Genomic DNA, 55,683 nt, shown 5'->3' with positions numbered 1-55,683 from the left:
GGCTTCAGCACGAGGCGGTTATTGGTCGCGATCGCCGGGGCCAGCTTGTGGCTGACCATGTTGAGCGGGTGGTTGAACGGGGTGATCGCCGAGATCACGCCGAGCAGCGGCTGGCGCGTCGTGAAGATCTTGCGCGCCTTGCCGTTGGGCGAGATGTCGCAGGAGAACATCTCGCCATCGTCCTTGATGGTGAGCTGCGCCGCGAAGGACCAGACGTCGTAGGCGCGGCTCGCCTCATAAAGCGAGTCCTTCCAGCACAGGCCGGCTTCCGCCGTGATCAGCTTGGCGAAGAGCTCCTTCCGATCACGCAGCAGCTCGGCAGTCTTCTGCAGGATCTGCTGGCGCTCGTAGCGCGAGAGCTTCGGCTTGAACGCCTTGGCCTTGGCGAAGGCCTCGCGAACATGCTCGGGCCGGGCGGCCGGGATCAGGCCGACCACGCTGTTGTCATAAGGGTTGTGGACCTCGACCATGTCGTCGGTCGTGACCAGCTTGCCGGCGATGCGCATCGCCTCGCGCCGCACCGGCGGCTTCACCGTCGCGTTCATCTCAGTTCACCAGGTTCAGGGCGACGTCGAAGACGTCGAAATTGCGGAGCGTGCGGCCCTGCGGCACCGTGATCGGCCGGTTGGCGATCATCGGCACGCGCTGCTCGGTGATGCCACCATGCGAGCGCAACGGCTCGGTCAGGCCCGAGAGATCGTGCCTGTCGGGCGAGGTGCCGATGACCTTCTGGCGGGTCGAGACGACGACGACATCGCCGATCCGGTCGGCCGGCAGCTCGAAGCGCTCGCAGGCCTCGGCGGAGGTCACCGCCAGCGCGATGCCGTCGAGCCCGGAGATGCGGGCGGCGACCTCTTCCTGGCTCGCGCCCTCGGGCAGATAGACCGTGGCGAAGGAGCCGAGCGCGCCGTGATGGACGACATAGGGGTCGGTGATCGGCAGGATCACGCGCATCGTGCCCTTGCCGTACCACTCGTCCATCAGGCTCTGGAGATAGACAACATCGGGCTCACCATTGGCGAGGTGCTTGTCGTTCATGCCGTGATCGGCGGTGATGACCAGCGTGCAGCCGAGCGCGTCGAGCTTGCCGACATAGCTGTCGAACATGGCGTAGAACGAGTCCGCCATCTCCGAACCGGGCGCGGCCTTGTGCTGCACATAGTCGGTGGTCGAGAGATACATCAGGTCGGGCTTGAAGGTCTCCAGCAGCTTGACGCCGGCGGCGAAGACGAACTCCGACAGATCGGCCGAATAGACCGAAGGCACCGGCATGCCGACGAAATCGAGCACGTTCTCGATGCCGTTCTCCGCCTTGTTGGCCTTGTCGGCCTTCTCCGAGGAGAAGGCGATGGCGCTGCCCGAAGCGAAGTCGAGCCCCTTGCCGAGCAGGGTGCGCAGCTTGTCCTTGGCGGTCACCATCGCGACCTTGAGGCCGGTCTTCTGGAACTCGGCGAGGATGGTCGGCGCCCGCAGGAAACGGGCATCGTTCATCATCACCTCTTCCTTGGCCTCGCGGTCATAGAAGAAGTTGCCCGCGATGCCGTGCCAGGCCGGCGGGCGGCCGGTGATGATCGAGAGGTTGTTCGGGTTGGTGAAGCTCGGGATCACAGAATAGGCATGGGTGCTTGCGCCGCTCTTCATGATCCGGTCGAGGTTCGGCGTCAGGCCCTTGGCGCTGGCCGCCTCGATATAGGCCGGCTCCGAACCGTCCATGCAGATCACAACCGTTGGGCGCTGCGGGCGGGCATAATTGCGGCCGTTTGCAACGACATCCGCGCCGATCTTCGTGTGCATTGTCATCTCAGGGCTCCTCACGCGGCCGACTTCAGGCCGACACCCATCTCATCAAGGACATCCGACACTGTGGCGACGAAGGCGCGCATGTCCTGCGCGCCGAGTGCGCCGATGCAGCCGATGCGGAAGCTGTCCGCGACCGTGAGCTTGCCGGGATAGATGACGTAGCCGGCATCCTTCAGCGCGTCGTAGAAGCGCTGGAAGACGAAATTCTTGTCCTGCGGCATGTGGAAGGTGACGATGATCGGCGCCTGCCGGGCGGCCGGCAGCAGCGTGCGGAAGCCGAGCCCTTCCATGCCCTCGATCAGGATGCGGGCGTTCTCGGCATAACGCTCCCCGCGGCCCGCGACGCCGCCCTCGGCCCAGAATTCCTGCAAGGCCGCGTGGAAGGCGACGATGACGTGGATCGGCGGAGTGAAGCGGTACTGGCCGGTGCGCTCGAAGCCGGCATTCTGGTCATGCAGATCGAGCACCAGCGTGGTGGCATTGCCCTTGGTTTCGGCCAGCGCGCTCTTGCGGGCGATGACGAAGCCGAGGCCGGGAACGCCCTGGATGCACTTGTTCGAGGAGGCGGCGACCGCGTCGAAATAGACCTCGCGGCTGTCGAGCGGCAGGGCGCCGAAAGCGCTCATCGAGTCGATCAGCAGGCGGCGGCCATGGCGTTTGGCGAGCGCGGCGATCGCCTCGACCGGGTTGCGGATACCGCTGGTCGTCTCGCAATGGACCGTGAAGATATGGGTGATGCCGGTGTCGGCCACCAGCATGCGGTCGATCTCGGCGAGATCGGGCGGGGTATCCTCGGCGGTCTCGTGCACGGCAACGGCGCGGCCGGCAATCTCCAGGATGCGCTTGGCGCGCTGGCCATAGGCGCCGTTGATCAGCACCAGGATCTTGCCGTCACGCGGCACGAAGGTGGTCAGCATCGCCTCGACGGCAAAGGTGCCGGAGCCCTGCATCGGCACGGTGACGAAATCCTCGCCGCCATGGATGATCTTCGGCAGCTCTTCCAGAACCGCCTTGTTGATGCCGACGAAGGTCGCGTCGCGCGAGCCCCAGTCATGCACCATCGCTTCCTTGATCGCCTTGCTGGTGGTCAGCGGGCCGGGGGTCAGGAGAAGCGGATCACCGGTTTCGGAGGAGGCAGGGCGGCGGGCCTGGGCCATGATGGTCTCGCGATGTGTTGCGGCGGATGACCCGGACGCTAGGACCGCGATTGACATAGGTCCAATACATCGTTTCCATATCTTCCATAGATAGGATCTATAGAACATGGCCATCAGCTATTCCGGCCTCGCGGCTTTCCATGCGGTCGCCGAGGCGCAGAGCTTCACCGGCGCCGCCAGGACACGCCATGTCAGCCAGCCCACCCTCTCCGCCCAGGTACGCGGGCTGGAAGACGCCTATGGCGTGCGCTTGTTCGATCGCGCCGGGCGGCAAGTGAAACTGACGCCGCTGGGGCAGAGCCTGTTCGTGGTCACTGCCAGACTGTTCGCGGCCGAGGATGAAGCGGAATCGCTGCTTGCCGGCAGCCGGACGCTCCAGCGCGGCCATCTGCGCATCGCGGCCGACAGCGCCACCCATGTCATGCCGGCGCTTGCCCGCATGCGCGAGCGCTATCCGGGCCTGACCTTCTCGCTGACGATCGGAAACTCTTCCGAAGTCGTCGACCAGATCATGGATTTCGCCGCCGATGTGGCGATCACGGCGCGCGCCAATTCCGATCCGCGCATCCATAGCGTCCGGTTGCGTTCGGACGATCTCGTCGCCTTCGTCTCGGATCAGCACGAACTGGCACGGCACGACCAGATCCCGATCGAGGCCTTCGCCGGACAGGACATCGTGCTGCGCGAGCGCGGCTCGATCACGCGCGAGGTCTTCGAGAGCCGGCTGTCGCTCGCCGGGATCAAACCGGCGAACCTGCTGGAGGTGCAGTCGCGCGAGGCTGTGCGCGAGGCCGTCGCCTTCGGCTTCGGCATCGGCGTGGTCTTCGCCGCCGAGTTCAAGCCGGAGGCCGGCCTGAAGCGCATCCTCATCACCGGCGCCGATTTCGATGTCGGCGAATACATCGTCTGCCGCGCCGAGCGCCAGCGCCTGCCCCTCGTGCGCAGCTTCTTCGAAATGGTTCAGGACGTGATCGAGACGCGTTGAAGCCGCCGCCCCTGCCCCTTGCGCAAATTGACAAGCCGGACAAAGATATTTCAAACTTAAAATATAAGACCTGAGGGGACGGGCAGATGCGGGTTATCATCGTCGGCGGCGGCATTGGTGGATTGACCCTGGCGCTGATGCTCCATGCCCGCGGCATCGGCGCGACGGTCTACGAACAGGCCAGCGAAATCCGCGAGGTCGGCGTCGGCATCAACACCCTGCCCCATGCCATCCGCGAGCTCGCCGATCTCGGCCTGCTGCCGGCGCTCGACGCGGTCGGCATCCGCACGCGCGAACTGCACTACATGAACCGCTTCGGACAGACGGTCTGGAGCGAGCCGCGCGGCCTGCATGCCGGCGCGCCGGTGCCGCAATTCTCGATCCATCGCGGCCGCTTGCAGAAGGTGATCCGCGACGCGGTTGCCGAGCGGCTGGGCGAGGACGCGATCCGTACCGGGCGTCGGCTGCAAGGCTTCATTCAGGATGAGGGCGGTGTCACCGCGCATTTCAGCGATACCCGCTTCGGCGAGGGCGGCGAAACCGCGCGCGGCGACATCCTGATCGGTGCCGACGGCATCCATTCGGCCGTGCGCGCCTTCTATTTCCCGAACCAGGGGCCGCCGCGCTGGCAGGGCGTGCAGATGTGGCGCGGGGCCTGCGACTGGCCGGTCTTCCTCGACGGCGAGAGCATGATCATCGCCGGTGGCATGGCCGGCAAGCTTGTGCTCTACCCGATCGGCCAGGGCGCGACGCCGCAGACCCGCCTGCTGAACTGGGTCGTCAATATCCGCACCGGCGATCCCGAGCGGCCGCCGCCGAAGGAGGCCTGGTCGAAGCCTGGCCGCCTGGAGGACGTGCTGCCCTTCGCCCGCCGCTTCAGCGTGCCAGAGGTCGATATCCTCGCGCTGATCCGGGCGACCGGAACGTTCTGGGAATATCCGATGTGCGACCGCGATCCGCTGCCGCGCTGGACCCATGGCCGCGTCACCCTGCTCGGCGATGCCGCGCATCCGATGTATCCGGTCGGCTCGAATGGCGCCTCGCAAGCGATCCTCGATGCGCGCTGCCTCGCCGACTGGCTGGCGAAGGCCGAGCATCCGCGCCAGGCGCTGGCGGCTTACGAAGCGCAGCGCCTGCCGGCAACGGCGGAGGTGGTGGCGATGAACCGGGTCGGCGGGCCGGAGCGCGTGATCGACGCAGTCGAGGCGCTGGCGCCGCAGGGCTTCGGCGATATCGAGCAGGTGCTCGACCACGCCTCGCGCGAGCAGATCGTCAAGGGCTATGCTGGCAAGGCCGGTTTCTCAGCTGAGCAACTGGCGGGAAAGAACTGACCTCGTCATGGTCGGCCTTGTGCCGACCATCCACGTCTTCCTTCATGCAATTCGGTGTCCAAGACGTGGATGCTCGCCACAAGGGCGAGCATGACGGCTTGGTTCCACGAGCAATCGTTGAAGCGCCTCACCCTCAACCCGCATCGGGCGGGGGCGGCAGGAAGTCGACCTCGTGCTTGGCCGAAAGCGCGACGACATCGGCCGGCTTCTGCTCGGCCATTGAGTGCAGGCCCCAGAACAGATCGTAGAGCCGTGCGGTCGGCGAGACCCAGAACAGGCACTTCACCGTCGCATCGCTCTTGTTGAACAGGCCATGCGGGATATTGCGCGGCAGGCAGATCAGGTCGCCGGCGGTTGCGAAGCTCTCCTTGCCGTCGAGCAGCAGGTCGAGCCGCCCCTCCAGCATGTAGATGAACTCCTCCTGCGTCGTGTGGATATGCGGCGGCACGAAGGTGCCGGGCGGCAGGGTCGCGTGCCAGGAGAAGCTCTCCTCGGTCAGCGTCTTCGGCACATAGGTCTGGCCGAGGATGCTCCAGGAAATGCCCTCCAGGCCTTCATTGGCGCGCGTCACGCCTGCGGTCAGCGGGTTCATGGTCTTGGCTCTCCTCATCTGCCGGCGCGTGGGCCGGATGGCATTGGGCTGGCCTGCTCAAAAGTGCAGGAAGCGATCCTTCACGGCGCTGTCGCTGCGCAATTCGGCGCTGGTGCCGCGCCAGACGACACGGCCTTTCTCCAGCACGACATGGCGGTCGGCGATCCGGACCAGTGCATCGACGTTCTTGTCGATGACGAGGATCGACTCGCCCTCCGCCTTGAGCGCCGTCAGGCAGTTCCAGATCTCCTCGCGGATCAGCGGCGCGAGTCCCTCGGTCGCCTCGTCGAGGATGATCAATTTGGGATTGGTCATCAGCGCCCGGCCGATCGCCAGCATCTGCTGCTCGCCGCCGGAAAGCTGGTTGCCGCGGTTCTCCCGCCGTTCCCTGAGACGCGGGAAGAAGGCGTAGATGCGCCCGAGATCCCAGCGCTTCTTGCCCGAGCGGTCGGCTGCGGTCGCAATCAGATTCTCCTCGACCGAGAGCGTCGGGAAGATCTGGCGGCCTTCCGGCACCAGCCCGATCCCGGCCTGCGCGATGCGGAAAGGCGCGGCGCCCGTCAGATCGCGCCCGCCGAAGGCGACCTTCCCGGCCTTTGCCGGCAGGAGCCCCATGATCGACCGCACGGTCGTGGTCTTGCCCATGCCGTTGCGGCCGAGCAGGGTCACGACCTCCCCCTCGCCCACGGTGAGATCGACCCCGAACAGGATCTGCGCCTCGCCATAGCCGGCATCGAGCCCTTCGACGCTCAACATGACGCGCGCACCCCCCTTGTCATTCCGGGGCGCGCAGCGAACCCGGAACCCACGACTGAGTTCGACGGTCCAGTTGCGGAGGATAGGGCTCGCCCGATCGTGGGTTCCGGGTTCTTCGCTGTGCGAAGCCCCGGAATGACAAGGGTGGAGCAATAGGCCGACATCGCTAGCCCTCCTCGCCGAGATAGGCCTGCCGCACGGCGGGGTCGGCCCGGACAGCCGCCGGCTCGCCGGAGGCGATGACGCCGCCATAGACCAGCACGGTGACGCGGTCGGCCAGCGCGAAGACGGCGCTCATGTCGTGCTCGACCAGCAACATGGCGAAACGGCCCTTGAGGCTGTTCAGCAGCGCGATCAGTCGCTCGCCCTCCTCATGGCCGACGCCGGCCAGGGGCTCGTCCAACAGGATGAGCTTCGGCTGCAAGGTCAGCGCCATCGCGATCTCCAGCGCGCGCTTCTCGCCATGCGAGAGGCTGCCGGCCGGCGCATGGGCGCGCTCGGTCAGGCCGACGGCCTCCAGCGCCTCCCAGGCAGGGGCGTTGAGCGCCTCGTCGCCGGCGGCGTCGCGGAAGAGCGAAAGCGGACGGGCACTATGCGCCTGCACGCCGAGCGCGACATTCTCCAGCGCCGAAAGCGAGGCGATGGTCGAGGTGATCTGGAAGGTGCGGGCGAGCCCGGCCCGTGCCCGCGCCTGCGGCGGCAGGCGGGTGATGTCCTGCCCGCCGAACAGGATCGCGCCGGAATCCGGCTTGAGCGTCCCGGAAATCTGGTGAACCAGCGTGGTCTTGCCGGCGCCGTTCGGGCCGATCAGCGCGTGGAGCTCGCCGGGCGCGATGGTGAGGTCGACCCCGTTGGTGACCTTGAGCGCGCCGAACGACTTGGCAAGGCCTTTGAGTGCGAGCGCCGGCTCAGCCATCGCGACGCCCCCTCAGCTTGTTGGCGATCCCCGCGATGCCGCCATGGGTGAACAGCACGAAGAGCACGATCAGCGGGCCGAAGATAACCTTCCAGTTCTGCGTCAGGCTCGAGAGCACGTCCTCGGTGATCAGGAAGGCGAGCGCGCCGAGGATCGCGCCATAGAGCGAGCCGACGCCGCCGAGCACGACCATGAAGATCAGCTCGCCCGAGCGCGACCAGGACATATAGGCCGGGCTGACGAAATCGGTCTGGTTGGCGAGCAGGAAGCCGGAGAGACCGGCCATCATGCCGCTGATGATATAGGCGCCGAGCCGGACGTGATTGACGTCGTAGCCGGTGACGGTGACGCGCACGGCATTTTCCCGCGCTGCCCGAAGCACCCGGCCGAAGCGCGAGGAGACAATGCGCCGCGCCAGCCAGTAGCAGAAGGCCAGCGTGCCGAGCGCGACATAGTAGAACCCGGTGCGGTTGCCGAAAATCTCGCGCCCGAAGAACGTGCTCTTCTCATAGAGCGTCAGGCCGTCATCGCCGCCATAGGCCGAGAGCGCCTGGGCGAAATAGAAAGCCATCTGCCCGAAGGCGAGCGTGATCATGATGAAGGCGACACCGCGCGTGCGCAGCGAGACATAACCGGTGATCGCGGCGAAGACGGCGCAGACGAGCAGGATCACCGGCAGCGCCACCAGAAGCTCGGTCCGGCCCTCGGTGATCAAGATGCCGGTGCCGTAGGCGCCGATGCCGATGAAGGCGGCGTGGCCAAAGGAGACGAGGCCGCCGATGCCAAGGATCAGGTCGAGCGAGAGCGCCGCGATCGCGAAGATCATCGCCCGCGTCACCAGCGTCAGCCAGTGCCCGGGCAGGCCGAGCGCGGACGCCAGCGGCAACAGCGCGAGCAGGGCGAAGATGACCAGCGGAGCGAGCCGGCGCACGGTCGGCGCCTGGGGCCGCGCCGCCGTCGCAGCGGAATTCGAGGAGGTGCCCGCCATGGTCACGAGCGCCCCTTGGCCGGCAGCAGCCCCTCGGGCCGGACGAACAATACCGCCGCCATGACCAGATAGATCAGCATCGAGGAGAGCGCTGCGCCCGTCGCGCGCGCCGAGGCCGGCGCCATGAACAGCCGGAGCAGGTCGTTCATCGAGGAGCGGCCGAGCGTGTCGACGAGGCCGACGATCAATGCGCCCACGAAGGCGCCGCGGATCGAGCCGATGCCGCCGACGACGATGACGACGAAGGCGAGGATCAGCACCGTATCGCCCATGCCGGGTTCGACCGAGAGGATCGGCGCCGCCATCGCCCCGGCAAAGCCCGCCAGCATCGTGCCGAAGGCGAAGACCACCATGAACAGCTTGCGGATATCGACGCCGAGCGCCGAGACCATCGGCGCGTTGGAGGCCCCTGCCCTCAGCAGCATGCCGGTGCGGGTCTTCTCGACCACGAACCAGAGCAGCGCGCCGACGCCGAGCCCCGCCGCGATCAGGGCGAAGCGGTAGACGGGATAGAGGATGCCATCCATCAGCCGGACATTGCCGGACAGGAATTCAGGCACCGGCACCGAGAGCGGTGCCGCGCCCCAGATCATCTTCACCGCCTGGTTCAGCAGCAGGATCAGCCCGAAGGTCGCCAGCACCTGATCGAGATGGTCTCGTTCATAGAGATGCCGGAAGACCAGGAATTCGAGGGCGAGCCCCAGCAGCAGCGCCGCGGCCAGCGCCAGCACGAGACCCAGCAGGAAGGAGCCCGTCAGGCTGACGAAGGTCACGGCGAGATAGGCGCCCAGCATGTACTGGACACCATGGGCGAGATTGATGAAATCCATCACGCCGAAGACCAGCGTCAGCCCGGCCGCGACCAGAAACAGCAGGACGCCGAACTGGAGGCCGTTGAGGAGCTGGACGATCAGGAGGCTGAGAGTCATTGCGCGGTCCTATGTCAGGGCCGGTCACAGGACGTCATGCTCGGGCTTGCCCCGAGCATCTCGTGACGAAGAGATCCCCGGGCCGAAGCTTCGCTTCGCCCGAGGATGACGCTTCGCGTCACTTCAGCGCGCAATCCTTGGCGTGCGGATCGGCGTAGTCCGAAAACACCTTCTGGTCGATCTCGGTCTGGAACTTGCCGTCGGCGCGCTTGGCGACCTTGACGAGGTAGAAGTCCTGGATCGGGTAGCCGTTGGTGTTGAACTTGAACTTGCCGCGCAGCGAGGTGAAATCGGCCTTCTTGATCGCCTCGCGCAGCTTGTCGGGATTGCCGGCGCCGCCCGCCGCCTTAACGGCGGAATCGATCAGCATGGCCGCGTCGTAGGACTGCTGGGCATAGGAGCCGGGCACGATCTTGTAGGCCGCCTCATAGGCTTTGACGAAGTCCTTCGTCTGCGCGTTGTCCATGTTGGGCGCCCAGGTCATGCCGCCATAAAGGCCGACCGCGGCGTCCTGCTGCGCCGGCAGGGTCGATTCATCGACCGTAAAAGCGGAGAGGAAGGGGATCTTGCCCTGAAGACCGGCCTGCGACCACTGCTTGACGAAGTTGACGCCAAGGCCGCCGGGCAGGAAGGCGAAGACGACATCGGGCTTGGACGAGGCGATCTTGGCGAGGTCGGCCGAGAAATCCATCGCGTTCAGCGGCGCATAGACCTCGTCGACGATCTCGCCCTTGAAATAGCGCTTGAAGCCGGCGAGCGAGTCCTTACCCGCCTGATAGTTCGGCGCGATGATATAGGCCCGCTTGTAATTCTGGTCCTGCGCGTATTTGCCGAGAACCTCGTGAACCTGATCGTTCTGGTAGGAGGTGACGAAGAAGTTCTTGTTGCAGGCCTTGCCCGCCATGGTCGAGGGGCCGGCATTCGGGCTGATCAGGAAGGCGCCGGAATCGAGCACCGGCTTGGCGATGGCACCAAGGATGTTCGAGAAGACCGGGCCGACGACGAAGGCCGGCTTCTCGCTCTCGACGAAGGAGCGCACGCGCTCGACCGCGACATCGGGCTTCAGCTCATCGTCGATCACCGTGATCTTGACCGGCACGCCGCCGAGCTTGCCGCCGTTCTTGTCGACCGCGAGCTGGAAGCCGTCGCGGACTTGCTGGCCGAGCGAGGCGGCCGGGCCGGTCAGCACGCTGACCACGCCGATCTTGATCGGCTCCTGCGCCTGTGCCGCAGCGATGGACAAGGCCAGCGCGCCGCAACCGATTGCCAGACCGAACCTGAATGTCGTCATCGATGCTCTCCCGAAAGAAGATGTAGCGCGGCCCCGTTCCCTCGGATTTCTTTGGCTCGCGCAACCCATAATGTTTCAAGCTTAAAATATCTGCAAGAGCGACCTGCCGGAAAATTCGACCCGCCGCCTGCCGACCGCATCCTTGGCTCATTCCGGGGGTTTCGGAAAGGGAGATTGCCGCTGGGCCCCGGGGGAACCTTGCGCCCATCGAGCGCGACCCGCCGGCCTGGTGCCATTTCTGTGAAGCCACGCGCCGGTGCCGTGCACGAGATCGACGCCAGTCTGGCCTGGGGACGGTTGCCCTCTGCGGGCAGGCCTACGCCCCCGCCAACCGCGCAGCAGTGCGAGAAGTGAAGGCGATCGGGAGAGTGGCCGAGCCAGTTTCGCGAGAACAAATCGCGACGAACTGTGTAACGGTGCTGGCTAGCGACATGTAATGGAGGAGATAAGACTATGGATAAGTCTTTGATTTAAATGGCGCGGGCGACGGGGCTCGAACCCGCGACCTCCGGCGTGACAGGCCGGCACTCTAACCAACTGAGCTACGCCCGCGCTGGGCGGCTGAGGCGTTCGCCGTCAGCGACGTGGTGAGTATTGCCCCCGGCCTGAAGTGTCAAGCGAGTGTCGCCGGCAAAATCACATCTGGGGAAAAATATCCTCGGCCGGCTTATGGATCGTTCGCGCCGTCCCTGCTTTCGGGCGATGCGAGACAGGGATCGAGAAGGACGTGACGCTTGTCCTGGCGGTTATATCCGCCCCGCAGGACCGCCCTGTCGCCGGGTTTCAGGTCGCCGGCGCCATAGGTCACGCAAAGCACCCGGACGCCGGGCTCGGCGCAGACAGCGACATACCAGAGCGCGCCATCCGTGCGGACGAGGCTGACCGTTCCCGCAATCGCCATGTCGACGCGCGAATCGGCGGGAATCGAATCGGGAAGCTGCGCGGGAATGGATTCGCAGCTCGCCGGCTTCGCGGGCTGCTCGGGATGCGAGAAGGCCGGGCGATCGGCGAAGAAGGAATCGGGCAGGAGCGTCTGCGCCGCGCCCTGCCCCGCGACGAGGGCGAGCCCGAGACAGGCAGCGACGCCTGCATGGCGCAGGACAGGGCGATGGCGGTTCAGGCTGTGCGTGTTCATGGCACCGGCAAGGTGACGATGAAGATGGCGGAATTCGGCCCCGGGCCACGTTTGCAGGCGTCGCGCCGACAATGCTTGCGATGCGGCTGCCGAGGCCTTAAACGCGACGGCGTGGGGCGGTTAGCTCAGTTGGTAGAGCGTCTCCTTTACACGGAGAGGGTCGGCGGTTCGAGCCCGTCACCGCCCACCATCAACCAACACCGACAGTTCTGGCTATTCGGAGCGATCCGCGCGCCGTCTGGCTGCGGCATCGAGCCGGGCAATCCGGCGGAGCGCGTCGTCGACGCTGCCGGCACCCATCAGCTTGAGCGGGTCCAGCGGATGAGCCGCCTGCGCCAGCGCCTGCCGCACCGGCTGGGGGAGGCTATCGAACGCCGCCCAGCGATCCGGGTTCACCCTGTGCTTTGAAATGCGTCGCAGCTTCATGGCTCTTTGATCAAGCTCGCCCGCGCGAGAGTGGGCTCAAGATGATCACGGGCGGGCTTTGCCGCAATCTCCAACCTCGCCCCAAACGAAAACCGCCGGCGCTTGCGCACCGGCGGCTTGTTCTTTCAAGACCGGAGGTCAGTGGGCGACGACGCCCGCTGCATCCTCGTCCCCGCCCTTGGGCAGCGGGGCCTTGAGATCCTCTTCCCAGACGATCGGAACCGGCTGGCGGGTCAGCGCGTGCTGGAGCACCTGCTCCATGCGCGCGACCGGGACGATCTCCAGCCCGTCACGGACGGACTTCGGCAGGTCGATCAGGTCCTTGGCGTTCTCCTCGGGGATCAGCACCTTCTTGATGCCGCCGCGGAGCGCCGCCAGGAGCTTCTCCTTAAGCCCGCCGATCGGCAGCACCCTGCCCCGCAGCGTGACCTCGCCGGTCATGGCGACGTCGCGATTGGTCGGGATGCCGGTCAGGATCGAGACGATGGTGGTCGCCATCGCGATGCCGGCCGAGGGACCGTCCTTCGGGGTCGCCCCCTCGGGAACGTGGACGTGGATGTCACGCCGGTCGAAGAGCGGCGGCTCGATGCCGAAATCGACGGCCCGCGAGCGGACATAGGATGCCGCCGCCGAGATCGATTCCTTCATCACGTCGCGCAGGTTGCCGGTGACGGTCATGCGGCCCTTGCCGGGCACCATGACGCCCTCGATCGTCAGTAATTCGCCGCCGACCTCGGTCCAGGCCAGACCGGTGACGACACCGACCTGATCCTCCGTCTCCGCCATGCCGTAGCGATAGCGCGGCGGGCCGAGATATTCTTCGAGCAGCGGCTCGTTGACGACGACCTTCTGCTTCCTGCCAAGCACGATGTCCTTCACGCCCTTGCGGACCGTGTTGGAAATCTCGCGCTCAAGGCTGCGGACGCCGGCTTCGCGGGTGTAACGCCGAACCAGAGTCTGCAGAGCCTCGTCGGTGATCGACCACTCCTTGCCGTCGAGCCCGTGCTTCTTGATCGCGTTCGGGATCAGGTGCTTGCGCGAGATCTCGGTCTTCTCTTCCTCGGTGTAGCCGGCGATGCGGATCACCTCCATGCGGTCCAGAAGGGCCGGCGGAATGTTCAGCGTGTTCGCCGTCGTCACGAACATCACGTTCGACAGGTCGTAATCGACCTCGAGGTAATGATCGTTGAAGGTCGAGTTCTGCTCGGGGTCGAGCACCTCCAGCAGGGCCGCCGAGGGATCGCCGCGGAAATCCTGGCCCATCTTGTCGATCTCGTCGAGCAGGATGAGCGGGTTCGAGGTCTTGGCCTTCTTCATCGACTGGATGATCTTGCCGGGCATCGAGCCGATATAGGTGCGGCGGTGACCGCGGATCTCGGCCTCGTCACGCACGCCGCCGAGCGACATGCGCACGAACTCGCGACCGGTCGCCTTGGCGATCGACTTGCCGAGCGAGGTCTTGCCGACGCCCGGAGGGCCGACGAGGCACAGGATCGGACCGGCGAGCTTGTTGGCACGCTGCTGCACGGCGAGATATTCGACGATGCGGTCCTTGACCTTGTCGAGGCCGAAATGATCGTCGTCGAGCACCAGCTGGGCGGCGTTGAGGTCCTTCTTGATCTTGGACTTCTTGCCCCACGGAATGCCGAGCATCCAGTCGAGATAGTTGCGCACGACGGTCGCTTCCGCGGACATCGGCGACATCTGGCGCAGCTTCTTCAGCTCCGCCGTCGCCTTGTCGCGGGCTTCCTTGGTCAGCTTGGTCTGGGCGATGCGCTCTTCCAGCTCGGCCAGCTCGTCACGGCCTTCCTCGCCGTCGCCCAGCTCCTTCTGGATCGCCTTCATCTGCTCGTTGAGATAGTACTCGCGCTGGGTCTTCTCCATCTGGCGCTTGACGCGCGAGCGGATGCGCTTCTCGACCTGGAGCACGGACATCTCGCTCTCCATGAGCGACAGGACCTTCTCCAGCCGGTGGGCGACGTTAGTGATCTCCAGCACGCCCTGGCGATCGGCGATCTTGACCGCCAGATGCGAGGCGACGGTGTCGGCAAGCTTGGCCGGCTCGTCGATCTGCGTCACCGCGGCGACGATCTCGCCCGAGATCTTCTTGTTGAGCTTCACATAGCTCTCGAACTCGCTGACGACCGAACGGGCCAGCGCCTCGACCTCGACCTTCTTGCCCTCTTCCTCTGCAAGGCCGGTGGCCTCGGCCTCGTAGAAGGAATCGGAGGCGGAGTAGGACAGCGCCTTGGCGCGGCCGACGCCCTCGACCAGCACCTTCACGGTGGAGTCGGGCAGCTTCAGCAGCTGCAGCACGCGGGCGAGCGTGCCGATCTCGTAGATCTCGTTGGGCTGCGGGTCATCGTCGCCGGCGTTCTTCTGGGTCGCCAGCAGGATGAGCCCGTCCGTCTTCACCACTTCCTCAAGCGCGCGGATGGACTTCTCGCGGCCGACGAAGAGCGGGACGATCATATGGGGGAAAACGACGATGTCGCGCAAAGGCAGAACCGGATAGGTGCCGGTCTCGCCTGTGACGAAAGGAGCGCGGGGCGTCGAGCCAGTCATGGCAGTTCCTTTGCAGTTGCGCCCGGCGGACCCCCAAGATGGGCGGAGCGATCGGACGTATGCGGCCAAGGCGACCATTCGCCTCTCCGCCCTCGCGCATCGCACCCTCATCAGGCATGCGACTCTCGCAAGTGCACCTAAAGTGGAGACTTCCTCGCCGGCTTTCAAGCGAGGTATCCGGCTCATGCACCGCTGTCCTGCAGCAGACGAAGGACGGATACCGCGACGTCAGGCGGTTCGATCTCGCGCAGGGCTGCCGCGATGCGATACCGCGCCGGCGCTGTGTCATCTGAAACGCAAAACGCGCGCCAAGGGGCGCGCGTCCTGTTGTCGCAATGCGGGAGAGATCAGGAGGCCGAGGCCGTCTTCGTCTCGTCCTCGCGCTCCGCATAGATGAAGAGCGGGCGTGCCTTGTTCTCGACGGCCTCGGGGCCGATCACGACCTGCTCGACGCCTTCGAGGCCGGGCAGCTCGTACATGGTCTCCAGCAGGATGCCTTCCATGATCGAACGCAGGCCACGCGCGCCGGTCTTCCGCTCGATCGCCTTGCGGGCGATCAGGCTGACCGCCTCGTCGGTGAAGGTGAGCTGGGTGTCCTCCATCTCGAACAGGCGCTGATACTGCTTGACCAGCGCGTTCTTCGGCTCGGTCAGGATGGTCTTCAGCGCCGGCTCGTCGAGATCCTCCAGCGTCGCCAGGACCGGCAGACGGCCGACGAATTCGGGGATCAGGCCGAACTTCAGGAGATCCTCGGGCTCGACCTGACGGAAGATCTGGCCGATGCGGCGATCATCCGGGGCCTCGACCTTGGCGCCGAAGCCGATCGAGGTGCCCTTGCCGCGGCTCGAGATGATCTTGTCGAGACCGGCGAAGGCGCCGCCGCAGATGAAGAGGATGTTCGTCGTATCGACCTGCAGGAACTCCTGCTGCGGATGCTTGCGCCCGCCCTGCGGCGGCACGGAGGCGACGGTGCCTTCCATGATCTTGAGCAGCGCCTGCTGGACGCCCTCGCCCGAGACGTCGCGGGTGATCGAGGGGTTGTCCGACTTGCGGCTGATCTTGTCGATCTCGTCGATATAGACGATGCCGCGCTGCGCCCGCTCGACATTGTAGTCGGAGGCCTGGAGCAGCTTGAGGATGATATTCTCGACATCCTCGCCGACATAACCGGCCTCGGTCAGCGTCGTCGCGTCAGCCATGGTGAAGGGCACGTCGAGGATGCGGGCGAGCGTCTGCGCGAGCAGCGTCTTGCCCGAGCCGGTCGGCCCGATCAGCAGGATGTTCGACTTCGCGAGCTCGACGTCGTTCTGCTTCGTCGCGTGCGAGAGGCGCTTGTAGTGGTTGTGCACCGCCACCGAGAGCACCTTCTTGGCGTGCTCCTGGCCGATGACGTAGTCGTCGAGGACCTTGCGGATCTCCTTGGGAGTCGGCACGCCGTCCTTCGACTTCACCAGCGCGGATTTCGATTCCTCGCGGATGATGTCCATGCAGAGCTCGACGCATTCATCGCAGATGAACACGGTCGGGCCCGCGATGAGCTTGCGCACCTCGTGTTGGCTCTTGCCGCAGAAAGAGCAGTAAAGCGTGCTCTTCGAGTCGCCGCCGGGCTTGTTAGCCATCCGTCCATCTCCAGTTCGGGAGCCGAGGGCTGCCTCACGCTTGGCGGGGCGGCCGTCGTCTCTCCGTCATACTTAAGCGCTCAGATCACGATGATTAGGTTAACGGCCCGTTCCGGTACATTCGGATACGCAGGGCCGGCCCAAGCCGGATCAGAATGGAGCGCATGTCCGCTCACCCCCGGCCCCATGCAAACACGAGGCCGTCCCTCATTCAATATGGGGGCTGCGATGAGCAGGGCCAACCCACAGGATCGCGAGCGCCCGATCAGGCCTCGGTCTCCGGCCGGCGCTCCATGACCTTGTCGATCAGGCCGAACTCCTTGGCCTGCTCGGCGGTCATGAAATTGTCGCGCTCCAGCGCGGCGTGGATGTCCTCGTAGGAGCGCCCGGTGTGCTTCACGTAGATTTCGTTGAGGCGCTTCTTCAGGCTCTCGACTTCCTTGGCGTGGATCAGGATGTCGGTGACCTGGCCCTGGAAACCGCCGGAGGGCTGGTGAACCATGATGCGCGCGTTCGGCAGGGCGAAGCGCATGTCCTTGGCGCCGGCCGTCAGCAGGAGCGAGCCCATCGAGGCGGCCTGGCCGATGCAGACCGTCGTCACCGGGCAACGGATCAGCTGCATGGTGTCGTAGATCGAGAGGCCGGAGGTGACCACGCCGCCGGGCGAATTGATGTAGAAGGAGATTTCCTTCTTGGGGTTCTCGGCTTCGAGGAACAGGAGCTGCGCCACGATCAGCGAGGCCGAATAGTCCTCGACCGGGCCGGTGAGGAAGATGATGCGCTCGCGCAGCAGGCGCGAATAGATGTCGAAGGCGCGCTCGCCGCGGCTCGACTGCTCGACCACCATCGGGACGAGATTGTTGTAGGTCTCGAGCGGATCGCGAAGCATGGATCTGTCCTTGAGGTGAAGGCGCCGGGTGACCGGCGCAATATCGAATCGGCAGCGTTTAGGAAGCCACCCACATAAGCACGGCAATCGCGGCTGAAAAGGGAAGCGCCGCCGGTCGCGAAGGCCGGCGGCGCATTAGCTGTCGTTAAGGTTGCCTTGAGGCTCAGGCGGAGGCGTCGTCGGCCTTGGCTTCGGCCTTCTTCGCCTTCTTGGCGGCGGCCTTCTTCGGCTTGGCCTCGGTGGCTTCCTCGGCGTCCTCGTCGGCGTAGAGCGCCTCGCGCGAAACCGTCTGGTCCTCGACCTTCACCTGGCCGAGGAGGTGGTCGACGACCTTCTCCTCGAAGATCGGGGCGCGGATTTCGGCCAGAGCCTGCGGGTTCTTGCGATAGAAGTCCCAGACTTCCTTCTCCTGGCCCGGGAACTGACGAGCGCGCTCGATCAGGGCCTGGGTGACCTCGTCATCCGAGATCTGGACCTTGGCCTGCTCGCCGATCTCGGCCAGCACGAGGCCCAGGCGCACGCGGCGCTCGGCGATCTTGCGATAGTCGGCGCGGGCGGCGTCCTCGGTGGTGTCCTCGTCGGCGAAGGTCTTGTTGGCGGACTTCATGTCGGCCTCGACCTGGCTCCAGACGCTGGAGAACTCCTGCTCGACCAGGGTCGGCGGCAGCTCGAAGGTGTACTTGCCGTCGAGCGCGTCGAGCAGACCCTTCTTGAGCTTGCGGCGCGACTGGGCGACGAAATCACGGCCGATCTGCTCGCTCACGGCTTCCTTGAGCTTGTCGAGCGACTCCATGCCGAAGGCCTTGGCGAGCTCGTCATCGATCTTGACGGCGTCCGGGCCCTGCACGTCGGTGACGGTGACTTCGAACTCGGCCGGCTTGCCGGCGAGGTTCTGGGCCGCATAGTTCTCCGGGAAGGTCACCTTGACGGTGCGGGTCTCGCCGTTCTTGGCGCCCTCGAGCTGCTCCTCGAAGCCCGGGATGAACTGGCCGGCGCCGAGGTCGAGCGGGATGCCCTCGCCCGTGCCGCCGTCGAACTTCTCACCGTCGAGCGTGCCGACGAAGGAGATGATCAGGCGGTCGCCCTTCTCGGCCTTGGCCTTCTCGCCCTTCGAGGTGTAGCTGCGGTTGCCGGCAGCCATGCGCAGCAGCGCGGCGTCGACATCGGCATCCGGAACCTCGGCGACCGGCTTCACGAGCGAGACGTCCGAGAGGTCGGCGAGCTCGATCTTCGGAAGAACCTCGAGCGCGACGGTAAAGGCGAGATCGCCCTTGGCCTCCATCGCGGCCTCGATCTCTTCCTTGTTCTCGGGGAAGCGGATCTGCGGCTCGAAGGCGAGCTTCAGGTTGTTGTCGGCGACGATCTTCTGGTTCGCCTCGTTGACGGCGTTCTGCAGCACGTCGGACATGACCGAGCGGCCATAGAGACGGCGCAGATGCGCGACCGGCACCTTGCCCGGGCGGAAGCCGTTGATCTTGGCCTTGCCCTGGAGGTCCTGGAGGCTGTCATCGAGCCTGGTCTTCAGGTCGGCGGCGTTCAGCACCACCTGGAATTCGCGCTTGAGGCCCTGGGACAGGGTTTCGGTCACGTTCATTTTTCTACCGCCAACAGCTCGTTTACGTCTCAATGTCCAAAGCGCGACGCCGGTTCCGACCGCCGCCGCGCTCGCGAAAAACTCTCATATCGATCATCGCTTTCGCACCCTGACGGGCGCGCGATGATCTTTGCAGACCGATGGTGCGGGCGGAGGGACTCGAACCCCCACGACTTTCGCCGCTGGTACCTAAAACCAGTGCGTCTACCAATTCCGCCACGCCCGCCGGCCGATAGCGCTGCGCGCGAGCAAACGCAGCGCGGCCATCGTCAAGCCGCAGGCCTATACGCATTTCGGCCGGGCCATGCAGCAAAAAAATGACGGTTCTGCAAAACAGGGCGGCTGCAGCGCGTTTCGAAGCCTGGGCACGGCCGGCTCTCGCCAGAACCGGCCGGCCGGATTATGCGATAGACCATGACGAAGCTGCCAGCCGCCGCCCGCCCCTCGCTCACGCGCCGCCATATGCTGGCGGGGCTCGGCGGCACCTGCCTGATCGCGTCGCCGCCCGGTTTCGCGCAAGCGCCGGCGCCGTCTTCCAAGCCCGCGGCCGAGCCGAAGCGGCAGGCACTCGTCGCCGGGCCGGCGAAGGCCCGGCTGCGCCCGTCGCCGCCGGTCGATACCGAAATCTGGACCTTCGACGGCGCGACGCCGGCCCAACCCCTGCGAATCAAGCAAGGCGAGACGCTGGCGCTGAAGCTCGAGAACAAGACGACGGCACCGCTCGACCTGCACTGGTACGGGCTGCGCGGCGAGGCCGAGCGCGATGGCGCCGCCAGCTTCACGCGCCCGCCGATCGCCCCCGGTGAAACCGGCGAGTTCCGGATCACGCCGCAGGATTCGGGCACCCTGCTCTATCGCCCGCTCCGGGCCGGCGGCTCATCCGAACCCGCGGGCCGGGGCCTGAGCGGGCTCGTCATCGTCGAGGAGAAGGAACCGCCCGCGGTCGATCTCGACCTGCCCGTCCTCATCACCGACTGGCTGATCGGCGACGATCAGGCGATCCAGCCCTTCGTGCTGCAGGGCAATGCCTCGGCCTCGGCCGGGCGGCTCGGCAGTTGGCTTACCGTCAACGGGCGCTCGCCGCCGCAGCCGATCACCGCCCGCCCCGGCGCGCGCATCCGCCTCAGGCTCGCCAATGCCTGCAATGCCCGGATCATGCGTCTGCGCTTCGACGGCGGAAAGGCGACCGTGATCGCGGTCGACAGCCAGCCGACCGAGAGCTTCGAGCCCGTACGCTCGCAACTGCCCTTCGCGCCGGGCACGCGCTACGACGTGACCCTCGACCTGCCGATCGAGGTCGGCGCGGCCGTCAATGTCAGCGCCCTGATCGGCGGCGGGCTGCCATTGGTGCGGATCGTGACCGCGGGGCAGCCCCAGGTACCACCAGCTGCGACGCCGGCCCTCAAGCTCAACCCTGCCCTGCCGCTCGGGGTGCGGATGCAGGACGCGCTTCGCCCCGAACTCGTGATCGAGGGCGGCGCCAGGCTGACCGAGGACCAGAAGCTCGACTTCACCGGGCTCGACCTCGCCAGCCCGTGGCGGGTCAATGGCGGCATAGGCTCGTTCGAGGGCAAGCCGCTGTTCAGCGTCAAGCGCGGCACGCCGATCGTGATGGCGATCGACAACCGCACCGCCTTCATCCAGCCGTTCCATGTCCACGGCCACAGCTTCCGGCTGCTGCACCCGCTCGATGATGGCTGGGAGAACTATTTCCTCGACACCGTGCAGATCCCCGAGCGCAAGAAGCTGCACATCGCCTTCATCGCCGACAATCCCGGCCGCTGGCTGATCTCGTCGACGGTGCTGGAGCGCTTCGACCTCGGGCTGTGGAGCTGGTTCGAGGTAACGTGAGGCTGGTCCTCAGAGGCCCAGCCGCTCGACCACGTCCTGCACGATCGCGTCCTTGCTGTCCTCGACCGAGACGACCAGCGACTTCTCGTCGTCGCCCGGCTCTTCCAGCGCGGCGAACTGGCTGTCGAGCAGGGCCGGCGGCATAAAATGGTGCTGGCGAGCGGCCATGCGCCGGCCGATCAATTCGCGCGAGCCCTTCAGATAGACCAGCGCGACATCCGGCCGGTCGCCGACGATCACCTGCCGGTAGGCGCGCTTGAGCGCCGAGCAGGTGACGATGCCATGCTCGCCCTTGGCCCGGAGATCATCGATCCAGGCCGCGATGGCCGCGAGCCAGGGCTTGCGGTCGTCATCGGTGAGCGGCGTGCCGCCGGCCATCTTGGCGACGTTCTCCGGCGGATGGAAGGAATCGGCGTCGCGGAAGGGCCAGCCGAGGCGCTCCGCCAGCCGCTCGCCGAGCGAGGTCTTGCCCGAGCTCGCGACGCCCATGACGACGATGACGGCCGGGCGGCCGCCGCTTGCTGCCTGCGCCACCGCTTCAGCCCTGCTTCTTGGCTTCGACATGGCCGCCGAAGCCGGCGCGCATCGCCGAGAGTATCTTCTCGCCGAAGGTGTGGTCGACGCGCGAGCGGAAGCGCGCGAACAGGGCCGAGGTCAGCACCTCGGCCGGGGTCGCGGTCTCGACGGCGGCATCGACCGTCCAGCGGCCCTCGCCGGAATCCGAGACATTGCCGGTATAGGAGGAGAGCTCCTCGTCGGCGGCGAGCGCCTCGGCCGTGAGATCAAGCAGCCAGGAGGTGACGACCGAACCGCGGCGCCAGACCTCGGCGATCTCGGCCACGTCGAAATCGAAGCCGTATTCGGCCGGCAGGCCTTCCTTGGCCGAGGCATTGCGCAGCAGGTCGAAGCCCTCCGCGAAAGCCTGCATCATGCCGTATTCGATGCCGTTATGGATCATCTTGACGAAATGGCCGGAGCCGGTCGGGCCGCAATGGAGATAGCCCTGTTCGCTCGTCGGGTTGCGGCTCTCGCGATGCTTGGTCGGCTCGATCTCGCCCTTGCCGGGCGCCAGCGTCGCGAAGATCGGCTCCAGCCGCTCGAAGGCCGTCTTGTCGCCGCCGATCATCAGGCAGTAGCCGCGGTCGAGGCCGTGGACCCCGCCGGAGGTGCCGATATCCATGTAATGGATGCCCCGGGCAGCCAGCTCCTTGCCGCGGCGGACATCGTCCTTCCAGAAAGCGTTGCCGCCGTCGATCAGCGTATCGCCCTCACTGAGGAGACCGGCGAGTTCGGCGAGCGTCGCCTCGGTGATCTTGCCGGCCGGCAGCATCACCCAGATGGCGCGCGGCGCCTTCAGCTTGGCGACCATGTCCTTGAGATCGCTGGCCAGCGTCGCGCCATCGGCGGCGAGCGCCTGGCCCGGCTTCGGATCGCGATCATAGACCACGCATTCATGGCCGGCGCGCATCAGCCGGCGCACGATGTTGCCTCCCATACGGCCGAGGCCGATCACTCCAAGCTGCATTTCAGACACTCCGCAAAGCCGGCTTTCGCTGCTTCAAGCATGGAGGCGGCGGGCGGGGCAAGCCGGCGCGACGCAGGTCTCAGGCCCGGATTTGCCGCTGCAAGGCCCGCCAACGCCCCGGCGTGACGCCAAAGGCGCGGCGAAACTGGCGAGTGAGATGGCTCTGGTCGGCAAAGCCGCAGGCGAAGGCTGCATCAGCCAACGAGGTGCCTTCCGCCAGCATCCGGCGGGCACGATCGAGGCGGCGCATCACGAGGTAGTTATAAGGGCTGGTGCCGAAGGCGGCGCGGAACTGGCGCGCCAGGGCGAAGCGGTCGAGCCCGGTCAGGACCTCCAACCGGCTGGAATCGACGGCCTCCGTCGCGTGGGCATCGAGATAGTCGCGCGCCCGCTCCAATGCGGGGGCGTCGAGCCGGGACGAATGGGCGTTCCCAGCAGAAGGGTCGAGCGCGAACAAGACTTGCGCGAGCCGTTCGACCAGATCGTCGGCCGCCAATGGATCGAGCGGCTGGTCGAGATCGCGCAGCGCGCAGGCGATCGCGGCGACGAGGCGCGGCTCCTGCGAAACGGCTGTGGATATGAAGGGCAAGGCCCGACCGCCCTCGCCCATCGCCTGCCGGATCAGGCGCGGCTCGACATAGAGCATGCGGTAGCGGAAGCCGCTCTCGATGCCGGAACGGCCGTTATGGACCTCGTGGGGATGCAGGACGATGGCGTGGCCACCAAGACTGTCGCGCCTGGCGCCGCGATAGTCGAAGGACTGCACGCCCGACAACGTCAGTCCGAAGGCATAGGTGTCGTGGCGGTGCGGATCATAGGCATAGCCCCGGAAGAACGCCTCCATGCGCTCGATGCCATCCGCACCGGTGCCGAGCCGGACCCAGTCCTGCTCAGGCTCGCACGATCGTTCAAGACGGGCCTTGCCGGCCTCCGCTAGCGATGCATCCATGCGTTACGATACCAAGATCGCCATCGTGGTTCGCGATGATCTCGCAACCTGGCAAAAACTCAATGTCGCCAGCTTCCTTGCCGGCGGGCTCGTCGGAGCTTCCCCCGAACTTGCGGGCGAACCCTATCAGGATGCGTCCGGCCGCTTCTACGGCCCGCTGATCCGCCAACCCGTCCTGATCTTCGCGGCGAGCGGCGCCGAGTTGACCAATGTGCTGCAGCGGGCGCAGCAGCGCGGCATCCGGCCGCATCTCTATACGAAAGACCTGTTCGCAACCGGCAACGATATCGACAACCGCGCGGCCGTCGCTGCGGTGGCGACGGCGGCGCTCGACCTCGTCGGCCTCGGGCTCCATGCCGAGCGCAAGGAGCTCGACAAGATCATCAAGGGACTGAAGTTGCACGGCTAACAGCTTGCGACCTGTGCTCTTCCGGTAGACTTCCCTGCCTCATTTCTGTGCAGCGGCAAGAGCCGGCTCATATTTTTACGGCCTTGAACGCGACTTACGCCGTGCTCATGCAGCGCATTTTTTGGCATTTACGACCACCGCAGAATCGCCTTAGCCTCCTTCCTGTCGGTAACAACTGAAAGGAGGTGATCCAGTGTCTCATTGTCATCAACCGCTGGTGCAAGGCGGGCGGACCTGGACCTCTTCTTGCTGGGGTTTCTATTCCGCGTGAGTTTTCGCACCTTCAGATCCGGTTCGCCGGATCGCGGTTCGGCAATGGAAGGGCAGCTCGCAAGGGCTGCCCTTCTTGCTTTTGGACCCTCCGTGCTGGCGCCCGGCCGCAAGCCGTGGCAGACAGGCGGCGTGTCACGCTTTTCCCTGCCCAACGCCCCGAGTACCGGCCGTGTCCGTTCCTGATCCGAGCCGCGAGGCCATTCTCGACTTCATCGAGGAAGAGCGCGCCGCCGGCCGCGAGGTCGGCCGGCGCGAAATCGCCAAGGCCTTCGGGCTCGATGGCGGCGGCAAGATCTGGCTGAAGCGCCTGCTCAAGGAGCTGGCCGAGGACGGCGAGATCGGCGGCGACGGTGAGGCACGCCCGGTCCATCCGCGCGGTGCTCTGCCGCCCGTGCTGCTCTCCGAGGTCAAGCGCCGCGACCGCGAGGGCGACCTCGTCGCCCAGCCGCTGGAATGGGACGAAGCGGAGAACGGCGCCCCGCCGCAGATTCTGATCGAGCGTACCCGTGAGGGACGCCGCAAGGACAAGTCGGCTGCGCCAGCGCCGGGCGTCGGCGACCATGTCATCCTCAAATTGACCCGGCTGCGCGGCGTCGAGGGCTTCGGCTATTCCGGCCGCGTGCTGAAGGTGATGGGCAAGGCCAGGGCCGCCGTGCTCGGCATCTTCCGCGCCCTGCCCGACGGCTCCGGCCGGCTGGTCCCGATCGACAAGAAGGCGCTGGGGCGCGAAGCCATCATCCCGAAGGGCCGCACGGCCGAGGCGCAGGACGGCGACCTCGTCTCGGTCAACCTGCGTCGCGAGAGCCGCTTCGGCCCGCCGGAGGCGCATGTCCGCGAGCGGCTGGGCTCGATCAAGTCGGAGCGCGCCGTCAGCCTGATCGCGATCCATGCCCACGGCATTCCGCATGAATTCCCGCCGGCCGCGCTTCAGGAAGCGGCCAATGCGCCGCTCGCAAGCCTGAAGGGCCGCGAAGACTGGCGTGCGTTGCCGCTCGTCACCATCGATCCGGCCGACGCCAAGGACCATGACGACGCGGTCCATGCCGTGCCGGACGACAGTCCGGACAATCCCGGCGGCTTCGTCGTCACCGTCGCCATCGCCGATGTCGCGGCCTATGTCACGCCGCACTCGGCGCTCGACCGCGAGGCGCTGGAGCGCGGCAACTCGGTCTATTTCCCCGACCGCGTCGTGCCGATGCTGCCGGAGCGGATATCGAACGATCTCTGTTCGCTGCGCGAGCATGAGGACCGGCCGGCGCTCGCCGTCCGGCTCGTGCTCAAGGCGGACGGCTCGAAGAAGAGCCATTCCTTCCACCGCATACTGATGCGCTCGGCGGCGAAGCTCTCCTACCAGCAGGCGCAGGCCGCGATCGACGGGCAGACCGACGAGAAGACCGCGCCGATCCGCGAGAGCGTGCTGATGCCGCTCTGGGCCGCCTATGGCATCGCGGCGCGCGCCCGCGACCAGCGTCAGCCGCTGGAGCTCGACCTGCCCGAGCGCAAGCTGATCCTGAAGCCCGACGGCTCGGTCGATCGCGTCATCGTGCCGGACCGGCTCGCGGCGCATCGCCTGATCGAGGAGTTCATGATCCTCGCCAATGTCGCGGCGGCCGAGACGCTGGAGAAGGTCGGCAGCCTGCTGATCTATCGCTGCCATGACGAGCCCTCGCTGGAGAAGATGCGGGCTCTCGGCGAGGTTCTCGCTTCGATCGGCATCAAGCTGCCGCAGGACGGGGCGCTGAGGCCCGTGCTGTTCAACCGTATCCTGGCGATGATCAAGGGCTCCGAGAACGAGACGCTGATCAACGAGGTCGTGCTGCGCACGCAGGCCCAGGCCGAGTATGTTGCCGAGAATTACGGGCATTTCGGCCTCAACCTGCGCCGCTATGCCCATTTCACCTCGCCGATCCGGCGCTATGCCGACCTGATCGTGCATCGCGCGCTGATCACCGCGCTGAAGCTCGGCGATGACGGCCTGCCGAAGAGCGTCACGCTCGCGGAGCTGCGCGAGGTCGCGACCCGCATCTCGGCGGCCGAACGGCGCGCCATGGCGGCCGAGCGCGAGACCACCGATCGCCTGATCGCGCATTTTCTCGCCGACCAGATCGGCTCGAGCTTCGACGGGCGCATCGGCGGCGTCACCCGCGCCGGCCTCTTCGTGAAGCTCGACGGCACCGGCGCCGACGGCTTCGTCCCGGCCTCGACGCTGGGTGGGGACTATTATCGCTATGACGAGGCGGCGCATGCCCTGATCGGCGAGCGCACCGGCGAGAGCTGGCGCCTAGGCGACCGGGTCCATGTGAAGCTCGTCGAGGCCGCGCCGGTCGCAGGCGCGCTGCGCTTCGAGATCCTCTCGCCCGGGCGGAAAGTGGCCACAGGCAGCGGCGGCAGGCGGCGCGGTGGAGCGGTGCCTTTCGGGGTGAGCCGGCCGGCGGCCAGCTTCGGCAAGAAGGGCAAACCCGGCGGGGGCGGCTTCGGCAAAAGCAAGCCGGGCAAGGGCAAGCCCGGCAAGAGGCGGTGATGGGCGTCCAGGTCCATAGCGCGCGCACGCCTCTCGAGGAGCGCGACTGGCGCCAGGCGGTGGCGCGCGGCCTGCGCGGCCGCTGCCCGCATTGCGGCAAGGGCCGGCTGTTCCGCGCCTTCCTGAAGCCTGTCGATCGGTGCGAGGCCTGCGGCGAGGACCTGCATCACCAGCGCGCCGACGACCTGCCGCCCTATATCGTCATCACCATCGTCGGCCACATCATCGTCGGCGGCCTGCTGCTGGCGGAGAAATTCGCGGACTGGCCGATGTGGCTGCACATGACCCTCTGGCCGCTTCTGACCATCGTCCTGTCCTTCGCGCTGATGCAGCCCGTGAAGGGCGGCGTCGTCGGCCTGCAATGGGCCGTGCGCATGCATGGCTTCGGCGGCGAGCCCGATCGCCCCGAACGCCAGCCCTTGCCCCCTTCGGATCCACGTTCATGACCGACCATACCGTCACCCTGACCCAGGCCGAGCGGGCGCGCACCACCGCCAATCAGCGTCCCAAGGACGCCGCGACCATGATGATCCTCGATCGCAGCGGCGCACGACCCAAGGTGCTGATGGGCAAGCGCCATGCGAGCCACAAGTTCATGCCGGGCAAATACGTCTTCCCCGGCGGGCGCGTCGACGCTGGAGACCGGCAGATGGTCGCGACCGGCGCGGTGCCGCAGATCTGTGAGGACCGGCTCGGCAAGCGCTGCCTGCGCCCCAGCGCCGGCAAGGCGCGCGCGCTGGCGATGGCCGCGATCCGCGAGACCTTCGAGGAAACCGGATTGCTCTTCGGCTCCGACGAGTTCGGCACGCCGGATACCGCGCCGACGGGAAGCTGGAGCGATTTCGCGGCGCAGGGCATCTATCCCGATCTCTCGGCGGTGACCTTCGTCGCGCGTGCGATCACGCCGCCGCGCCGGCCGAAGCGATTCGATACCCGCTTCTTCGCGATCGACGCCTCCGCCGTGGCCAAGCGGGTCGACGGCATCATCGGCCCCGATTCGGAGCTGGTCGATTTGGTCTGGGTCGATTTCGACGAGGCCAAGGAGCTCGACCTGCCGACGATCACCAAGGTGATCATCCAGGAGGTGGAAGCCCGGATCGAGGGCGGTTTCGCGCCCTGGCTGCCGGTGCCGTTCTATTGGGAGAAGCGCGGCAGCTTCGTGCGCGAGGAGCTCTGAGGGCCTTTCGCGCCGCGGAGCTATTCTTCCTTGACTTCGCCGGCCCTTTGCGGCATTCCCCGCGCTGACGGTTTGCCGGGTTCGCCCGGCCATTTTCTTTTCCGAGGGCCATTGGCCCGCATGGTTCGAGGATAGACCCATGGCCAAGGCCGTGACGATCAAGATCAAGCTGCTTTCGACCGCCGACACCGGCTTCTTCTACGTGACGAAGAAGAACTCGCGCACGATGACCGAGAAGATGTCGAAGAAGAAGTACGACCCCGTCGCGCGCAAGCACGTCGAGTTCAAGGAAACCAAGATCAAGTGAGGCTTGGCCTCCCGATCTGATTTCGCTTTGAAAAACCGCCCTTTCGGGCGGTTTTTTCGTTTCGGGCTTTAGCGTTGCGACGGCGGCCTCGGTGCCCGAAGGCCCTGATGCGCCGCCGCTTCGCACTTAGCCGCAATAGGCGCGGATGATCCTGCCAGTCTTCGGATCGGTCTCGATGGTCACCCGCTCCTTGCGGTAATCCATCGTCACGCCCTGCCCCGGGCGAATCTGGCGCACGATGGTCGCGCCGGTGATCTGCTGAGCCTCGGCATCGCTGATACGGGCCTTGCCCGCCAGCGTCTCGGCCGCATCCTCGCGGCAGGTGCCGGGCAAGCCGGGCGCGGCCCCCACCGGCGCCTGCTGCGCATCGCTCTGGCAGGCCGCCAGCGTCAACGCAGCCAGCGAAAGCACCCCAGCCGCCAGAAATCTCTGCGCCATCATCACAACCCCTTTCAGGCAATTCGAACGATCGCCGGAGGCTCTACGATCGCGTTGAGGCGCAGCCATGGCAAGGGGATGGCCGTGCTCAGGCCGCGAGCCCCGCGGCCGGGCTCGCCGGGAACTGGGTGTGCCATGCCGCCAAGGCGTCCCGGCCGGCCTCGGTCAGCGCGTAGACGCCACGCCCGGAGCGCTCGAACCAGCCATAGACATTGCGATGCAGGATCTTCTGGGCGTCCGGGCAGGACGGCTTGAGATCGCGCGGGCGCTTCGGCTCGACAGCCATGGCCGCCGCGCAGGCCAGCGCCTGCTGGCGATAGGCCGTCATGATGGGCTTGCGCGTACCGCCGCCCATGGCGGGGTCGCCCTGGCGGCGCTTGTGCTCGTCCACCAGCCGCGAGCGCCGGCGCGGGTCCTTGCGCGGCGTGAGCGCGGCCGGCGACACGAGAATCGCGACGTCGCCGGCCTTGGAGACGCCGAGCAGGCCGAAGCCGAGGCGCCGACAGAGATTGCGGTAGCGCGGATCGCTCTCGCGCCCCTTGCCCCGGGCGGAGAGCTGAGCCGCCAACCAGATCTCGTCGCCGAGGCTCAATCGATCGACGCCCTGCAAGATGAGCTCCAGATTGAAGCTCAGCTTGAGTTCACCGATCACCACGACGGATGGATCGCCATCGCGCAGCCCGACGAGGTCGCACGGCCCGATCTCGCCCTTCACAGTATAGCCGAGCCCTTCGAGGAAGCGCTTGACGGGCAGATAGAGCGACGTTTCCACATCCACCTCCGGAGAACAGATCGCCATCTTGACCGCCAGTCGTTTCGGAGAAGCAAACGCCAGCAGGCGTCCGATGGCTCAAACGAAAAATCCACCCGCCATGGGCCGAGATCGTCGGCCGATGGCGGGTGGATTGATGTCAACGGTCTGCGGTCAGCCGCGAGTGCGGTCCGGGCAGATCGAACCGCCCCCGGTCACTCCCACTCGATCGTGCCGGGGGGCTTCGAGGTCACGTCGTAGACGACGCGATTGATGCCCTTGACCTCGTTGATGATGCGGGTCGCGGCGCGGCCGAGGAAATTCATGTCGAAGGGGTAGAAATCCGCCGTCATGCCGTCGACCGAGGTCACGGCGCGCAGCGCGCAGACATGGTCGTAGGTGCGGTAGTCGCCCATCACGCCAACGGTGCGCACCGGCAGCAGCACCGCGAAGGCCTGCCAGATCACGTCGTAGAGGCCGGCCTTGCGGATTTCTTCGAGATAGATCGCATCCGCCTTGCGCAGGATGTCGAGCTTCTCCTTGGTGATCTCGCCCGGGCAGCGGATGGCGAGGCCCGGCCCCGGGAAGGGATGGCGGCCGACGAAGGCCTCGGGCAGGCCGAGTTCGCGTCCGAGCACGCGGACCTCGTCCTTGAAGAGCTCGCGCAGCGGCTCGACGAGCTTCATCTTCATGCGCTCGGGCAGGCCGCCGACATTGTGGTGGCTCTTGATCGTGACCGAAGGCCCGCCGGAGAAGGAGACGCTCTCGATCACGTCGGGATAAAGCGTGCCCTGCGCCAGGAAATCGGCGCCGCCGAGCTTGGCGGCCTCGGCATCGAAGACGTCGATGAAGAGCCGGCCGATGGTCTTGCGCTTGGCCTCGGGATCAGAACCGCATTTGGCGAGCTCGGTCAGGAAAAGCTCTTCCGCCTCAACATGCACGAGCGGGATGTTGTAGTGGTCACGGAACAGGCGGACGACCTCCTCGGCCTCGTTCATCCGCATCAGGCCATGATCGACGAAGACGCAGGTGAGCTGGTCGCCGATCGCCTCGTGGATCAGCACCGCCGCCACCGCCGAGTCGACACCGCCGGAGAGACCGCAGATCACGCGGCCGGTGCCGACCTGCTCGCGGATCTTCTTCTGCATCTCGGAGCGATAGGCCGACATGCTCCAATCCGGCTTGCAGCCGCAGATCTCGACCACGAAATTGCGCAGCAGCTTGCCGCCATCGGGGGTGTGGACCACCTCGGGATGGAACATGGTCGTGTAGAAGCGCCGCTCTTCGTCGCTTGCCACCGCGAAGGGAGCGTTCTCCGAGGTCGCCTTGACGGTGAATCCGGCCGGAAGCTGAGTGACCCGATCGCCATGGCTCATCCAGACCGGATAGCGGCCGCCCTCTTCCCAGACTCCCTTGAACAGGGCCGAAGGGGTGACGATCTCGACATCGGCGCGGCCGAATTCGGCAGCGTGGCCGCCCTCGACCTTGCCGCCGAGCTGATGCGCCATGGTCTGCTGGCCGTAGCAGATGCCCATCAGCGGGATGTTCGCACTGAAGACGGCTTCGGGAGCGCGCGGGCTGCCCTCGTCCGGCACCGAGGCTGGGCCGCCGGAGAAGATCACGCCCTTCGGCTTCATGCGGGCGAAAGCCTCGGAAGCGGACTGGAACGGGGCGATCTCGCAGTAGACGCCGATCTCGCGGATGCGCCGCGCGATCAGCTGCGTCACCTGCGAGCCGAAATCGATGATGAGGATGGAGTCGTGATGGGGCTGAGCGCTCGTCATCGCGTTCCGTTAATGGATCGCGCGGGCGCGTGCAATGTCCGCGACCGACTCAGTCCCCGCGCTGGAGGCAAGCCAGATAGAACCCGTCCGTGCCCGTGCGGCGCGGCGAGAGCTGCAAGCCGTAGGCCGTGCCGAAGCGGGCGAGCAGCGAGAAGTCGCTTTCGGCGCCCTTGAGCACGTCGATCGGCGCGATCGCAGAGAAACCCGGATGCTTGCCGAGAAAGGCACGAATGGCCTCGTCGTTCTCCTCGGGCAGCACCGAGCAGGTGATATAGGCGATGCGGCCGCCCGGCTTCACCAGCCTCGCGGCCCGCGCCAGCACCTCTGCCTGGTCCTTGATGCGCTCGGCCAGCGCGCCGGGGCGCACGCGCCATTTCGCATCAGGGTTGCGCCGCCAGGTGCCGGAGCCGGTGCAGGGGGCATCGACCAGCACGAGATCGACCTGACCGGCAATATCGGCAAAGGGCTCGTGGCCGCGCGAGCGGGGAATGCGGACCTCGACGATGCTCGCGCCCGAACGCGTGAGCCGGTCATGCAGCGGCGCGAGGCGGCGGCTGTCGAGATCGGTGGCATAGAGGCTGCCGCGATTGGCCATTAGCGCGGCGAGCGCCAGCGTCTTGCCCCCTGCCCCGGCGCAGAGATCGATCACGGTCTGGCCGGGCTGGGCGCCGGCGAGCAGCGCCACCAATTGCGAGCCTTCGTCCTGAATTTCGAAGGCGCCGGCGAAGAAGCCGGGCTCGGTCTGCAGCGAGGGGCCGCGGCCGTCATGGCCCGGCTGGAAGCGCAAGGCGTCGGGCGACCAGGGGCCCTGCTCCGGCTGGAGATGGGCGAGATCCTTCAGAACGGCGTCACGGCTTGCCTTGAGGCGGTTGACGCGCAGGTCGATCGGCGCGCGGGCGGCCAGCGCCACGCCCTCGGCGATGGCAGCTTCGCCCAAGCCGGCGCGGAAGGAGGGCCAGAGCCATTCCGGCACATCCGCCTGCACCCAATCCGGCGCACCTTCGACCGAGAAGGCCGTGAGCAGCGCGGTCTCGTCGTCGCTCAGGGGCTGCGGCGCGTGGTTCTCGCCCGAGCAGAGCTCGGCGATCTCGGCAACGCCGAGGCCGCGCAGGCCCGCGAGCATGCCGAGGACGAGCGCGCGCGGGGTCTCGGCAGCCATCGCATAACCGGACGAAGCCTTGCGGCGCAGCGCGTCATAGACCAGCGAGGCGACGGCGGCCCGGTCCTTCGAGCCGGCGAAACGGCGCGACAGTCCCCAGTCCTTGAGCGAATCGGCGGCCGGCCGGCGGCGCTCGACGATATCCTGGAGCACCTCGATGGCGGCGCTGATCCGGGCGGCTGGGGTCATGACGCTTCAATCCTGGCGTCGGACGGGTTCCGAAACGCCGCAAAGACGGGGTCGAACAAGTTTCGACCGATTCAAGCATGACGCAGGGGCATAAAGCCCCCATCGTCACACTCTTGACGCGGTCGTTCCACAAGCGGAAAGACGATGCAACCGCATGTCGCGGTCAACGGGATCTCCACACATGAAAAGCGCCAGCCGCATCCTCATCCTGAGCCTCGTCGCGCTCGGCCTCGCCGCCTGCGCCACCCAGCAGCCGGACTACACCCCGCCGGCCTCCAAGCGCCTCGACGCCAAGACCACGCTCGAGAACCGCCGCTGAGATTGCGCGGGCGGCTGCGGCATCGCGGCCGATAGTCCCGCCCGATCGGTGACCGCACAAGCCCGCCTCCGCTTTCGCCGGGGCGGGCTTTGTGGTTGGGACGCGGCCGGCAGTTGGAAGGAGGAATGACTGTTACGGGTCGGAAGCGGACCTCACCGCAGGCGTCATCAGTCGAAGCGCAACCTTAGAACACTGTAGGCTCGCCGGGAGCCCAGGGCGATATACGACATGAGGCCCGCCGGTGTAGATCGCCGGACCTTAGTCAGCGATAACCCTGGCTCTGGGTGCGCAGCTTGGCCTGAAGCTCGCCTTGGAAGAAATTAATGCAATTATCTTTTTCAATCTCACGTATTTTGCCGACATGGGCATTGATTATACCCGGATCACTCAGCGATCTAAGTTTTGGGTCGCCACAAAACTCGACACTATAAGCATTAAGTTTATTGTAGTCCTCTAGTGTCAAATCAGACACTGCAGGGTCGCACCAAACACTGTCATCGCCATAATTTCTTTTGCCAATCAGATACATAATAGATTGAAATACATATATATATGGAGATTTATCTTTTGTTATCTTGAATTTTTCGATCCTGTCTGATGCCTTGATTGGAATATAATTCTCGATGCTATCCACAACACCGGATATCGATGAAATCAAATCGATTTCATTTGCCTCCCTTGCGTCCTGCTTGCATCGAACAAACCACTGACTGATCGGATTTTCCCCTAATTTATTGCCGATAACATGGGAAGCTATGAGCCGCGTCTTCCAGCCGCTTTTCCAATTGGTGCTCTCTCGAACTATAGCAACTGCCCCGGCCGGCATCGGCGCAGAGAGTCCAGGTTTAACGCACTTATCCATTATGCCAAGCGATTGAAGTTTTGAAGAATAATACAGATACATCCAATCCATTTCTCTGCATTCTTCAATGTCAACAATAGAATATCTTTTAGCTGATCCTAATTCTATTTTCCCGTTAATTCCTCTTCTATTTACGTTACTACTTGAAGAATATATGTTATCAAATGAGTTTTTATTTGCAAGAATGGCGATCCATATCGAATCTTCTGGAGATATTACGAGATCCTTTATTTTTCCTATAGATTTGCTTAATTTTACCGTTGAATGAATCTCGTCTTCGATTCGGCTTAACTCGTCTCGCCTATCTCGTTTCTCTTTTTCTGATCTATTAATTGAATAACTTATGAACAAGACTGTTGATGTCAGACATGCCACGCACCCTACGACGTGAGATTTAGTGATGCTGGCGATGTTTATGAGAACTATTACTAAAATGACCGCTAGGCCGGCGACAAATGCTGTCAAAAAAGGCCCCGCGCCGCCATTGGCCAGCACGAATCCGGCGCCGACCGATCCAAGCCCGCCAACGAGTAGTGCGACAAAACCAATCGGAATTAGGCCAAGGAAGAGAGTCGCGAAAAAACCCTCAATGACTTTCTGGGCATCCATTCTACTCACCGACTTGTTGAGCAGATGATCTGATATGCCGCAGGTTAAATTTGCGTGGCCGGTGGCTGCGCCTTGAAACGATGACGCTATCGCCCATTCCTCACGTCACCACGGGGTGCCCAGGCATCCTCTGAGAACATGCCGCGCAACACTGCCTTGCTGGCATCAGCAAGCTGGACATGGAACTCGTGGAGCAACGCCCGAAGCGCCAGGCGCACCGAGCCGCCCCGCACGCCTCCACCTGTGCTCGACTGAGGTCGATCAAACGTCAGCAATGGGTCGAAAGCCGACCCAGGTCCGCGCCTCTTTCCCACTACCCATAGCGCCGCTGCCACCTACCGCACCCAACGACACTCCCTTCAAATCCAAACTTTGGCCTTCATGGCCGTGTCATATCCGCCCTCTTAAGGTCGCCCGCATTTCCGCGAGGCTGGGCCCGATCATGACAAAGCACCTCCTTCTCTCGACGACGCTTCTCGCCGCGCTGGCCTTCCAGGCCCCGGCCGCGCTCGCGCAGGCCGCCCCGACACTGTCGGGCCAGAAGCCGATCATCGTCGCCCATCGCGGCGCCAGCGGCTATCTGCCTGAGCATACGATCGAGGGCTACAAGCTCGCGATCCAGCAGGGCGCCGATTTCATCGAGCCGGACCTCGTCTCGACCAAGGACGGCGTGCTGATCGTCCGTCACGAGCCGATGCTATCAGGCACGACCGATGTCGCCGAGCGCCCGGAATTCGCCAGCCGCAAGACCACCCGCAAGGTCGACGGCGTCGACACCACCGACTGGTTCGCCAACGACTTCACCGCGGCCGAGATCAAGACGCTGAAGGCCAAGCAGGCTTTCGCCGATCGTGATCCCTCGCATAACGGCAAGTACCTGATCCCGACCTTCCAGGAGGTGATCGACCTCGCCAAGGCCGAAAGCGCCCGCACCGGCCGTACCATCGGCATCTACCCCGAGACCAAGCACCCGACCTATCACGCCGCGCTCGGCCTCGCCTTCGAGGACAAGCTCCTCGACATGCTCAAGGCCGCCGGCTGGACCGACAAGACCGCCCCGGTCTTCATCCAGAGCTTCGAGACCGCGAACCTGAAATACCTGCGCCCGAAGACGCAATTGCGCCTCGTCCAGCTCGTCGATGGCGACGGGGTCGACAAGGACGGCAAGGTCACGCTGGTGGCGCCCTTCGACCGCCCCTACGACTTTGCCGTGCTCGGCGACAAGCGGACCTTCCAGGACATGCTCTCGGCCGAGGGCCTGAAGGAGATCGCGACCTATGCCGACGGCGTCGGCCCGTGGAAGCCCTACCTGATCGGCGCCAGGCAGACGATCGGCGCCGACGGCAAGCCGCAGGACCTCAATGGCGACGGCGCGATCGACGAGCGTGACCGCACCTTGATCGCCCCGACCAATGTCGTGAAGGACGCCCATGCGGCGGGCCTGCTGGTCCATAGCTGGACCTTCCGCAGCGAGCCGAAGCGGCTGGCCTCCGACTTCAAGGGCGATGCCGGCGCCGAGTACAAGGCCTTCTTCGCGCTCGGGCTCGACGGCCTGTTCTCGGACTTCCCCGACCAGGCCGTGAAGGCGCGCGACGGCAAGTAAGCGCCCTCGCCTCGCGAAACGCGCGGCGCCGTGCCATCGAAACGAAAAGGGCGCGCCGGGAAGCCGGCGCGCCCTTGTCCTTGAAAAGGTCTTCCGGCCTCAGTGCAGGATCTGGCTGAGGAAGAGCTTGGTGCGCTCGTGCTGCGGGTTCTTGAAGAACTCGTTGGGGGTGTTCATCTCGACGATCTGGCCGGCATCCATGAAGATGACACGGTCGGCGACCTGGCGGGCGAAGCCCATCTCGTGCGTCACGCAGAGCATGGTCATGCCCTCTTCGGCCAGCGAGACCATGGTGTCGAGCACTTCCTTGACCATTTCCGGGTCGAGCGCCGAGGTCGGCTCGTCGAACAGCATGATCTTCGGGCTCATGCAGAGCGAGCGGGCGATCGCGACGCGCTGCTGCTGGCCGCCCGAGAGCTGGCCCGGATATTTGTGAGCCTGCTCGGGGATCTTGACGCGCTTGAGATAGTGCATGCCGATTTCCTCGGCATCCTTCTTCGGCATCTTGCGCACCCAGATCGGCGCCAGCGTCAGGTTCTCGAGGATCGTCAGATGCGGGAACAGGTTGAAGTGCTGGAACACCATGCCGACGTCGCGGCGGATCTCGTCGATCTTCTTGAGATCGTTGGTGAGCTCCGTGCCGTCGACGATGATCTGGCCCTTCTGGTGCTCTTCCAGGCGGTTGATGCAGCGGATCATGGTCGACTTGCCCGAGCCGGACGGCCCGCAGATGACGAGCTTCTCGCCGCGGCCGACCTTCAGGTTGATGTCGCGCAGCACGTGGAACTCGCCGTACCACTTGTTCACGCCGATCATCTCGACGGCGGTTGCGGTGTTCAGCGAGGTCTGCTTCAGCGCCGCGGGGCGGGAGCCGGTCGTCTTGGTTTCTGCCATTGCCATGGTTGTCGTCCCTCTCAACGTTTTTGGCCGGCGGCGAGGCGCTTTTCGACCGCGATCGAATAGCGCGACATTCCCCAGCAGCACAGGAAATAGAAGATGGCTGCGAAAGCGTAGCCTGTCGACCGTGTCGTGGGCGTCGCCCAGGTCGGATCGATCAGCGTCGCCTCGATGGTGCGCAGGAAGTCGAAGATGCCGACGATGGTGACCAGCGTCGTATCCTTGAACAGCCCGATGAAGGTGTTGACGATGCCCGGGATCACGATGCGCAGCGCCTGCGGCAGGATGATCAGGCGCATCATCTGCCAGTAGCCGAGGCCGAGCGACATCGCGCCTTCGTACTGGCCCTTCGGCATCGCCTGCAGGCCGCCGCGCACCACCTCCGCCATATAGGCGGCGGCGAAGAGCGCGACGCCGATCAGCGGCCGCAGCAGGCGGTCAGGCGACCACTCCTGCGGCACGAAGAGCGGCAGCATGGTATTGGCCATGAACAGCACGGTGATCAGCGGCACGCCGCGCACGAACTCGATGAAGATCACCGAGAGCAGCTGGATCGCCGGCAGCCGCGAGCGGCGACCGAGCGCGAGCAGCACGCCGAGCGGCAGCGAGAAGACGATGCCGACCGCCGAGATCAGGAAGGTCACGGTCATGCCGCCCCAGAGGCCGGTATCGACGCGCGGCAGGCCGACCTTGTCGGCGAGCAGCGCCAACAGGCCGAAGACGACGAGCGAGATCAGGATCAGGCGCTTCGGCCGGTAGAAGCGCTGCCAGGCCGGCATCGCCTCCTCGACCGCGACCTGTCCCTCGCCGATCCAGAACTTCATCACCCCCGGCGCGAAGGAGAGCAGCGTGTAGAGCACCGCCAGCGCGAAGGTTGCGATGATCAGGAAGCGCAGGAAACTCTCGGCGCGCGGGCCGCCGAGCAGCAGAATGAAGGCGCTCGCCGGCAGGATGACGAAGAAGAAGAAGAAACCGACCTTCTTCAGCGGCATCCTGTTCCAGAGCAGCCAGACCACGCCGAGCGCGAACATCACGAAGACGATGTTGACGCGCCAGCGCTCCGACACCGGATAGGAGCCGTAGATGAAGTACTGGAGCCTGTCCGCGACATAGGCCCAGCACGCCCCGACGGGGCGGCCGACCTTGTCGGCAAGGCAGGCATCGCGGTTCGTGCCGGTCCAGACCGCATCCAGGAAATAGAAGCGGACCAGCCCCGGCACCGAGTCGACCACGAGCCAGACGCAAAGCAGCGTCAGGATCGCGTTGAGCGGGCTGGAGAACAGATTTCCCCTGATCCAGGCCAGCGGGCCGGCGACGGAGAGCGGCGCCGGCTCCTGCGGAAGCGTCTCCTTGCGGACGAAGGCGTAGGGCGCGTTTTCGGTTGTTGCGTCGGTCATCGCGCGGCCCTCACCGTTCCACCAGCGCCATGCGCTTGTTGTAGATGTTCATGAACAGCGAGGTCACCAGCGAGATCGTCAGATAGACCGCCATCGTGATCGCCACGACCTCGACCGCCTGGCCGGTCTGGTTCAGCACCGTGCCGGTGAAGACCTGGACGAGATCGGGATAGCCGATCGCGACCGCCAGCGACGAGTTCTTGGTCAGGTTGAGGTAGTTGGAGGTCAGCGGCGGGATGATGACGCGCATCGCCTGCGGGATGACGACGAGCTTCAGTGTCGGCCCGCTGCGCAGGCCCAGCGCATGGGCCGCCTCGCTCTGGCCCTTAGAGACAGCGAGGATGCCGGCGCGCACGACCTCGGCGATGAAGCCGGCCGTATAGGTCGTCAGGCCGATCAGCAGCGCGACGAACTCGGGGAAGATCTGGATGCCGCCACGCAGGTTGAAGCCGGCAAGCTCCGGATAGATGAAGGAGACCGGCCGCCCGGTGACGAAATAGACCAGCAACGGCACGACCACGATCAGGCCGAGCGCGACCCAGCCGATCGGATATTGCCGGCCGGTCGCCGCCTGCTGCTTGCGGGCCCAGTGACGGAAGACGAAGGTGGCGACGAGGCCGATCAGGAAGGCCCAGACGATCAGGCTGCCGCCGGGCCCGAGCTGCGGATCGGGAAGGTAGAGGCCGCGGTTGTTGAGCAGGGCGCCGGTCGGGAGCTTGATCGAATCGCGCGGGTTCGGCAGCGGCTTCAGCACCGCGTTGTACCAGAAGAAGAGCTGGAGCAGCAGCGGGACGTTGCGGATGACCTCGACATAGATCATCGCGAGCTTCGAGATGACCCAGTTGTTCGAGAGGCGGGCGACGCCGACGAAGAAGCCGAGGAACGTCGCCAGGATGATGCCGAGCCCGGCAACCAGCAAGGTATTCAGAAGGCCGACGATGAAGGCGTCGCCATAGGTCGAGCCGCCCGAGGCGGAGAACGGGATCAGCTTCTGGTTGATGTCGAAGCCGGCGGCGTTGTGCCAAAACCCGAAGCCGGAGGCGATCTTCTGCGCACGCAGGTTCTCGATCGCGTTCGATGCCGCCGACCAGATCAGGAAGGCGACGACCGCCACCAGAGCGATCTGATAGACATAGCCCCGGATCTTAGGGTCGTAGAACAACGACGCCTTGCCGGGTGATACCTGTTCGCTGGGAATGCTCGACACCTGTCACGCCCTTTTTGTTTCGCTTGTCGTAGCCGGCGATCCTGCGGCGGTGCGGTTGCGCCGCGGTCGTCTTGTTGTCCGTGCCACTGTTCTGGTCTTGCGAGCGGCGCCCGGCCGGAAAGCCGCACGCCCCTCTTTTCAGCCCCCGATCCCGGCCCGCGTCATACGCTGAGACAGGTATCCGGCGCCGGCAACCGCCGACGCAAAGCATATCTTCATGCGGTTCCCCTGTTCGGAGCGGGTTTGTCCCGCTCTCGGCTTGTGAGCAAGTCCCGGGCCAAGCAGCCCGAACCTTGCGTCGTTTCCTTCGTCTCGCGCAGGGCCTTGCGGCCCTGTTTCATTTTCGCACCGGATTTAGCTCCGGCTTCCTTCAGCGGATCGGAGGAGCGTATTGCAGGCCACCCCGAGTCCACAGCGCATTCTGGCCACGTTCGATCCTCAGAGGCGAGTCCCGACCGAGGTTTCTCTCGAAAGATTCACCATAATTGCCGACATGACGCAGAATGCGATAGGCCCAATCGCGATTGAGCCCCATCGCTTCGCCGAAAGCGCCCTCGATTCCGAGCAGGCGCCGGATATCAGGCCGCTCCGAGGAGCGCATCGCCTCGACATTGCCTCGGTCAACTCCCAGCTCCTCGGCATTCACCATGGCGAAGAGCGTCCATTTGACCAGATCGAACCATTGATCGTCGCCATGGCGCACGGCGGGGCCGAGCGGCTCCTTGGAGATCGTCTCCGGGAGGATGACGTGCTCCTGCGGCGCCGAAAGCTTCATCCGCTGGATCGCGAGGCCGGCCCGGTCATAGGCATAGGCGTCGCAGCGGCCGCTGGTATAGGCATCGACGGTCTCGTCGCTGCCCTTGAACGTGACGATCTCGTATTTCAGCCCGTGGCCGCGGAAGAAATCGGCGACATTGAGCTCGGTCGTGGTGCCCTGCTCGGTGCAGACGGAGGCGCCGGAAAGCTGCAAGGCCGAGGTGAGGCCAAGCCTGGCGCGGACCATGAAGCCCTCGCCGCCGTAGAAATTGATGCCGGTGAAGTTGAGGCCGAGCGCGGTGTCGCGCGCCATCGACCAGGTCGAGGTTCGCGAGAGAAGATCGACATCGCCGGTCTGGAGCGCCGTGAAACGGTCCTTCGACAGCAGCGGAACGAACTTCACCTTCTCGGGGTCGTCGAAGATCGCCGCGGCGACCGCCCGGCAGAGATCGACATCGAAGCCGGTCCAGCGCCCGTCCCTGTCAGGGACCGAGAAGCCGGCCAGCGAGGGCGCCACGCCGCAGACGACAGCCCCGCGATGCTTCACCTGCTCCAGCAGGCCGCCTTCCGGAGCGGCTCGCCCGCTAACCGGCGCGAGGCTCGCCAGAGCGGCGAAAGCCATCGCGCAGAGGGGCGGCATCCTTGCTTTTCCCATGGCGGAACAGGCCCTGGACGACAGCAGCGACGGCACCGTGCGGCAATCGAACACTCAGACTCCGCGCTTCAGCGACTCAAGCCGCCACAAGGCGCGTACGCGAAACGGAAACGGGGCGCCGGTCTGACCGGCGCCCCGCAACTTCTCAGCGAACCGGCGGGGCGTATTGCAGGCCGCCCTTGGTCCACAGGCCGTTCTGGCCGCGGGCGATCTTGAGCAGCGAGCCCTGGCCCACGTTACGCTCGAAGGATTCGCCGTAATTGCCGACGTGCTTGACGATGCGGACGACCCAGTCCGGCGTCAGGCCGACCTGCTCGCCGAACTTGCCCTCGGTGCCGAGCAGACGCTTGATCTCCGGGTTGTCGGACTTGAGCTGCTGCTCGACATTCGCCTGGGTCACGCCGAGTTCCTCGGCGTTCAGCATGGCGAAATGGGTCCACTTCACCAGGTTGAACCACTGCGGATCGTTGTTGCGGACGGACGGGCCGAGCGGCTCCTTCGAGATGATCTCGGGCAGGACGAGATGCTCGTCGGGGTTCGCCAGCTTCAGGCGCTCGGCATAGAGGCCCGAGGCGTCGGTGGTGAAGGCGTCGCAGCGGCCGGCGTCGTAAGCCTTGACCGTCTCGTCCGAGGTCGCGAAGGCGACGACTTCGTACTTGAGGTTGTTGGCGCGGAAGTAGTCGGCCAGGTTGAGCTCGGTCGTGGTGCCCTGCTGGGTGCAGACCGAGGCGCCGTTGAGCTGCAGCGCCGAGTTCACGCCGAGCTTCTTGCGAACCAGGAAGCCCTGGCCGTCATAATAGTTCACGCCGGTAAAGAGCAGGCCGAGCGAGGCGTCGCGCGTCATCGTCCAGGTCGAGTTGCGGACGAGCACGTCGACTTCGCCCGACTGGAGCGCGGTGAAGCGATCCTTGGCCGAAAGCGGGATGAACTTCACCTTGTTGGGATCGTTGAAGATCGTGGCCGAGATGGCGCGGCACAGATCGACGTCGAGACCCTTCCAGTTGCCCTGCGCATCCGGCACGCCGAAGCCGGCGAGGCCGGTGTTCGAGCCGCAATTCAGGATGCCGCGCTGCTTGACCTGCGCCAGCGTGGCCTGAGCCGAGGCCCCGCTCGCGGACAGCGCCATGCCGATCCCTGCCGCAAGGGCGGCTGCAACAAACTTTTTCATCGGTACTCTCCCGTTGGACCCCGTTATCCGGCTGATGCCGGCAGATATTCCTGGTCCCGCCGCCGGCGGCATTTTCGCCACTCGGTTGATCCCGCTTTCGCGCGGCGTCCCCATATCCTTGCGTCGATTGCCAGAGCGACTCATGAGCGTCAAGCAACCGCCATACGCATGAGCCGCCCCTTGTTCCCTGCATACATCACATGCGAGTTTGTGGGGAGTGGTCAAGCCTGACCATGATTTTCCCTATTTCTGGCCGTGCCGTTCCATGAAAAAGCTGACTTCGCCTGAATTTGCGCGCCTCGGCGAGCGCACGCGCCTGGCACTCGCCGGCCGCGACCCGACCGACAGCTACGGCTTTGTCAATCCGCCTATCGTACGAGGCTCGACGGTCGTCTATCCGAACACCGAGGACTTCCTGGTCCGCAAGGCGCGCTACACCTACGGCACGGATGGCAACCCGACGATCGACGCCCTGATTGCCGCCTGCAACACGATCGAGGGCGGCGCCGGCGTGGTCGTGACGCCGTCGGGGCTGATGGCCTGCACGCTCGCCTTCCTGACCCTGCTGTCCTCCGGCGATCACGTTCTGGTGACGGACAGCGTCTACCGGCCGACGCGGATCTTCTGCGACACCTTCCTGAAGCGGATGGGCGTCGAGGTGACCTATTACGATCCGCTCATCGGCGCCGACATCGCCAAGCAGTTCAAGCCGAACACCAGGGCCGTCTGGACCGAGGCGCCGGGCTCGCAGACCTTCGAGATGCAGGACATCCCGGCGATCGTCGCCGCCGCCCGCGAGCGCGACATTTTCGTTGCGATGGACAATACCTGGGCGACGCCGATGTTCTTCGACGCCCATGGCTTCGGCGTCGATCTCTCCGTGCAGGCCGGCACCAAGTATTACGCCGCCCATTCGGACGTGCTGATCGGCACCGTCTCGGCCCGCACGCCGGAACTCTACAAGAAGCTGCGCGCGGCCTGGGGCCAGCTCGGCCTCATCGTCGCCCCGGAAGACGCGTTCCTGACGCTACGCGGCATGCGCACGATGGCGATCCGCCTGAAGGAGCAGATGCCGGCCGGCCTCGCCATGGCCGAATGGCTGCAGGGGCGCTCCGAGGTTGCGCGCGTCCTGCACCCCGCCTTGCCGGGCGCGCCGGGGCACGAGATCTGGAAGCGCGACTTCACCGGCGCCTCCTCGCTCTTCACCTTCGAACTGAAGCCGGTCTCGATGAAGGCCGTCGGCGCGATGCTGGACGGGCTCGCGCTGTTCGGCATCGGCGCCTCGTGGGGCGGCTATGAGAGCCTGGTCCTGCCCTTCGACTGCAAGGACTACCGCACGGCGACGAAGCCGGACTTCAAGGGGCCGACGATCCGCATCCATATCGGCCTCGAGGACCTCGAGGACCTCAAGGCCGATCTCGACGCCGGCTTCGCTCGCCTGCGCGCGGTGGGGTGAGCCAGCACGCGCTTTGTCCTTCCGGGGCTTCGCGGAGCGAAGAACCCGGAACCCACGACCGGGCGAGCCGCTCGCAACCGAACACTCCGCGTCTCACCCCGTCGTGGGTTCCGGGTTCGCGCCTGCGGCGCGCCCCGGAATGACAAGGGTTGGGTGATCGAATGTTGACAGACCTCAGAGCTTGCCGATCTCGAAATCGCGGCCGAGCAGCTTCGCGAGCTGCTTGAGCCGCCCTTCGACGCGCTCGCTCGCCAGCGCCGCGAGGTCGTCGGGGAAGCGCAGAAGCAGGCGGTTGTCGACGCAGGAAGCCGGAATGCGCGGCAGAATGCCGGACATGCCGGCCGAGAGCAGATAGGCGACGCGGAAGATCGCCGCGATCAGCATGGCCCGCGCCAGCACCATAGGCGAGAGCAGGGTCTTGAGCCCGGCCGCGGCCGGCGAACTCGCCTTCATCCCGGCATAGCGATGGAAGATCGTCAGCGCCAGGAAGGCCCGGCCGACATGGTCGATGCCGGTGAAATAGGCATGGGCGATGACGTTCATGCTCTGCTCGCCGCGATAGTCGGGATGGGCGCGCCAGCCGATATCGGAAAGCAGGCAGACCGTCTCGATCATCCGGCCCGAGGGCTCGTCCTGCGGCAGGCCGGCCGTTTCCAGAATGCCGCGGGTCCAGTTGATCAGCTCGGCCGCATGGCGCGGGTCGCGGGCACGCAGCAGGTTGTAGTCGCGCGCGGCCTGCATCAGCGGGTCGGCGCTCTGCTCCTCCGGCGAAAGCTGCTCGTGCAGCAGGCCCTCGCGCACGCCCTGTGCCGAGATGATGATCTCGCGCGGCCGGCCGCGCTTGATCAGCTCGTCGAGCACCAGCGCGCCATAGGCCAGGAGCGGACGGCGGGCCGAGGATACGGAATCGATCGCGTCGAGCACCGAGACGTCGGCCCGCTCGACCAGCTTGACGAAATCGGCCACGTCGCGCGTCGGCACGGAATAGCCGTGCATCACGTTCAGCGGATAGGCCGCGCGGTGCTGATGGAGTGTGGCCAACGCGCGCCAGGTGCCGCCGACGGCGTAGAAGTCGCGGCCCTTCATCGCTGCGAGCTGCGGCAGCTTGTCGAGCTCGTCCTTGACGATCTTCTCGGCCGCCTTGAGCGAGCCCTTCGAGCGATCGAGCAGGGCGAGACCACCGAGCGGGACGCTGGCGCCCTGCCCCACCGCGCCGTCCTTGACGGAGATCAGCTCCAGGCTGCCGCCGCCGAGGTCGCCGACCACGCCATCGGGATTATCGAAGCCCGAGATCACGCCGAGGCCGGAAAGCACCGCCTCGCGCCCGCCCGAGATCAATTCGATCGGCTGGCCGATCGCTTCCTCTGCGCGGGCGATGAACTCAGGGCCATTGCTCGCATAGCGCGCCGCGGCGGTGGCGATGACGCGGATCTCGCCGACATGCATCGCTTCGCAAAGGATGCGGAAGCGCACCAGCGCGTTGATCGCCTTGGCGATGGCATCGTCGGCGAGCCGGCCGGTCGAGGCGACCTGCCGGCCGAGCCCCGCCATCTCCTTCTCGTTGAAGACCTGCGAGGGCGCACGCGCCAGCATCTCGTAGACGACGAGACGGACCGAGTTCGAGCCGATATCGACGATGGCGATGGTGTGGGACAGCGCGAGCCGCCCCGGCGCATGCCGGAGCTCAGGCCTTACGTCCCCCTCGGCGCGAGAGGGAGCGGGGACTTGAATTGGAGAGCGATTTTCCACGTCCGGACAGACTCGGGTTCGTCATGAAGTACTTATGCGCGTTGAACGGCTCTTCGTTCGGCGCGGGGACAATGCGGCGCGAACCGCCATCGGGCAATATCGTCCAGCTCTGCTCGTTGTCGAGCAGGTTGGCCAGCATGATCTGGTCCAGCAACTGCTGATGCACAGTCGGGTTCAGGATCGGGGTCAGCGCCTCGACGCGGCGATCGAGATTGCGCGGCATCAGATCGGCCGAGGAAATGTAGATCTTGGCCTTGGGCGACGGCATGCCATGGCCGGCGCCGAAGGCGTAGATACGGGTGTGCTCCAGGAAGCGGCCGATGATCGACTTGACCCGGATGTTCTCGGAGAGGCCGGGCACGCCGGGCCTGAGGCAGCAGATGCCGCGCACGACGAAATCGATCTCGACGCCGGCCTGGCTGGCGTCATAGAGCGCGTCGATGATCTCGGGGTCGACCAGCGAGTTGCACTTGCCCCAGATCGCGCCCTTGCGGCCGGCCTTCACATGGGCGACCTCCTCGGCGATGTCGTCGAGCAGGCGCTGCTTCAGGCTGGTCGGCGAGACCGCCATGCGCTCCAGCCCGGCGGGCTCGGCGTAGCCGGTGATGAAATTGAAGACGCGGGCGACATCCTGCGACAGCACGGGATCGGCGGTGAAGAAGGAGACGTCGGTATAGATGCGTGCCGTGATCGGGTGGTAGTTGCCGGTCGCGATATGGCAGTAGCTGACGAGCTGGCCGGCCTCGCGGCGCACGACGAGTGACAGCTTGGCGTGGGTCTTGAGTTCGATGAAGCCGTAGACGACCTGTACGCCAGCGCGCTCCATCTCCTTGGCCCAGCGGATATTCGCCTCTTCGTCGAAGCGGGCCTTGAGCTCGACCAGCGCGGTGACCGACTTGCCGGCCTCGGCCGCTTCGGTCAGAGCCTTGACGATCGGGGAGTTGGCCGAGGTGCGGTAGAGCGTCTGCTTGATCGCGACGACATTGGGGTCGCGCGCCGCCTGCTGCAGGAACTGCACGACGACGTCGAAGCTCTCATAGGGGTGGTGGACGAGCAGGTCCTTCTGGCGGATCGCGGCGAAGCAGTCGCCGCCATGCTCGCGGATGCGCTCCGGGAAGCGGGCGTTGTAGGGTTTGAACTTCAGGTCCGGCCGATCGACGCCGACGAGCTGCGAAAGCTCGTTCAGGCCGATCATGCCGTTGACCTCCACGACCTCGTCGCTGTCGACCTTGAGCTCGCGCACGATCATCCGACGCAGGTGGTCGGGCATGCCGGTCGAGAGTTCGAGCCGGATGACGACGCCGAGGCGGCGCTGCTTCAGCATGGTCTCGAAGACGCGGACGAGGTCCTCCGCCTCCTCCTCGATGTCGAGATCGGAGTCGCGGATGATGCGGAAGGAGCCGGCGCCCTTCACCTCGTAACCCGGGAAGAGCTTGCTGATGAACAGCGAGACCGCGTCGTCGAGCGCGATGAAGCGATGCAAGCCCTCGCGCGCCAGATCGGGCAATTCGATGAAGCGGTCGATCTTGGTGGGGACGCGGATCAGCGCGTCGAGCTGGCGGCCGTCATGCTTGCGCTCCAGCGCCAGGGCGATGGTGAAGCCGAGATTGGGGATGAAGGGGAACGGATGCGCCGGGTCGATCGCCAGCGGCGTCAGCACCGGGAAGATGTAGTTGAGGAAGTAATCCTCCAGCCAGATCCGGTCCTGCGGGCCGATATCGGCCGGCTGCAGCAGGTGGATGCGGTTCTCGTGCAGATCGTGGCGCAGCTCCGCCCAGCGTGCTTGCTGATCGGCGGTCAGGGCCGCGACCGCCTCGCCGATGGCGACGAGCTGGCCGGCCGGCGTCAGCCCATCCTGGCTGCGCGTGACGACGCCGGCCTTGAGCTGCTCGCGCAGGCCGGAGACGCGGACCATGAAGAATTCGTCGAGGTTGTTGGCGGAGATCGAGAGGAAGCGCAGCTGCTCCAGCAGCGGGTGGCTGCGATTCGAGGCCTCCTCCATGACGCGGCGGTTGAACTGGAGCCAGGACAGCTCGCGGTTCATGAAGCGCTCCGGCTGATGGCGCAGAGGCGCCGCGTCAGCCTCGCTGGAAAGCTTCTCCGGCTCGTCGATCACGGTGTCGAGGGTCATGCGCTTCACTCGCGTCCTGGTCGTCTTTCCGCTCATGCTGCCGTTGAAGCCATTCTAGTGCGACGGTTCGATGACAAGCGACATGATTCAGCCTGCGCCATGGCGATCACGCATCTGCGGCGCGGACATAGACGAAGGCCTCGTTGCCCGATTTCAGCCTGACCGCGATGCGCCTGTAATCCGAAACCTCGTAGGAATCGGCAGCGGCCAGCTCCGCCGCGGTGATGCGGAAGACCGTGCCATCGACCTCGTCCGCCGGGTTGCCGGTGCGGGCGACGATCGGATGATGCGTCTCGCCGCTCGTCGCGACCACGTCGGGGTCGGTGATCGCGATCATGCTGCGGGCAAATCCGACCAGCGCATCTTCCCGGCCTTCGAGCTCGCGCCCGAACGTGGCGAGCTGGACGTTCTTCTGGCGCAGCGTGCCATAGGAGAACAGCCAGATATCCGCAGCGTCTTCGCTCATTCCGCCCTGCCCTTCCGTCATGGTCAGACGCCGGTCAACCCGGCTCCTCCGGAAACAGTTCCGCCAGCGCCTCCTGCACCAGCGGCCGCGTCACGCGCCGGCCACGTTCGAGCGCGAGCCGGTCGAGCCGGTCGACCACCTGCCGCGCAGCGGCGAAGGAGCGCTCCATCCGCATGGCGAGAGCGTCGATCACGGCGATGTCGACCACGAGCTGGCGGTCGATGAAGAGCTTGACCAGCAGCGCCCGCAGCAGCCCGTCATCCGGCGGCTCGATCGTCGCGGCCGGAGCGAGCCGGAGCCGTGAGAGCAGATCCGGCACGCTCAGGCCCCAGAGATCGGGCGCGCTTCGCGCCGTCAGCAGCAGGAAGCCGCCGCGCGCCTTCATCGCGTTCATCAGGTGAAAGAGCGCGCGCTCGTCGAGGGTGCCCGCATCGCAATCCTCGACCACCAATGCGCCGCCGGAGACCAGATGCGGCACCTGCGCTTCGCTCAGCTCGCTCGCGGGAATCGTCCAGGCATGGGCGGCCCGCGCCCAGATCGCGGCGAGATGGGTCTTGCCGGCGCCTTCCGGGCCGGTCAGGCGCAACCAGGCCTCGGGCCAGGCCGGCCAGCGCTCGATCAGGCCATAGGCCGCCTCGTTGGAGGCGCCGACCAGGAAATCCTCGACGCCATGGCGGCTGTCGACCGGCAGGTCGAAGGCGAGCTGGCGCGGACGCGGGGGAACTTCAGACATCACGGGCTCAGGCGTCGGTGCCGATGCGCGCCTTCGCCGCCGCAGCACGGGTGGCGTCGCCACCGTGGTAGAGGTTGCTGGCGAGATATTGCCGCAGCGCGAAGCGGCAGAGCACGCCGATGACGGCAGCGAGCGGCACCGCCAGCAGCAGGCCGACGAAGCCGAACAGCGAGCCGAAGGCGAGCAGCGCGAACATCAGCCAGACCGGATGCACGCCGATGGAATCGCCGACGAATTTGGGCTGGAAGATGTTCCCCTCCAGGAACTGCCCGGCGAAGAAGACGCCGAGCGTCGCCAGCGGCCAGGTCCAGTCCGGCCAGAACTGTACCGTCGCGACGCCGACCGAGAGCACGAGCCCGGTCAGCGAGCCGACATAGGGGATGAAGGAGAGGAAGCCCGAGATGATGCCGATCAGCGCGCCGAAATTGACGCCGATGACGCTGAGACCGATGGCGTAGAAGCCGCCGAGCAGCACGCAGACCAGCGCCTGTCCGCGCAGGAAGCCGGCGATCGCCATGTCCATCTCGTGCAGCAGGCAGCGAATGGTGTCGCGATGATCGAGCGGCAGCCAGCTATCGACGGTCGCGACCATGCGATCCCAGTCGACCAGCAGATAGAAGGCGATGACCGGCGTCAGCACCAGCAGCGAGAACACGCCGACGATGGCGGTACCGCCGCTCCAGAGCGATTGCAGCAGGCCGCCGACCCATTTCATGCCGTCGCCGACCAGATTGCCGAGCGAGCTCTGCGCGTCCTTGGTGAGTTCGGTGGCGCCGAAGCGCTCGAGCCAGGGCGTGCCCTTCTCCAGCACCAGCGCCTGAAGCTTGGCGGCATCGCCCGGCAGGCGGGCGACAAGGCCGGCAAGCTGCTGGCCGAGCAGCGGCGCCAGCAGCACCAGCGCCAGCACGAAGATGAGCAGGAAGACGACGAGAATGACGATCGTCGCCACCATCCGGCTCATGCCCATCCGCTCCAGCCTGTCGGCGAGCGGATCGAGCAGATAGGCGAGCGCCAGCGCCGCGATGAAGGGCAGCAGCACGTCGCGCAGCACCACCAGAAACAGGACGAAGACGAGAAGGGAGCCGACCCAGAAGCCGATCTGGCGTTGCAACGTCATCGATCAGCCTCTCTTGCGTCTTACTGCCGGCAGGACCTGTGAAATGTGCATCGGGACCTGCGGTTCCAAGCCGCCATGCGGACAAAGCCCCGTCAACCCGCCATATGGCGCAGCCAGAAGGCGAGATAGGCCGTCATCGAGGCGACCGTCAACAGAGCGACGAGGAGTTCACAGGCCAGCGCGAACGAGCCGAGCTCGATGCCGAAGGCGCGTGAGCCCAGCGCAAGCGCGGCGAAGCCGATCTGGGCGGCGGTATTCAGCTTGCTGACGACGATGGGCGCGATCGTCAGCGGCTTATCGAGCAGCCAGGACAGGATCACCGCCGCCACGATCATGAGATCGCGCGCGACGACGAGCACGACGAGCCAGACCGGGATCGCGCCGACCACGGCAAGCGTGATGTAGATCGAAACGATCAGCGCCTTGTCGGCGACGGGATCGAGCCATGCTCCCAGCTCGCTCGCCATGCCGCAGCGCTTGGCGAGGAAGCCGTCGACCGCGTCCGAGATGCCGGCCACCACGAAGAGGATGAAGGCCGCATCCCAGTTCGCGTTGATGATCATGACGATGACCAGCGGCACTAGGAACAGGCGGCCGATGGTGATCAGGTTGGGGATCGTCATGGCGGGTAGCCTTGCACGTCGCGGATCGGCTTGCCGGCAGCTATGCCACCTTCAATGCGCGCAGGGCAGCCTCGGGCTCCTTCGCCACGATCGTCAGCAGCGCCCGCGCCGCCGGATCGGGGAGCGTTCGCCCCTGCTCCCAATTGCGCAGCGTCGGCAAGGGGATATGAAGCGCGGCCGCAAACTGCTCCTGCGTCATCCCGAGTTGCTTGCGCACGACCTGAACCGGCAAAACCGGCGCATAGCCAGCAGATTCATCATCCGGCCGCTGACCGTCCTCTTCCGCGTGCAGCAGAATCTCGTTCTCGGCGGTCGCAGCCATTCGGGCGCGGTCGATCACAGGCCGGGCAGCCTTGATATCCGCTAGCGACTTGCGAATGCTTGCCATAGGGCACGCTCCTTCCGATTGGCGAGACGGGCCGAGATGATCCGGCGGACCGGCGGCCGATCCGTGTAGACCACCACCAGAACAAAACCCTCAGCCTCGCCGATAGCCTGAATGCGGCGCTCTCCGTAATCCGTGCGGAGATCCGGAGCCTCCAGCGTCGGGCCTTCGAAAATAAGCGCGGCAAAATCGAAGCCGAAGCCGCGCCCGGCATAGTTGGCCTTGGATTTCGCGTCGTCCCACTCGAATTCCATCGATGGCAGACTACGCTTCAAGCGCAGTCTGGTCAATGAAGCACGACCGCGTTCGACGCGGGCCGCCATCGGCTTCCGTGGCCATGCGACCAAATACCTTGCAAAACCAGCCAAACGCCTTGCCAGCGCGGGCGTGCTTGCCTATCGCTCGCGCGAGCAGAAGGAAGGCGAAACGCAATGAGCAAGCCCGGCGCAAACGGACTGACCTATGCGCAGGCAGGTGTCGATATCGACGCCGGCAATGCCATGGTCGACGAGATCAAGCCGCTGGTCCGCGCGACGCGCCGGCCGGGCGCGGACGCCGAGATCGGCGGCTTCGGCGGGCTGTTCGACCTCAAGGCCGCCGGCTTCAGCGACCCGATCCTGGTCGCGGCCAATGACGGCGTCGGCACCAAGGTGAAGATCGCGATCGAAAGCGGGCTGCATTCGACGATCGGCATCGACCTCGTCGCGATGTGCGTCAACGACCTGATCGTGCAGGGCGCCGAGCCCCTGCTCTTCCTCGACTATTATGCCACCGGCAAGCTCGACCCGAAGGTCGGCGTCGAAATCGTGCGCGGCATCGCCGATGGCTGCCGCCAGGCCGGCTGCGCCCTGATCGGCGGCGAGACCGCCGAGATGCCCGGCATGTACGCCGAGAAGGATTACGACCTCGCCGGCTTCGCCGTCGGCGCCGCCGAGCGCGGCACGCTGCTGCCGCGCGAGGACCTGAAGCCCGGCGACGTGGTCTTCGGCCTGCCCTCCTCCGGCGTGCATTCGAACGGCTACTCGCTGGTGCGCCGCATCGTCGAGGTCAGCGGCCTCGGCTGGGATGCGCCCGCTCCCTTCGCTCCGGGCAAGAGCCTCGCCGAAGCGCTGCTGGAGCCGACCCGCATCTATGTGAAGCCGCTCCTCCAGGCGCTGAAGGCGACCGACGGCATCAAGGCGCTGGCGCATATCACCGGCGGCGGCTTCCCCGACAATATCCCGCGCGTGCTGCCCGAGGGACTCGGCGTCGCACTCGATCTCCCCGCCATCCCGGTTCCGGCCGTGTTCGGCTGGCTCGCCAAGGTCGGCGGCGTGGCCGAGCGCGAAATGCTGCGCACCTTCAACTGCGGCATCGGCATGATCGTCGCGGCCGAGGCCAGCAAGGCGGATGAGGTTCTCGCCGCTCTGAAGGCCGCAGGCGAGGCGCCGGTGAAGCTCGGCGAGATCGTGCCGGTTGCCGGCGGCGAGGAGCAGGTCAGCTATCGCGGCAAGCTCTCGCTGTGAGCGCCGCCCTTCCCCGCAAGCGCGTCGGGGTGCTGATCTCCGGGCGCGGCTCCAACATGGTTTCGCTGGCGGAAGCGGCGCAGGCGCCGGGCTATCCGGCCGAGATCGCGCTCGTCATCTCGAATATTCCCGATGTCGCCGGGCTCGACCGGGCACGCGGCTTCGGCATCGCCACGGCAACGGTCGATCACCGCCCCTTCGGCAAGGACCGCGAAGCCTTCGAGCGCGCGGTCGATGACGTGCTGCGGGTCAACCAGATCGACCTGCTCGTACTGGCCGGTTTCATGCGCATCCTGACGCCCTGGTTCGTGGCGCGCTGGGAAGGGCGGATGATCAATATCCACCCCTCGCTGCTGCCCTTGTTCAAGGGCACGCATACGCACCGCCAGGCGCTGGAAGCTGGCGCCACCGAACATGGCTGCTCGGTGCATTTCGTCGTGCCGGAGCTCGATGCCGGGCCGGTGATCCTGCAGGCGAAAGTGCCGGTTCTGCCCAGCGACGACGAGGAGACGCTGGCGAAGCGCGTTCTCGTCGAGGAGCACAAGCTCTATCCGGCGGCACTGGCTGAGGTCGCCTCCGGCCGCGCGAAGCTGGAAGGCAGCGCGGTCATCCGCGGCTAAAAACCTTCAGGCCGCGACGCTGCCCTCGGCGCTTGCCGGCATTCCGCCACCCTCGCGCTTGCAGCGCTCCCATTCCTCCTTCGCGCGCTCCTCTTCCTTCTGCCAGCGGCGGAAGAGGTCGGCGCGGCGAGCGGGATAGCGCTCCTCCAGCGCGACGAGGCCGGTGATGCGGTCGGTGCGGAAATGGCGGAAGGCCTGCCGCAGCTCGCACCAGGCGATGACGATGCGCACGCGCTCGTAGAAGGTCATGCCGATCGGCCAGATCATGCGCTGCGTCGCATGGCCGCTCTCGTCGCTGTACTGGATCGAGAGCTTGCGGCCGTTGCGGATGGCGGCGCGCACGGCCCCGACATCGACCTGATCGGCCGGCACGTCGCCGGGATGGGAGGCCGCGAACAGGGCCCCATCGAGCAGGATCGGCCGCAGATGCGGCGGCAGCACCGCCGCGACCTTGCTGACCACATCCTCGGCAGCGCGCGCCAGCACTGGGTCGGCCCGCTCGCTCAGCCAGCGCATGCCGACCAGCACGGCCTCGATCTCGTCGGGCGAGAGCATCAGCGGCGGCAGGTCGAAGCCCGCATCGAGCACATAGCCGATGCCGGCCTCGCCACGGACCGGCACGCCTTGGCGGACCAGCGCACCGATGTCGCGATAGACCGTGCGCACGGAGACATCGAGCTCGGAGGCCAGCGTCTCGGCAGTCACGGGGCGCCTGCGGCGACGCAGGCTCTGAATCATGTCGAGCAATCGTTCAGCGCGCTGCACGGCGGCGTCTCCCCACTCGTCTCCCGGCCCAACAGCCATGCCGTTCGATCGCGGGATCGAACGGATCACGATGTGGACCTGCGGCAGAATGGCTCAGCCGCGCTGACAGCTTCTGTCAGCAGTCTGTCAGGATGAGGGCACACCGCCAAGGGGTCAAACCATGGCGAACATCCTCAACATCACCTACCGCAAGGTCGGGGGCCTCCGGTTCCTCAAGGTGGGCCGCCTCACGGTCTCCTTCTCGGTCACCAAGCGCCTCACGACCATCTACACGGCCAAGCCTGTGGTGGAACGCAAGGGCGAGCAGTTCGCGGCCATCGTGAAGCTCTACAAGAGCGGCCGGCTGGTCAAGCAGGTTGCCGGACCCGAGCTGTTCGCCCTGCCGGGTGACGCGATGGCCCATGCCGTGGCGGGTATCGCTGCGGTCGGCCTCAAGGCGGCGAGGTGAGCGCTATGGCAGCCCATGTTGGACCGTGGCGCTACGAGGCAGCCACCAAAACAATCCGCTCAGTTCCCGAGAACTATTGGCTCGCATCCATGAATAGCTGGGATGGAGCAGTGGACCATGAGGCAAACGCCCTCGTGATGGCAGCAAGCGCGGAGCTTTTGGCCGTTTGCAAGCGGCTCCTCGCGGAGGTGCCGATGGGCGCTGGCCATATTAGGCAGCTCTCCGCAGCCATCTCCAAGGCGGAGGGCTGATCCATGGCCACCGCCCAGCACTACATCATCTGCATCCGCAAGGACGGGTCCTCGTGGCTCTTGAGCCTTGAGCCCAAGACCCGCGTTGAGGCCGACCGCTCCGTCTCGTGGCAGTGCCAAGGCGGCGCCAAGCGGGAGGAGTTCTGCATCACCACGTGGGACCGCGAAACGCTCCGCTTCGTCGCACCGGGCAAAAGCTTCCAGCCCGACGAGGGGCCTTACACCGAAGCCGCGTGGCGGGACTTTCATGGGGGTCTGGCACGATGACCCCGCTCTTCCTCGCCCATTACGCCGTCACCTGGGGCCGCCTCTGGCTCGCCATGGGGAGCATGCCGCGATGACGCAGGACACCGAGTTCACGCCCGTGATGTTCCGCGCGACCATCACCAAGGGGGACCGCGAGGTAACCGCCGTGTTCCCTCTCGAAGATGGCGACGGGACGCGCAACCCAGGCTCCTACGCCCACGTGGGCCAGCACGGCGAATGCTCTTGGGGCTGGGTCCTGTCCTGCACCCGACCAGCCAAGCCGGAAGAATACGCGGACCTAAAGCGGGAGCTTGAAGCCGAACCCTATGGCTACCGCCTCAAGGTCATCAAGCGTCGGCCTCGGCGCTGACGGCTCCTGACTCAATCGGACAACGGATAGGATTATCTGCCTATCCATAGGAATGGGAAGCCGCGTGCCGGCCGACCACCAAGAGACCCCAGCGCAGGAATGGGCCTCAGGGACGGCAACCCAGCCCAGCGCCAATGGAGGAGGCTGTCATGTGATCGAACCCCGCTTGGATGAGAGACCTTAGCGCCCCGCGACTTTAGCGGCGGCGAAGGGAGGGGCCGCTGGTCAAGCCGTCCCGATGGCTCCTCCCGCCTCCCGCCAGATGTCCCGCCTCATGCGCCCTCACCGGACGCATCAGCCGAAACACCTAGGGGAACCACCATGAGTGAAACCATCATCGTTCAGACGCCAACGGGCTGCCGCATAACGCTCTCGGCCCACGCCGTGAAGAACGGCCACCCGATGCCGCAATGGCGTCCGCGCAACGATCAATAAGGGTCTACCTGGACCCGGCCACGGGGAAGCAATGGTTCCTGCCCGAGCAGGCCAATCCCCGGCGGTGGCGAGGGCCTTACGAGAGCTTTGGGAAGCTCACGGAGGCAGCCCTCAAAGAAGTAGAGCCGCCGTATCTCAACAGGCTCGTGACCACCCGGAAGGTTTAGCTCTTAACCAAGCGCTAAGCTCAACCTAGACGAGAGGATCGTGAGATGGTTCAAATTGTTCCCAAGGCTACGGTCAGCGAAAAGCTTGATCTTCAAGCGCTGCCCGTTGGGGAGGCTTGTGAACATCTTGCGTTGATGCGCGATGCGCTGATCCGCGACGCAGCAAAGCTGTGGTCGGCGGCGCGAACACTCTCGGTCAATACCACAATCGCAGAACGGGCGGGCCTCCGGCAACGCTCGAAGGTAGCGATGCGGCATGCAGCCGCCCTTGAGTTGGGTCTTCAAGCCCTTCTCGGCCAACCCGGCAATGGTGCCGGTGAGGCAACCTGTGTTTCGGCGTGCAAGTTTGACCCCTTGAGGCGGGGGATCGGCGTCCAACTTTGACCCCCTTGAGCCGGTTTCGGTGAGACTGTCCGTTCTGGTTTCAGACGGGCGGG

Annotated in this window: 54 protein-coding genes and 3 tRNA genes (1 of these 57 only partly in view); 18 read left to right on the top strand and 39 right to left on the bottom strand. The window is 65.7% G+C overall.

The annotated features are described in order from the left end of the window. The 3 genes in view from phnY to WFK61_RS14840 are tightly spaced (at most 17 nt apart) and all read right to left on the bottom strand, a layout consistent with a single transcriptional unit that may run on beyond the window. On the bottom strand, window positions 1-545 hold the beginning of the coding sequence (gene phnY, locus WFK61_RS14850) for a phosphonoacetaldehyde dehydrogenase (protein WP_336812867.1). It extends 907 nt beyond the left edge of the window; 545 of the gene's 1,452 nt are visible here — the first part of the coding sequence; its start codon is at window positions 543-545; its stop codon lies beyond the left edge, outside the window. 1 nt (window position 546) lies between these two features. Then, window positions 547-1,794, bottom strand: coding sequence for a phosphonoacetate hydrolase (gene phnA, locus WFK61_RS14845; RefSeq protein WP_336813013.1), 1,248 nt, complete (start codon window positions 1,792-1,794; stop codon window positions 547-549). Window positions 1,795-1,811: 17 nt separating this feature from the next. Then, complete coding sequence (locus tag WFK61_RS14840; protein ID WP_336812866.1) at window positions 1,812-2,957, bottom strand: 2-aminoethylphosphonate--pyruvate transaminase; 1,146 nt, start codon at window positions 2,955-2,957, stop codon at window positions 1,812-1,814. A gap of 106 nt (window positions 2,958-3,063) precedes the next feature. Between WFK61_RS14840 and WFK61_RS14835 the strand changes: the two genes are divergently transcribed. Together WFK61_RS14835 and WFK61_RS14830 are read left to right on the top strand one after the other, a co-directional pair. Then, the gene (locus WFK61_RS14835; RefSeq protein WP_336812865.1) at window positions 3,064-3,942 is read left to right on the top strand and encodes a LysR substrate-binding domain-containing protein; all 879 of its coding nucleotides are present in this window, start codon (window positions 3,064-3,066) and stop codon (window positions 3,940-3,942) included. An 86-nt stretch (window positions 3,943-4,028) separates the two neighbouring features. Next, the gene (locus tag WFK61_RS14830; protein ID WP_336812864.1) at window positions 4,029-5,273 is read left to right on the top strand and encodes a flavin-dependent oxidoreductase; all 1,245 of its coding nucleotides are present in this window, start codon (window positions 4,029-4,031) and stop codon (window positions 5,271-5,273) included. Between the two features lie 133 nt (window positions 5,274-5,406). Here WFK61_RS14830 and WFK61_RS14825 read toward each other — a convergent pair whose 3' ends face one another. The 8 genes from WFK61_RS14825 to WFK61_RS14790 form a co-directional block, all read right to left on the bottom strand. After that, window positions 5,407-5,865, bottom strand: a complete 459-nt coding sequence (locus WFK61_RS14825; RefSeq protein WP_336812863.1) for a cupin domain-containing protein — start codon at window positions 5,863-5,865, stop codon at window positions 5,407-5,409. Between the two features lie 57 nt (window positions 5,866-5,922). Further along, window positions 5,923-6,621: an ABC transporter ATP-binding protein gene (locus WFK61_RS14820; RefSeq protein ID WP_336812862.1), complete on the bottom strand. Its 699-nt coding sequence runs from the start codon at window positions 6,619-6,621 to the stop codon at window positions 5,923-5,925. Window positions 6,622-6,787: 166 nt separating this feature from the next. Beyond that, window positions 6,788-7,537 carry an ABC transporter ATP-binding protein gene (locus WFK61_RS14815; RefSeq protein ID WP_336812861.1) on the bottom strand — a complete coding sequence of 250 codons (750 nt, stop codon included), beginning with the start codon at window positions 7,535-7,537 and terminating at the stop codon, window positions 6,788-6,790. Beyond that, window positions 7,530-8,525: a branched-chain amino acid ABC transporter permease gene (locus tag WFK61_RS14810; protein ID WP_336812860.1), complete on the bottom strand. Its 996-nt coding sequence runs from the start codon at window positions 8,523-8,525 to the stop codon at window positions 7,530-7,532. Before WFK61_RS14810 ends, WFK61_RS14815 begins: the two co-directional genes overlap by 8 nt. Before the next feature lie 2 nt (window positions 8,526-8,527). Further along, entirely contained in the window at window positions 8,528-9,454 is a 927-nt protein-coding gene (locus WFK61_RS14805; protein WP_336812859.1) for a branched-chain amino acid ABC transporter permease, read from the bottom strand. 118 nt (window positions 9,455-9,572) lie between these two features. Further along, window positions 9,573-10,745 (bottom strand): ABC transporter substrate-binding protein, encoded by a 1,173-nt coding sequence (locus WFK61_RS14800; protein WP_336812858.1) that lies wholly within the window; start codon window positions 10,743-10,745, stop codon window positions 9,573-9,575. Between the two features lie 475 nt (window positions 10,746-11,220). Further along, window positions 11,221-11,297: transfer RNA gene (locus tag WFK61_RS14795), tRNA-Asp, on the bottom strand. Between the two features lie 115 nt (window positions 11,298-11,412). Next, window positions 11,413-11,880: a hypothetical protein gene (locus WFK61_RS14790; protein WP_336812857.1), complete on the bottom strand. Its 468-nt coding sequence runs from the start codon at window positions 11,878-11,880 to the stop codon at window positions 11,413-11,415. Between the two features lie 114 nt (window positions 11,881-11,994). Between WFK61_RS14790 and WFK61_RS14785 the strand changes: the two genes are divergently transcribed. Continuing rightward, window positions 11,995-12,070 (top strand) — tRNA-Val (locus WFK61_RS14785). 23 nt (window positions 12,071-12,093) lie between these two features. On the opposite strand, the gene WFK61_RS14780 is transcribed toward WFK61_RS14785, so the two are convergent. The 6 genes from WFK61_RS14780 to WFK61_RS14755 form a co-directional block, all read right to left on the bottom strand. Next, entirely contained in the window at window positions 12,094-12,306 is a 213-nt protein-coding gene (locus tag WFK61_RS14780; RefSeq protein WP_336812856.1) for a DUF6525 family protein, read from the bottom strand. A gap of 138 nt (window positions 12,307-12,444) precedes the next feature. Continuing rightward, window positions 12,445-14,871: an endopeptidase La gene (gene lon, locus WFK61_RS14775; RefSeq protein ID WP_336812855.1), complete on the bottom strand. Its 2,427-nt coding sequence runs from the start codon at window positions 14,869-14,871 to the stop codon at window positions 12,445-12,447. A 347-nt stretch (window positions 14,872-15,218) separates the two neighbouring features. Beyond that, a complete protein-coding gene (clpX, locus tag WFK61_RS14770) occupies window positions 15,219-16,490 on the bottom strand; it encodes an ATP-dependent Clp protease ATP-binding subunit ClpX (RefSeq protein WP_199092832.1) in 1,272 nt (423 codons plus the stop codon). Between the two features lie 265 nt (window positions 16,491-16,755). Further along, window positions 16,756-17,379 carry an ATP-dependent Clp protease proteolytic subunit gene (locus tag WFK61_RS14765; RefSeq protein WP_257731782.1) on the bottom strand — a complete coding sequence of 208 codons (624 nt, stop codon included), beginning with the start codon at window positions 17,377-17,379 and terminating at the stop codon, window positions 16,756-16,758. Window positions 17,380-17,542: 163 nt separating this feature from the next. Continuing rightward, window positions 17,543-18,973 (bottom strand): trigger factor, encoded by a 1,431-nt coding sequence (tig, locus tag WFK61_RS14760; protein ID WP_336812854.1) that lies wholly within the window; start codon window positions 18,971-18,973, stop codon window positions 17,543-17,545. A gap of 141 nt (window positions 18,974-19,114) precedes the next feature. Beyond that, window positions 19,115-19,199: transfer RNA gene (locus WFK61_RS14755), tRNA-Leu, on the bottom strand. Between the two features lie 188 nt (window positions 19,200-19,387). Here WFK61_RS14755 and WFK61_RS14750 point away from each other — a divergent pair. Then, window positions 19,388-20,824, top strand: coding sequence for a multicopper oxidase family protein (locus tag WFK61_RS14750; RefSeq protein ID WP_336812853.1), 1,437 nt, complete (start codon window positions 19,388-19,390; stop codon window positions 20,822-20,824). Window positions 20,825-20,833: 9 nt separating this feature from the next. Here WFK61_RS14750 and WFK61_RS14745 read toward each other — a convergent pair whose 3' ends face one another. From WFK61_RS14745 to WFK61_RS14735, 3 genes are all read right to left on the bottom strand, one after another. After that, window positions 20,834-21,358 (bottom strand): gluconokinase, encoded by a 525-nt coding sequence (locus tag WFK61_RS14745; RefSeq protein WP_336812852.1) that lies wholly within the window; start codon window positions 21,356-21,358, stop codon window positions 20,834-20,836. Window positions 21,359-21,362: 4 nt separating this feature from the next. Further along, the gene (gene gnd / locus WFK61_RS14740; protein WP_336812851.1) at window positions 21,363-22,349 is read right to left on the bottom strand and encodes a phosphogluconate dehydrogenase (NAD(+)-dependent, decarboxylating); all 987 of its coding nucleotides are present in this window, start codon (window positions 22,347-22,349) and stop codon (window positions 21,363-21,365) included. Window positions 22,350-22,428: 79 nt separating this feature from the next. After that, entirely contained in the window at window positions 22,429-23,298 is an 870-nt protein-coding gene (locus WFK61_RS14735; protein ID WP_336812850.1) for an AraC family transcriptional regulator, read from the bottom strand. On the opposite strand from WFK61_RS14735, the gene WFK61_RS14730 reads away from it, so the two are divergent. From WFK61_RS14730 to rpmG, 5 genes are all read left to right on the top strand, one after another. Further along, a complete protein-coding gene (locus tag WFK61_RS14730; RefSeq protein WP_336812849.1) occupies window positions 23,297-23,707 on the top strand; it encodes a DUF2000 family protein in 411 nt (136 codons plus the stop codon). The two genes, WFK61_RS14735 and WFK61_RS14730, sit on opposite strands and share 2 nt — an antisense overlap. Before the next feature lie 442 nt (window positions 23,708-24,149). Beyond that, window positions 24,150-26,501, top strand: a complete 2,352-nt coding sequence (gene rnr / locus WFK61_RS14725) for a ribonuclease R (RefSeq protein ID WP_336812848.1) — start codon at window positions 24,150-24,152, stop codon at window positions 26,499-26,501. Then, on the top strand, window positions 26,501-26,947 hold the full coding sequence (locus tag WFK61_RS14720; RefSeq protein ID WP_336812847.1) for a DUF983 domain-containing protein: 447 nt from the start codon (window positions 26,501-26,503) through the stop codon (window positions 26,945-26,947). The genes rnr and WFK61_RS14720 overlap by 1 nt, the downstream gene beginning before the upstream one ends. Beyond that, window positions 26,944-27,678, top strand: a complete 735-nt coding sequence (locus WFK61_RS14715) for an NUDIX hydrolase (RefSeq protein ID WP_336812846.1) — start codon at window positions 26,944-26,946, stop codon at window positions 27,676-27,678. The genes WFK61_RS14720 and WFK61_RS14715 overlap by 4 nt, the downstream gene beginning before the upstream one ends. Before the next feature lie 139 nt (window positions 27,679-27,817). Then, window positions 27,818-27,985 (top strand): 50S ribosomal protein L33, encoded by a 168-nt coding sequence (gene rpmG / locus WFK61_RS14710; RefSeq protein ID WP_038367996.1) that lies wholly within the window; start codon window positions 27,818-27,820, stop codon window positions 27,983-27,985. 126 nt (window positions 27,986-28,111) lie between these two features. Here the strand turns inward: rpmG and WFK61_RS14705 are convergent, their stop codons facing one another. The 4 genes from WFK61_RS14705 to WFK61_RS14690 all read right to left on the bottom strand — a co-directional run bounded on the left by WFK61_RS14705 (window position 28,112) and on the right by WFK61_RS14690 (window position 32,306). Further along, window positions 28,112-28,426, bottom strand: coding sequence for an I78 family peptidase inhibitor (locus WFK61_RS14705; RefSeq protein ID WP_336812837.1), 315 nt, complete (start codon window positions 28,424-28,426; stop codon window positions 28,112-28,114). An 85-nt stretch (window positions 28,427-28,511) separates the two neighbouring features. Next, a complete protein-coding gene (locus WFK61_RS14700) occupies window positions 28,512-29,195 on the bottom strand; it encodes a DUF2161 domain-containing phosphodiesterase (protein ID WP_336813012.1) in 684 nt (227 codons plus the stop codon). Window positions 29,196-29,389: 194 nt separating this feature from the next. Next, window positions 29,390-30,958, bottom strand: coding sequence for a glutamine-hydrolyzing GMP synthase (guaA, locus tag WFK61_RS14695; RefSeq protein ID WP_336812835.1), 1,569 nt, complete (start codon window positions 30,956-30,958; stop codon window positions 29,390-29,392). A gap of 49 nt (window positions 30,959-31,007) precedes the next feature. Beyond that, window positions 31,008-32,306 carry an RsmB/NOP family class I SAM-dependent RNA methyltransferase gene (locus WFK61_RS14690; protein WP_336812833.1) on the bottom strand — a complete coding sequence of 433 codons (1,299 nt, stop codon included), beginning with the start codon at window positions 32,304-32,306 and terminating at the stop codon, window positions 31,008-31,010. Between the two features lie 181 nt (window positions 32,307-32,487). Between WFK61_RS14690 and WFK61_RS14685 the strand changes: the two genes are divergently transcribed. Continuing rightward, complete coding sequence (locus WFK61_RS14685) at window positions 32,488-32,625, top strand: lipoprotein (protein WP_173046700.1); 138 nt, start codon at window positions 32,488-32,490, stop codon at window positions 32,623-32,625. A gap of 262 nt (window positions 32,626-32,887) precedes the next feature. Here WFK61_RS14685 and WFK61_RS14680 read toward each other — a convergent pair whose 3' ends face one another. Continuing rightward, window positions 32,888-34,096, bottom strand: a complete 1,209-nt coding sequence (locus WFK61_RS14680) for a hypothetical protein (RefSeq protein WP_336812829.1) — start codon at window positions 34,094-34,096, stop codon at window positions 32,888-32,890. Window positions 34,097-34,538: 442 nt separating this feature from the next. On the opposite strand from WFK61_RS14680, the gene WFK61_RS14675 reads away from it, so the two are divergent. Next, window positions 34,539-35,699, top strand: a complete 1,161-nt coding sequence (locus WFK61_RS14675; protein ID WP_336812827.1) for a glycerophosphodiester phosphodiesterase — start codon at window positions 34,539-34,541, stop codon at window positions 35,697-35,699. Window positions 35,700-35,798: 99 nt separating this feature from the next. On the opposite strand, the gene WFK61_RS14670 is transcribed toward WFK61_RS14675, so the two are convergent. From WFK61_RS14670 to WFK61_RS14650, 5 genes are all read right to left on the bottom strand, one after another. Then, complete coding sequence (locus WFK61_RS14670; RefSeq protein WP_374678830.1) at window positions 35,799-36,593, bottom strand: amino acid ABC transporter ATP-binding protein; 795 nt, start codon at window positions 36,591-36,593, stop codon at window positions 35,799-35,801. A gap of 20 nt (window positions 36,594-36,613) precedes the next feature. Beyond that, a complete protein-coding gene (locus WFK61_RS14665; RefSeq protein WP_336812825.1) occupies window positions 36,614-37,993 on the bottom strand; it encodes an amino acid ABC transporter permease in 1,380 nt (459 codons plus the stop codon). A gap of 10 nt (window positions 37,994-38,003) precedes the next feature. Next, window positions 38,004-39,200 (bottom strand): amino acid ABC transporter permease, encoded by a 1,197-nt coding sequence (locus tag WFK61_RS14660; protein ID WP_336812823.1) that lies wholly within the window; start codon window positions 39,198-39,200, stop codon window positions 38,004-38,006. A gap of 370 nt (window positions 39,201-39,570) precedes the next feature. Continuing rightward, window positions 39,571-40,596 carry an amino acid ABC transporter substrate-binding protein gene (locus WFK61_RS14655; RefSeq protein WP_336812821.1) on the bottom strand — a complete coding sequence of 342 codons (1,026 nt, stop codon included), beginning with the start codon at window positions 40,594-40,596 and terminating at the stop codon, window positions 39,571-39,573. Window positions 40,597-40,756: 160 nt separating this feature from the next. Next, window positions 40,757-41,779: an amino acid ABC transporter substrate-binding protein gene (locus tag WFK61_RS14650; protein WP_336812819.1), complete on the bottom strand. Its 1,023-nt coding sequence runs from the start codon at window positions 41,777-41,779 to the stop codon at window positions 40,757-40,759. 265 nt (window positions 41,780-42,044) lie between these two features. Here WFK61_RS14650 and metC point away from each other — a divergent pair, with 265 nt between their 5' ends. Further along, window positions 42,045-43,235, top strand: coding sequence for a cystathionine beta-lyase (gene metC, locus WFK61_RS14645; RefSeq protein WP_336812817.1), 1,191 nt, complete (start codon window positions 42,045-42,047; stop codon window positions 43,233-43,235). 174 nt (window positions 43,236-43,409) lie between these two features. On the opposite strand, the gene ppx is transcribed toward metC, so the two are convergent. The 8 genes from ppx to WFK61_RS14605 form a co-directional block, all read right to left on the bottom strand. Further along, a complete protein-coding gene (gene ppx / locus WFK61_RS14640) occupies window positions 43,410-44,984 on the bottom strand; it encodes an exopolyphosphatase (RefSeq protein WP_336812815.1) in 1,575 nt (524 codons plus the stop codon). Further along, window positions 44,920-47,115 carry an RNA degradosome polyphosphate kinase gene (locus WFK61_RS14635; protein WP_336812814.1) on the bottom strand — a complete coding sequence of 732 codons (2,196 nt, stop codon included), beginning with the start codon at window positions 47,113-47,115 and terminating at the stop codon, window positions 44,920-44,922. Before WFK61_RS14635 ends, ppx begins: the two co-directional genes overlap by 65 nt. 106 nt (window positions 47,116-47,221) lie before the next feature. Beyond that, on the bottom strand, window positions 47,222-47,581 hold the full coding sequence (locus tag WFK61_RS14630; RefSeq protein WP_336812812.1) for a gamma-glutamylcyclotransferase family protein: 360 nt from the start codon (window positions 47,579-47,581) through the stop codon (window positions 47,222-47,224). Window positions 47,582-47,615: 34 nt separating this feature from the next. Then, window positions 47,616-48,314 carry a P-loop NTPase family protein gene (locus tag WFK61_RS14625; protein ID WP_336812810.1) on the bottom strand — a complete coding sequence of 233 codons (699 nt, stop codon included), beginning with the start codon at window positions 48,312-48,314 and terminating at the stop codon, window positions 47,616-47,618. 7 nt (window positions 48,315-48,321) lie between these two features. Beyond that, on the bottom strand, window positions 48,322-49,431 hold the full coding sequence (locus WFK61_RS14620) for an AI-2E family transporter (RefSeq protein WP_336812808.1): 1,110 nt from the start codon (window positions 49,429-49,431) through the stop codon (window positions 48,322-48,324). Window positions 49,432-49,523: 92 nt separating this feature from the next. Continuing rightward, entirely contained in the window at window positions 49,524-50,054 is a 531-nt protein-coding gene (locus WFK61_RS14615; protein WP_336812806.1) for a CDP-alcohol phosphatidyltransferase family protein, read from the bottom strand. Between the two features lie 40 nt (window positions 50,055-50,094). Further along, window positions 50,095-50,442 (bottom strand): helix-turn-helix domain-containing protein, encoded by a 348-nt coding sequence (locus WFK61_RS14610; RefSeq protein ID WP_336812804.1) that lies wholly within the window; start codon window positions 50,440-50,442, stop codon window positions 50,095-50,097. Next, a complete protein-coding gene (locus tag WFK61_RS14605) occupies window positions 50,418-50,762 on the bottom strand; it encodes a BrnT family toxin (RefSeq protein ID WP_336812802.1) in 345 nt (114 codons plus the stop codon). The genes WFK61_RS14610 and WFK61_RS14605 overlap by 25 nt, the downstream gene beginning before the upstream one ends. A 108-nt stretch (window positions 50,763-50,870) precedes the next feature. Between WFK61_RS14605 and purM the strand changes: the two genes are divergently transcribed. Together purM and purN are read left to right on the top strand one after the other, a co-directional pair. Beyond that, window positions 50,871-51,944: a phosphoribosylformylglycinamidine cyclo-ligase gene (gene purM, locus WFK61_RS14600; protein WP_336812800.1), complete on the top strand. Its 1,074-nt coding sequence runs from the start codon at window positions 50,871-50,873 to the stop codon at window positions 51,942-51,944. After that, window positions 51,941-52,564 carry a phosphoribosylglycinamide formyltransferase gene (gene purN / locus WFK61_RS14595; RefSeq protein ID WP_336812798.1) on the top strand — a complete coding sequence of 208 codons (624 nt, stop codon included), beginning with the start codon at window positions 51,941-51,943 and terminating at the stop codon, window positions 52,562-52,564. Before purM ends, purN begins: the two co-directional genes overlap by 4 nt. A gap of 6 nt (window positions 52,565-52,570) precedes the next feature. On the opposite strand, the gene WFK61_RS14590 is transcribed toward purN, so the two are convergent. Then, complete coding sequence (locus WFK61_RS14590; RefSeq protein WP_336812796.1) at window positions 52,571-53,329, bottom strand: helix-turn-helix transcriptional regulator; 759 nt, start codon at window positions 53,327-53,329, stop codon at window positions 52,571-52,573. 160 nt (window positions 53,330-53,489) lie between these two features. Here WFK61_RS14590 and WFK61_RS14585 point away from each other — a divergent pair, with 160 nt between their 5' ends. The 4 genes from WFK61_RS14585 to WFK61_RS14570 all read left to right on the top strand — a co-directional run bounded on the left by WFK61_RS14585 (window position 53,490) and on the right by WFK61_RS14570 (window position 55,630). Next, complete coding sequence (locus WFK61_RS14585; protein ID WP_336812795.1) at window positions 53,490-53,777, top strand: hypothetical protein; 288 nt, start codon at window positions 53,490-53,492, stop codon at window positions 53,775-53,777. A 254-nt stretch (window positions 53,778-54,031) separates the two neighbouring features. Continuing rightward, the gene (locus WFK61_RS14580) at window positions 54,032-54,295 is read left to right on the top strand and encodes a hypothetical protein (protein WP_336812793.1); all 264 of its coding nucleotides are present in this window, start codon (window positions 54,032-54,034) and stop codon (window positions 54,293-54,295) included. 70 nt (window positions 54,296-54,365) lie between these two features. Next, a complete protein-coding gene (locus tag WFK61_RS14575; RefSeq protein ID WP_336812791.1) occupies window positions 54,366-54,644 on the top strand; it encodes a hypothetical protein in 279 nt (92 codons plus the stop codon). A 647-nt stretch (window positions 54,645-55,291) separates the two neighbouring features. Continuing rightward, window positions 55,292-55,630, top strand: coding sequence for a hypothetical protein (locus WFK61_RS14570; RefSeq protein WP_336812789.1), 339 nt, complete (start codon window positions 55,292-55,294; stop codon window positions 55,628-55,630). Window positions 55,631-55,683 lie beyond the last annotated feature (53 nt).

Origin of the sequence: Allobosea sp. MMO-172, from assembly GCF_037147855.1 — a bacterium.
Classification (GTDB): domain Bacteria; phylum Pseudomonadota; class Alphaproteobacteria; order Rhizobiales; family Beijerinckiaceae; genus Allobosea.
The sequence above is the reverse complement of the archived record's forward strand: the minus strand, read 5'-3'. Positions and strand labels throughout refer to the sequence as shown.

Bases quoted from the DNA above. Each gene is read 5' to 3' on its own strand.
- WFK61_RS14630 (WP_336812812.1), bottom strand. From the start codon at position 47,581: ATGAGCGAAGACGCTGCGGATATCTGGCTGTTCTCCTATGGCACGCTG.
- WFK61_RS14790 (WP_336812857.1), bottom strand. From the start codon at position 11,880: ATGAACACGCACAGCCTGAACCGCCATCGCCCTGTCCTGCGCCATGCA.
- WFK61_RS14575 (WP_336812791.1), top strand. From the start codon at position 54,366: ATGACGCAGGACACCGAGTTCACGCCCGTGATGTTCCGCGCGACCATC.
- guaA (WP_336812835.1), bottom strand. From the start codon at position 30,958: ATGACGAGCGCTCAGCCCCATCACGACTCCATCCTCATCATCGATTTC.
- WFK61_RS14610 (WP_336812804.1), bottom strand. From the start codon at position 50,442: ATGGCAAGCATTCGCAAGTCGCTAGCGGATATCAAGGCTGCCCGGCCT.
- clpX (WP_199092832.1), bottom strand. From the start codon at position 16,490: ATGGCTAACAAGCCCGGCGGCGACTCGAAGAGCACGCTTTACTGCTCT.
- WFK61_RS14815 (WP_336812861.1), bottom strand. From the start codon at position 7,537: ATGGCTGAGCCGGCGCTCGCACTCAAAGGCCTTGCCAAGTCGTTCGGC.
- WFK61_RS14605 (WP_336812802.1), bottom strand. From the start codon at position 50,762: ATGGCGGCCCGCGTCGAACGCGGTCGTGCTTCATTGACCAGACTGCGC.
- WFK61_RS14805 (WP_336812859.1), bottom strand. From the start codon at position 9,454: ATGACTCTCAGCCTCCTGATCGTCCAGCTCCTCAACGGCCTCCAGTTC.
- WFK61_RS14580 (WP_336812793.1), top strand. From the start codon at position 54,032: ATGGCCACCGCCCAGCACTACATCATCTGCATCCGCAAGGACGGGTCC.
- WFK61_RS14650 (WP_336812819.1), bottom strand. From the start codon at position 41,779: ATGAAAAAGTTTGTTGCAGCCGCCCTTGCGGCAGGGATCGGCATGGCG.
- WFK61_RS14765 (WP_257731782.1), bottom strand. From the start codon at position 17,379: ATGCTTCGCGATCCGCTCGAGACCTACAACAATCTCGTCCCGATGGTG.
- rpmG (WP_038367996.1), top strand. From the start codon at position 27,818: ATGGCCAAGGCCGTGACGATCAAGATCAAGCTGCTTTCGACCGCCGAC.
- WFK61_RS14720 (WP_336812847.1), top strand. From the start codon at position 26,501: ATGGGCGTCCAGGTCCATAGCGCGCGCACGCCTCTCGAGGAGCGCGAC.
- WFK61_RS14685 (WP_173046700.1), top strand. From the start codon at position 32,488: ATGAAAAGCGCCAGCCGCATCCTCATCCTGAGCCTCGTCGCGCTCGGC.
- WFK61_RS14665 (WP_336812825.1), bottom strand. From the start codon at position 37,993: ATGACCGACGCAACAACCGAAAACGCGCCCTACGCCTTCGTCCGCAAG.
- WFK61_RS14750 (WP_336812853.1), top strand. From the start codon at position 19,388: ATGACGAAGCTGCCAGCCGCCGCCCGCCCCTCGCTCACGCGCCGCCAT.
- WFK61_RS14835 (WP_336812865.1), top strand. From the start codon at position 3,064: ATGGCCATCAGCTATTCCGGCCTCGCGGCTTTCCATGCGGTCGCCGAG.
- WFK61_RS14730 (WP_336812849.1), top strand. From the start codon at position 23,297: ATGCGTTACGATACCAAGATCGCCATCGTGGTTCGCGATGATCTCGCA.
- WFK61_RS14820 (WP_336812862.1), bottom strand. From the start codon at position 6,621: ATGTTGAGCGTCGAAGGGCTCGATGCCGGCTATGGCGAGGCGCAGATC.
- WFK61_RS14680 (WP_336812829.1), bottom strand. From the start codon at position 34,096: ATGGATGCCCAGAAAGTCATTGAGGGTTTTTTCGCGACTCTCTTCCTT.
- WFK61_RS14620 (WP_336812808.1), bottom strand. From the start codon at position 49,431: ATGACGTTGCAACGCCAGATCGGCTTCTGGGTCGGCTCCCTTCTCGTC.
- WFK61_RS14690 (WP_336812833.1), bottom strand. From the start codon at position 32,306: ATGACCCCAGCCGCCCGGATCAGCGCCGCCATCGAGGTGCTCCAGGAT.
- phnA (WP_336813013.1), bottom strand. From the start codon at position 1,794: ATGCACACGAAGATCGGCGCGGATGTCGTTGCAAACGGCCGCAATTAT.
- WFK61_RS14705 (WP_336812837.1), bottom strand. From the start codon at position 28,426: ATGATGGCGCAGAGATTTCTGGCGGCTGGGGTGCTTTCGCTGGCTGCG.
- WFK61_RS14570 (WP_336812789.1), top strand. From the start codon at position 55,292: ATGGTTCAAATTGTTCCCAAGGCTACGGTCAGCGAAAAGCTTGATCTT.
- WFK61_RS14625 (WP_336812810.1), bottom strand. From the start codon at position 48,314: ATGTCTGAAGTTCCCCCGCGTCCGCGCCAGCTCGCCTTCGACCTGCCG.
- WFK61_RS14735 (WP_336812850.1), bottom strand. From the start codon at position 23,298: ATGGATGCATCGCTAGCGGAGGCCGGCAAGGCCCGTCTTGAACGATCG.
- WFK61_RS14675 (WP_336812827.1), top strand. From the start codon at position 34,539: ATGACAAAGCACCTCCTTCTCTCGACGACGCTTCTCGCCGCGCTGGCC.
- WFK61_RS14635 (WP_336812814.1), bottom strand. From the start codon at position 47,115: ATGACCCTCGACACCGTGATCGACGAGCCGGAGAAGCTTTCCAGCGAG.
- lon (WP_336812855.1), bottom strand. From the start codon at position 14,871: ATGACTGGCTCGACGCCCCGCGCTCCTTTCGTCACAGGCGAGACCGGC.
- WFK61_RS14715 (WP_336812846.1), top strand. From the start codon at position 26,944: ATGACCGACCATACCGTCACCCTGACCCAGGCCGAGCGGGCGCGCACC.
- tig (WP_336812854.1), bottom strand. From the start codon at position 18,973: ATGAACGTGACCGAAACCCTGTCCCAGGGCCTCAAGCGCGAATTCCAG.
- purM (WP_336812800.1), top strand. From the start codon at position 50,871: ATGAGCAAGCCCGGCGCAAACGGACTGACCTATGCGCAGGCAGGTGTC.
- gnd (WP_336812851.1), bottom strand. From the start codon at position 22,349: ATGCAGCTTGGAGTGATCGGCCTCGGCCGTATGGGAGGCAACATCGTG.
- WFK61_RS14615 (WP_336812806.1), bottom strand. From the start codon at position 50,054: ATGACGATCCCCAACCTGATCACCATCGGCCGCCTGTTCCTAGTGCCG.
- WFK61_RS14825 (WP_336812863.1), bottom strand. From the start codon at position 5,865: ATGAACCCGCTGACCGCAGGCGTGACGCGCGCCAATGAAGGCCTGGAG.
- WFK61_RS14670 (WP_374678830.1), bottom strand. From the start codon at position 36,593: ATGGCAGAAACCAAGACGACCGGCTCCCGCCCCGCGGCGCTGAAGCAG.
- WFK61_RS14840 (WP_336812866.1), bottom strand. From the start codon at position 2,957: ATGGCCCAGGCCCGCCGCCCTGCCTCCTCCGAAACCGGTGATCCGCTT.
- WFK61_RS14810 (WP_336812860.1), bottom strand. From the start codon at position 8,525: ATGGCGGGCACCTCCTCGAATTCCGCTGCGACGGCGGCGCGGCCCCAG.
- WFK61_RS14655 (WP_336812821.1), bottom strand. From the start codon at position 40,596: ATGCCGCCCCTCTGCGCGATGGCTTTCGCCGCTCTGGCGAGCCTCGCG.
- WFK61_RS14830 (WP_336812864.1), top strand. From the start codon at position 4,029: ATGCGGGTTATCATCGTCGGCGGCGGCATTGGTGGATTGACCCTGGCG.
- metC (WP_336812817.1), top strand. From the start codon at position 42,045: ATGAAAAAGCTGACTTCGCCTGAATTTGCGCGCCTCGGCGAGCGCACG.
- WFK61_RS14800 (WP_336812858.1), bottom strand. From the start codon at position 10,745: ATGACGACATTCAGGTTCGGTCTGGCAATCGGTTGCGGCGCGCTGGCC.
- WFK61_RS14585 (WP_336812795.1), top strand. From the start codon at position 53,490: ATGGCGAACATCCTCAACATCACCTACCGCAAGGTCGGGGGCCTCCGG.
- WFK61_RS14780 (WP_336812856.1), bottom strand. From the start codon at position 12,306: ATGAAGCTGCGACGCATTTCAAAGCACAGGGTGAACCCGGATCGCTGG.